Source organism: Kitasatospora sp. NPDC038210, from assembly GCF_055600605.1.
Genome location: NZ_JBVJYK010000028.1, coordinates 1 through 56537, shown reverse-complemented (window position 1 = coordinate 56537; position 56537 = coordinate 1). Strand labels below are relative to the sequence as shown.

The 56537-nt window shown below is 73.0% G+C and carries 48 protein-coding genes, 5 tRNA genes and 1 pseudogene; 13 read left to right on the top strand and 41 right to left on the bottom strand.

Translation table 11 applies throughout. From position 1 onward, the window contains the following. Nucleotides 1-276 precede the first annotated feature (276 nt). Nucleotides 277-1689, bottom strand: a complete 1413-nt coding sequence (gene proS, locus ACZ7KX_RS35880; protein WP_470330161.1) for a proline--tRNA ligase — start codon at nt 1687-1689, stop codon at nt 277-279. A 355-nt stretch (nt 1690-2044) separates the two neighbouring features. On the opposite strand from proS, the gene ACZ7KX_RS35875 reads away from it, so the two are divergent. Further along, on the top strand, nt 2045-2749 hold the full coding sequence (locus ACZ7KX_RS35875; RefSeq protein ID WP_402807633.1) for a class I SAM-dependent methyltransferase: 705 nt from the start codon (nt 2045-2047) through the stop codon (nt 2747-2749). Nucleotides 2750-2803: 54 nt separating this feature from the next. Here the strand turns inward: ACZ7KX_RS35875 and ftsH are convergent, their stop codons facing one another. The 7 genes from ftsH to nsdA form a co-directional block, all read right to left on the bottom strand. Beyond that, a complete protein-coding gene (gene ftsH / locus ACZ7KX_RS35870) occupies nt 2804-4861 on the bottom strand; it encodes an ATP-dependent zinc metalloprotease FtsH (RefSeq protein ID WP_470330160.1) in 2058 nt (685 codons plus the stop codon). Nucleotides 4862-5049: 188 nt separating this feature from the next. Then, nucleotides 5050-5574, bottom strand: a complete 525-nt coding sequence (locus ACZ7KX_RS35865) for a GNAT family N-acetyltransferase (protein WP_470330159.1) — start codon at nt 5572-5574, stop codon at nt 5050-5052. Nucleotides 5575-5692: 118 nt separating this feature from the next. Beyond that, entirely contained in the window at nt 5693-7255 is a 1563-nt protein-coding gene (gene ffh / locus ACZ7KX_RS35860) for a signal recognition particle protein (protein WP_350524631.1), read from the bottom strand. A gap of 124 nt (nt 7256-7379) precedes the next feature. Next, on the bottom strand, nt 7380-9824 hold the full coding sequence (locus ACZ7KX_RS35855; RefSeq protein WP_470330158.1) for a [protein-PII] uridylyltransferase: 2445 nt from the start codon (nt 9822-9824) through the stop codon (nt 7380-7382). A gap of 141 nt (nt 9825-9965) precedes the next feature. Further along, nucleotides 9966-10304, bottom strand: coding sequence for a P-II family nitrogen regulator (locus ACZ7KX_RS35850; protein ID WP_350524594.1), 339 nt, complete (start codon nt 10302-10304; stop codon nt 9966-9968). Beyond that, nucleotides 10304-11683 (bottom strand): ammonium transporter, encoded by a 1380-nt coding sequence (locus ACZ7KX_RS35845; RefSeq protein ID WP_470330157.1) that lies wholly within the window; start codon nt 11681-11683, stop codon nt 10304-10306. The genes ACZ7KX_RS35850 and ACZ7KX_RS35845 overlap by 1 nt, the downstream gene beginning before the upstream one ends. Before the next feature lie 298 nt (nt 11684-11981). Further along, nucleotides 11982-13436, bottom strand: coding sequence for a transcriptional repressor NsdA (gene nsdA / locus ACZ7KX_RS35840; protein ID WP_396551904.1), 1455 nt, complete (start codon nt 13434-13436; stop codon nt 11982-11984). Between the two features lie 634 nt (nt 13437-14070). Between nsdA and ACZ7KX_RS35835 the strand changes: the two genes are divergently transcribed. Then, on the top strand, nt 14071-14763 hold the full coding sequence (locus tag ACZ7KX_RS35835; protein WP_470330156.1) for a bifunctional DNA primase/polymerase: 693 nt from the start codon (nt 14071-14073) through the stop codon (nt 14761-14763). 94 nt (nt 14764-14857) lie between these two features. Here the strand turns inward: ACZ7KX_RS35835 and ftsY are convergent, their stop codons facing one another. The 5 genes from ftsY to ACZ7KX_RS35810 form a co-directional block, all read right to left on the bottom strand. Continuing rightward, entirely contained in the window at nt 14858-16102 is a 1245-nt protein-coding gene (gene ftsY, locus ACZ7KX_RS35830) for a signal recognition particle-docking protein FtsY (protein WP_470330155.1), read from the bottom strand. A gap of 48 nt (nt 16103-16150) precedes the next feature. Then, nucleotides 16151-19771, bottom strand: a complete 3621-nt coding sequence (gene smc / locus ACZ7KX_RS35825; RefSeq protein WP_470330154.1) for a chromosome segregation protein SMC — start codon at nt 19769-19771, stop codon at nt 16151-16153. A 159-nt stretch (nt 19772-19930) separates the two neighbouring features. Then, nucleotides 19931-20134 (bottom strand): hypothetical protein, encoded by a 204-nt coding sequence (locus tag ACZ7KX_RS35820; RefSeq protein ID WP_045702518.1) that lies wholly within the window; start codon nt 20132-20134, stop codon nt 19931-19933. Between the two features lie 414 nt (nt 20135-20548). Beyond that, complete coding sequence (locus ACZ7KX_RS35815) at nt 20549-20848, bottom strand: acylphosphatase (protein ID WP_470330153.1); 300 nt, start codon at nt 20846-20848, stop codon at nt 20549-20551. 115 nt (nt 20849-20963) lie between these two features. Then, nucleotides 20964-22298 (bottom strand): hypothetical protein, encoded by a 1335-nt coding sequence (locus tag ACZ7KX_RS35810; protein WP_470330152.1) that lies wholly within the window; start codon nt 22296-22298, stop codon nt 20964-20966. Between the two features lie 320 nt (nt 22299-22618). Here ACZ7KX_RS35810 and ACZ7KX_RS35805 point away from each other — a divergent pair, with 320 nt between their 5' ends. Then, the gene (locus tag ACZ7KX_RS35805; RefSeq protein WP_470330151.1) at nt 22619-23542 is read left to right on the top strand and encodes a DMT family protein; all 924 of its coding nucleotides are present in this window, start codon (nt 22619-22621) and stop codon (nt 23540-23542) included. A 6-nt stretch (nt 23543-23548) separates the two neighbouring features. On the opposite strand, the gene mutM is transcribed toward ACZ7KX_RS35805, so the two are convergent. The 10 genes from mutM to ACZ7KX_RS35755 all read right to left on the bottom strand — a co-directional run bounded on the left by mutM (nt 23549) and on the right by ACZ7KX_RS35755 (nt 33537). After that, nucleotides 23549-24427, bottom strand: coding sequence for a bifunctional DNA-formamidopyrimidine glycosylase/DNA-(apurinic or apyrimidinic site) lyase (gene mutM / locus ACZ7KX_RS35800; protein WP_470330150.1), 879 nt, complete (start codon nt 24425-24427; stop codon nt 23549-23551). Between the two features lie 55 nt (nt 24428-24482). Continuing rightward, nucleotides 24483-25271: a ribonuclease III gene (gene rnc / locus ACZ7KX_RS35795; protein WP_470330149.1), complete on the bottom strand. Its 789-nt coding sequence runs from the start codon at nt 25269-25271 to the stop codon at nt 24483-24485. A gap of 20 nt (nt 25272-25291) precedes the next feature. After that, on the bottom strand, nt 25292-25465 hold the full coding sequence (gene rpmF / locus ACZ7KX_RS35790) for a 50S ribosomal protein L32 (protein ID WP_030275709.1): 174 nt from the start codon (nt 25463-25465) through the stop codon (nt 25292-25294). A 2-nt stretch (nt 25466-25467) separates the two neighbouring features. After that, nucleotides 25468-26112, bottom strand: a complete 645-nt coding sequence (locus ACZ7KX_RS35785; protein WP_396551910.1) for a YceD family protein — start codon at nt 26110-26112, stop codon at nt 25468-25470. Nucleotides 26113-26275: 163 nt separating this feature from the next. Further along, entirely contained in the window at nt 26276-27454 is a 1179-nt protein-coding gene (locus ACZ7KX_RS35780) for an ATP synthase F0 subunit B (RefSeq protein WP_470330148.1), read from the bottom strand. A gap of 217 nt (nt 27455-27671) precedes the next feature. Beyond that, entirely contained in the window at nt 27672-28163 is a 492-nt protein-coding gene (gene coaD / locus ACZ7KX_RS35775; protein ID WP_350524607.1) for a pantetheine-phosphate adenylyltransferase, read from the bottom strand. A 50-nt stretch (nt 28164-28213) separates the two neighbouring features. Then, nucleotides 28214-28795, bottom strand: a complete 582-nt coding sequence (gene rsmD / locus ACZ7KX_RS35770; RefSeq protein WP_470330147.1) for a 16S rRNA (guanine(966)-N(2))-methyltransferase RsmD — start codon at nt 28793-28795, stop codon at nt 28214-28216. 122 nt (nt 28796-28917) lie between these two features. Further along, nucleotides 28918-29451 (bottom strand): hypothetical protein, encoded by a 534-nt coding sequence (locus tag ACZ7KX_RS35765; RefSeq protein ID WP_350524609.1) that lies wholly within the window; start codon nt 29449-29451, stop codon nt 28918-28920. A gap of 105 nt (nt 29452-29556) precedes the next feature. Continuing rightward, nucleotides 29557-31782 carry an ATP-dependent DNA helicase RecG gene (recG, locus tag ACZ7KX_RS35760; RefSeq protein ID WP_470330146.1) on the bottom strand — a complete coding sequence of 742 codons (2226 nt, stop codon included), beginning with the start codon at nt 31780-31782 and terminating at the stop codon, nt 29557-29559. Nucleotides 31783-31854: 72 nt separating this feature from the next. After that, nucleotides 31855-33537 carry a DAK2 domain-containing protein gene (locus ACZ7KX_RS35755; protein WP_470330145.1) on the bottom strand — a complete coding sequence of 561 codons (1683 nt, stop codon included), beginning with the start codon at nt 33535-33537 and terminating at the stop codon, nt 31855-31857. A gap of 303 nt (nt 33538-33840) precedes the next feature. Here ACZ7KX_RS35755 and rpmB point away from each other — a divergent pair, with 303 nt between their 5' ends. Further along, on the top strand, nt 33841-34026 hold the full coding sequence (gene rpmB / locus ACZ7KX_RS35750; RefSeq protein WP_014138233.1) for a 50S ribosomal protein L28: 186 nt from the start codon (nt 33841-33843) through the stop codon (nt 34024-34026). Between the two features lie 187 nt (nt 34027-34213). On the opposite strand, the gene thiD is transcribed toward rpmB, so the two are convergent. The 3 genes from thiD to ACZ7KX_RS35735 form a co-directional block, all read right to left on the bottom strand. Beyond that, nucleotides 34214-35035 carry a bifunctional hydroxymethylpyrimidine kinase/phosphomethylpyrimidine kinase gene (gene thiD / locus ACZ7KX_RS35745; protein WP_470330144.1) on the bottom strand — a complete coding sequence of 274 codons (822 nt, stop codon included), beginning with the start codon at nt 35033-35035 and terminating at the stop codon, nt 34214-34216. Nucleotides 35036-35058: 23 nt separating this feature from the next. Continuing rightward, nucleotides 35059-36084: an ATP-dependent 6-phosphofructokinase gene (locus tag ACZ7KX_RS35740; RefSeq protein WP_470330143.1), complete on the bottom strand. Its 1026-nt coding sequence runs from the start codon at nt 36082-36084 to the stop codon at nt 35059-35061. Between the two features lie 269 nt (nt 36085-36353). After that, a complete protein-coding gene (locus ACZ7KX_RS35735; protein ID WP_097236123.1) occupies nt 36354-37319 on the bottom strand; it encodes a thiamine-phosphate kinase in 966 nt (321 codons plus the stop codon). Nucleotides 37320-37543: 224 nt separating this feature from the next. On the opposite strand from ACZ7KX_RS35735, the gene ACZ7KX_RS35730 reads away from it, so the two are divergent. Next, complete coding sequence (locus ACZ7KX_RS35730) at nt 37544-37777, top strand: Lrp/AsnC family transcriptional regulator (protein ID WP_350524614.1); 234 nt, start codon at nt 37544-37546, stop codon at nt 37775-37777. Nucleotides 37778-37813: 36 nt separating this feature from the next. Then, nucleotides 37814-38332, top strand: a complete 519-nt coding sequence (locus ACZ7KX_RS35725; protein WP_470330142.1) for a DUF3515 domain-containing protein — start codon at nt 37814-37816, stop codon at nt 38330-38332. Between the two features lie 68 nt (nt 38333-38400). Here the strand turns inward: ACZ7KX_RS35725 and ACZ7KX_RS35720 are convergent, their stop codons facing one another. The 3 genes from ACZ7KX_RS35720 to ACZ7KX_RS35710 all read right to left on the bottom strand — a co-directional run bounded on the left by ACZ7KX_RS35720 (nt 38401) and on the right by ACZ7KX_RS35710 (nt 41451). Next, nucleotides 38401-39546, bottom strand: coding sequence for a D-alanine--D-alanine ligase family protein (locus tag ACZ7KX_RS35720; RefSeq protein ID WP_396551916.1), 1146 nt, complete (start codon nt 39544-39546; stop codon nt 38401-38403). A 73-nt stretch (nt 39547-39619) separates the two neighbouring features. Continuing rightward, on the bottom strand, nt 39620-40624 hold the full coding sequence (locus tag ACZ7KX_RS35715) for an NAD(P)H-dependent glycerol-3-phosphate dehydrogenase (protein WP_396551917.1): 1005 nt from the start codon (nt 40622-40624) through the stop codon (nt 39620-39622). Continuing rightward, nucleotides 40621-41451 carry a lysophospholipid acyltransferase family protein gene (locus ACZ7KX_RS35710; RefSeq protein ID WP_350524618.1) on the bottom strand — a complete coding sequence of 277 codons (831 nt, stop codon included), beginning with the start codon at nt 41449-41451 and terminating at the stop codon, nt 40621-40623. The genes ACZ7KX_RS35715 and ACZ7KX_RS35710 overlap by 4 nt, the downstream gene beginning before the upstream one ends. A gap of 230 nt (nt 41452-41681) precedes the next feature. On the opposite strand from ACZ7KX_RS35710, the gene cofC reads away from it, so the two are divergent. Both cofC and ACZ7KX_RS35700 read left to right on the top strand, forming a co-directional pair. Then, nucleotides 41682-42365: a 2-phospho-L-lactate guanylyltransferase gene (gene cofC, locus ACZ7KX_RS35705; protein WP_470330141.1), complete on the top strand. Its 684-nt coding sequence runs from the start codon at nt 41682-41684 to the stop codon at nt 42363-42365. 135 nt (nt 42366-42500) lie between these two features. Beyond that, nucleotides 42501-42722 carry a hypothetical protein gene (locus tag ACZ7KX_RS35700; protein ID WP_350524620.1) on the top strand — a complete coding sequence of 74 codons (222 nt, stop codon included), beginning with the start codon at nt 42501-42503 and terminating at the stop codon, nt 42720-42722. 205 nt (nt 42723-42927) lie between these two features. On the opposite strand, the gene ACZ7KX_RS35695 is transcribed toward ACZ7KX_RS35700, so the two are convergent. The 4 genes from ACZ7KX_RS35695 to leuC all read right to left on the bottom strand — a co-directional run bounded on the left by ACZ7KX_RS35695 (nt 42928) and on the right by leuC (nt 46359). Beyond that, nucleotides 42928-43656, bottom strand: a complete 729-nt coding sequence (locus ACZ7KX_RS35695) for an HU family DNA-binding protein (protein ID WP_470330140.1) — start codon at nt 43654-43656, stop codon at nt 42928-42930. Nucleotides 43657-43789: 133 nt separating this feature from the next. Beyond that, on the bottom strand, nt 43790-44137 hold the full coding sequence (locus ACZ7KX_RS35690; protein ID WP_380658828.1) for an SCO5555 family protein: 348 nt from the start codon (nt 44135-44137) through the stop codon (nt 43790-43792). Nucleotides 44138-44319: 182 nt separating this feature from the next. Further along, nucleotides 44320-44916, bottom strand: a complete 597-nt coding sequence (leuD, locus tag ACZ7KX_RS35685) for a 3-isopropylmalate dehydratase small subunit (RefSeq protein ID WP_470330139.1) — start codon at nt 44914-44916, stop codon at nt 44320-44322. Nucleotides 44917-44919: 3 nt separating this feature from the next. Further along, the gene (leuC, locus tag ACZ7KX_RS35680) at nt 44920-46359 is read right to left on the bottom strand and encodes a 3-isopropylmalate dehydratase large subunit (protein ID WP_470330138.1); all 1440 of its coding nucleotides are present in this window, start codon (nt 46357-46359) and stop codon (nt 44920-44922) included. 231 nt (nt 46360-46590) lie between these two features. Here leuC and ACZ7KX_RS35675 point away from each other — a divergent pair, with 231 nt between their 5' ends. Next, a complete protein-coding gene (locus tag ACZ7KX_RS35675) occupies nt 46591-47304 on the top strand; it encodes an IclR family transcriptional regulator (protein ID WP_030246527.1) in 714 nt (237 codons plus the stop codon). 162 nt (nt 47305-47466) lie between these two features. Here the strand turns inward: ACZ7KX_RS35675 and ACZ7KX_RS35670 are convergent. The 8 genes from ACZ7KX_RS35670 to ACZ7KX_RS35635 form a co-directional block, all read right to left on the bottom strand. After that, a tRNA-Gln gene (locus tag ACZ7KX_RS35670) sits at nt 47467-47541 on the bottom strand. Between the two features lie 49 nt (nt 47542-47590). Continuing rightward, nucleotides 47591-47663: transfer RNA gene (locus ACZ7KX_RS35665), tRNA-Glu, on the bottom strand. 26 nt (nt 47664-47689) lie between these two features. Further along, nucleotides 47690-47762, bottom strand: a tRNA-Glu gene (locus tag ACZ7KX_RS35660). 27 nt (nt 47763-47789) lie between these two features. Then, nucleotides 47790-47862: transfer RNA gene (locus ACZ7KX_RS35655), tRNA-Glu, on the bottom strand. Between the two features lie 46 nt (nt 47863-47908). Further along, a tRNA-Gln gene (locus ACZ7KX_RS35650) sits at nt 47909-47980 on the bottom strand. A 239-nt stretch (nt 47981-48219) separates the two neighbouring features. After that, on the bottom strand, nt 48220-49719 hold the full coding sequence (gene gltX, locus ACZ7KX_RS35645; protein ID WP_470330137.1) for a glutamate--tRNA ligase: 1500 nt from the start codon (nt 49717-49719) through the stop codon (nt 48220-48222). Then, nucleotides 49712-50512: a fumarylacetoacetate hydrolase family protein gene (locus ACZ7KX_RS35640; protein WP_396551923.1), complete on the bottom strand. Its 801-nt coding sequence runs from the start codon at nt 50510-50512 to the stop codon at nt 49712-49714. The genes gltX and ACZ7KX_RS35640 overlap by 8 nt, the downstream gene beginning before the upstream one ends. A gap of 305 nt (nt 50513-50817) precedes the next feature. Continuing rightward, nucleotides 50818-51036, bottom strand: a complete 219-nt coding sequence (locus ACZ7KX_RS35635; protein ID WP_350524626.1) for a hypothetical protein — start codon at nt 51034-51036, stop codon at nt 50818-50820. A 638-nt stretch (nt 51037-51674) separates the two neighbouring features. Between ACZ7KX_RS35635 and ACZ7KX_RS35630 the strand changes: the two genes are divergently transcribed. From ACZ7KX_RS35630 to ACZ7KX_RS35615, 4 genes and pseudogenes are all read left to right on the top strand, one after another. Further along, entirely contained in the window at nt 51675-55388 is a 3714-nt protein-coding gene (locus ACZ7KX_RS35630) for a nitrate- and nitrite sensing domain-containing protein (RefSeq protein ID WP_470330136.1), read from the top strand. Between the two features lie 10 nt (nt 55389-55398). Then, complete coding sequence (locus ACZ7KX_RS35625) at nt 55399-55812, top strand: roadblock/LC7 domain-containing protein (protein ID WP_030248297.1); 414 nt, start codon at nt 55399-55401, stop codon at nt 55810-55812. A 164-nt stretch (nt 55813-55976) separates the two neighbouring features. Beyond that, nucleotides 55977-56402, top strand: a complete 426-nt coding sequence (locus ACZ7KX_RS35620; RefSeq protein WP_470330135.1) for a DUF742 domain-containing protein — start codon at nt 55977-55979, stop codon at nt 56400-56402. Continuing rightward, a pseudogene (locus ACZ7KX_RS35615) lies at nt 56383-56537 on the top strand (ATP-binding protein); the annotation flags it as partial. The gene ACZ7KX_RS35620 and the pseudogene ACZ7KX_RS35615, both read left to right, overlap by 20 nt.

Here is a 56537-nt window from a genome sequence, read left to right as displayed (position 1 = left end):
ACAGGGCCACGGGCCGTACACCGTACCGCTATTCCGTTAATACCGGGAGTTGACCGGCCAGTAGGGATGTCCACTGTCGGGAGCCCCCCGGAAGAGTTACCGGATTCTTACCCATCCGCATTCCGGGCAAATGTCGTCGCCGAGGGTCATTACCTGCGGGTAACGAACAACCGGCGCACATCCGGCGGACATCCCCGGATCGCGGAAGAGCCGCGAAACGGCCCGGAACGACCTGGAACGGCCCGGAACGGCCCCGGAACGGAGGTGGAGCCGATCTCAGTACGCGCGGGCGACGATCGCGATGTTGCCGTCCTGGTCGTCCGCCTGCGGCACCGAACCGTCGGCCGCGACGATGCAGCGCACCGTGACGCCCTGCTCGGCCAGCTTGGCCTCGCCCTCCGCCCCGAGCTCGGCCCAGGAGATGCGGCCCCAGCCGGTCGCGGCGGCCTCGACGGCCTCGTCGATGTTCTTGACGTCGACCGTGCGGGACTCGCGGCGCTCGCGGGACTGGCGCAGCAGCAGCGCCTGGTCCTCCTCCAGCACGCCCGGGACCAGCTCGGCCAGGGCGTCGATGGAGACCGGCTCCTTGCCGCCCGGGATGCGGCGGGCCAGCATCGCGGTGCCGTTCTCCAGGTCGCGCGGGCCCACCTCGATGCGCAGCGGAACGCCCTTGAGCTCCCAGTCGACGGCGCGGCGGCCGAACGGGGTGTCGGTGCGGTCGTCGACCACGACCCGGACGCCGACGGCCTCCAGTCGGGCGCCGATCTCGCGGACCTTGGCGATGACCGCGTCGTCGCCCTTGATCGCGAGCACGACGGCCTGGACGGCGGCCAGACGCGGGGGCACCCGCAGGCCGTTGTCGTCGCCGTGGGACATGATCAGGCCGCCGACCATGCGGGTCGAGACGCCCCAGGAGGTCTGCCAGACGTGCTCACGCTCGGCACCCTGGAGCTGGTAGGTGGTGTTGAACGCCTTGGCGAAGTTCTGGCCCAGCTCGTGGCTGGTGCCCATCTGCAGCGCCTTGCCGTCACCCATCATGCCTTCGAGGGTGAGGGTGTTGATCGCGCCGGCGAAGCGCTCCTTGGCGGTCTTGCGGCCCAGCACGACGTCGATGCCCAGCACGTTGGTCATGAAGTCGCCGTAGACCTGGGTGTGGATCATCGAGGCGTACTCACGGGCGTCCTCGTACGTGGCGTGGGCGGTGTGGCCCTCCTGCCAGAGGAACTCGGTGGTGCGCAGGAAGACGCGCGGGCGCAGCTCCCAACGGACCACGTTGGCCCACTGGTTGATCAGCAGGGGCAGGTCGCGGTGGCTCTGCACCCACTTCGAGAAGTACTCGTTGATGATCGTCTCGGAGGTGGGCCGGACGACGACCGGCTCCTCCAGCTGCTTGCCGCCGCCGTGGGTGACCACCGCGAGTTCGGGCGCGAAGCCCTCGACGTGCTCCGCTTCCTTGGTCAGGTAGGACTGCGGGATGAACATCGGGAAGTAGGCGTTCTGCGCGCCGGCCTTCTTGATCCGGGCGTCCATCTCCTGCTGCATCCGCTCCCACAGGCCGTAGCCGTACGGTCGGATGACCATGGTGCCGCGCACCGGACCGTTGTCGGCCAGCTCGGCCTTGTTGATGAGGTCCTGGTACCAGCGCGGGAAGTCTTCCGCCTGAGGGGTGAGAACGGGTGCCTTAGCCATGGGGCGAATGGTACGGGGAGCGACCCCCTGACTTCGAATCGGATTCACACCCGCGTCGGTGTCACGCCCGCGGTCGGCGCCGGACCGGCCCGCGGGGCGGGGGGCGCACCACCGCGACACGCGCGCACCACCCTGCACCCCTCTGGACGCCGGGCCCGACCCGCTGTTCGCTGGAGTGGGGCGGGACTTTGGGGGAGCCGTAGCAGCACACCGAAGGACCGGATGGGAGGCCGCGATGGCTTCAGCTCGGACGACCGGCACGACCGTACGACCAACAGGCGCACGCGCGCACCACCCGCAGCCCGGGGCAGCCGGGCCCGCGCGGGCGCGCGACTGGGCGGAGATCCAGGAACGCATGCTGGTGCCGCTCTACGAGGCGGTCTACGACCGGCTGGAGGTCGGCCCGGCGAGCAGCGTGCTGGGCCTGGGCTGCCGGTCCGGACTGGCCCTGTTGCTGGCCGCCGGGCGGGGCGCGCAGGTCGCCGGGCAGGAGCCGCGGGACGAGCTGCGCGAGCTGGCCCGCGACCGCCGGCTGCGGGTGTGCGCCGGGCCCCGGCCGACCGCCGCCGTCGCCCGCTCGGCCCATTCGCTGGTGACGGTTTTCGAGCAGCTGCCCGGCGCCGTCGATCCCCTCCCGGTGGTGGCCGAGGCCGCCCGGCTCACCCTTCCGGGCGGCCACGTGGTGCTCGCCGCCTGGGGCCCGCCGGAGCGCTGCGAGAGCGCCCCGGTGCTGGACGTGGCCCGGCGGATGGCGGGCCGCACCACCTCGCGCGACCCGTTCGAGCTCAGCGCGCCCGGAGCCCTGGAGGACCTGCTCGGCCCGGCCGGCCTGCGCCCGGCCGGCAGCGGCCGGGTGAGCTGCCCGTTCGCCTACGCGGACCTCGACAGCGCGGTCCGCGGCCTGCTCTCCACCGGCCTGTTCGAGGCGGCCGAGGAGTTCTCCGGCGCCTCGCTGGTGGCCAAGGAGCTGGAGGAGGCACTGCAGCCGTACCTGCGCGCCGACGGCTCGGTCCGGATGGAGAACGTGTTCCGCTACCTGGTCGCCGAGCGGCCTCGCTAGGAGACGTGAACCGGGGGCGCCCGCCGCAGTGGCGAGCGCCCCCGGCAGCCGGCGTCACGCCCGGCCGAGCGACTTCCCGTCGGGCCCCTCAGGCCCCTCGGGCCCCTCACGCTTCTCGGACCCAGCAGAGGCCCCCGCAGAGGCCCCCGAAGAGGCCCCGGCGGACCCTCCGGACCCCGCAGAGGCCCCCTCGACCCCCTCGGAGGCCCCGTCCCGCGGCACCCCCGCCGCCCGGTACGCCGCCTCCTCGTCCAACGTCTCCGCCTCCAGCAGCGCCGCCGCCAGTGCGTCCAGCCGGTGCCGCTGCTCGGTCAGCAGCCGGACCGCGTCGTCGTAGCACTCGGAGACGATCCGCCGGGCCTCCTCGTCCACCGCGTCCAGGGTGGTCGGCGCGGCGGAGAGCCCGTACGCGCCCTGCGGGTCCGAGGGCACCGCGGTGAGCCGGCCGACCCGCTCGCTCATCCCCCAGCGCCCGGCCATCCCGCGGGCGATGTTGGTGACCTGTTCCAGGTCGCTCTCCGCACCGGTGGTGATCACCCCGTAGACCACCTGCTCGGCCGCCATGCCGCCGAGCGCACCGATGATCCGGCCTCGCAGGTAGGGCTCGGTGTACGAGTAGCGGTCGTTCTCCGGGGTGGAGAGCGTGACGCCGAGCGCCCGGCCGCGCGGCACGATGGTGATCTTGCGGACCGGGTCCGCGCCGGGCTGGAGCATGCCCAGCAGCGCGTGCCCGCTCTCGTGGTACGCCGTCCGCTCGCGCTCCTCCTGAGGCATCACCAGCGGTCGCACGGCGCCCAGTTGGACCTTCTCCAGGGCCTCCGAGAGGTCCCGCTCGTTGACCGCGTCCTGCTGGCGCTTGACGGCCAGCAGGGCGGCCTCGTTGACCAGGTTGGCGAGCTCCGCGCCGGTCATCCCCGGGGTGGCCTTCGCCAGCTGCCGGAGGTCGGTGCCGCCGGCCAGCGGGACGGTGCGGGTGTGGATGCGCAGGATGGCGGCGCGGCCCTCCCGGTCGGGCGGGCTGACGGTGATCCGCCGGTCGAAGCGTCCGGGGCGCAGCAGCGCCGGGTCGAGCACGTCGGACCGGTTGGTCGCAGCGATCACGATGACGCCCTCGGAGCCGCTGAAGCCGTCCATCTCGGTGAGGATCTGGTTGAGCGTCTGCTCGCGCTCGTCGTGCCCGCCCATGCCGCCGCCCGCGCCGCGCTGGCGTCCGATGGTGTCGATCTCGTCGATGAAGATGATCGCCGGGGCGACCTTGCGGGCCTCGGCGAACAGTTCGCGGACCCGGCTGGCGCCGACGCCGACGATCATCTCGATGAACTCGGAGGCGGAGGCGGAGAAGAACGGCACGTCCGCCTCGCCGGCCACGGCCCGGGCCAGCAGGGTCTTGCCGGTCCCGGGCGGCCCGCTCAGCAGCACGCCGCGCGGCATCTTGGCGCCTAGCTTGCGGTACCGGTCGGGGTTCTTCAAGTAGTCGACGACCTCGGTGAGTTCGGCCTCGACCTCGTCGATGCCGGCCACGTCGGCGAAGGTGGTGCGCTTGCCCTGCTCGGCGGTGACCGGCTTGGGCGGCGTCTTGCGCCCGAGCGGTCCGGCGCCGAGGCCGCCGGCCATCCGGCGGGCGAGCAGCACCCAGATGAAGATCAGCAGCAGCATCGGGGCGAGCGAGAGCAGCAGGTTGGTGAGGAAGCTGCGCTGCTGGACCGGCGAGGTGGCGGTGACCTCGACGCCCTGCTGCTGCAGCGTGGCCCACAGGTTGTCGTTCGCGAAGGAGGGCCGCTGGGTGTCGAACTCGGTGTAGTCGCCCTTGCCGCCGTCCGGCTTGGGCTGAGCGGCCTTGAGGGTGCCCTCGATCGCGTCGCCCTTGGCGTAGATCTTGGTGATGTTGCCCTTGTTCAGCTGGTTGTTGAACTCGGTGTACGAGATCGTGGTGGCGCCCTCGTTGCCGAAGACGGACAGCAGCACGTCGGAGATCAGGAACACCACGAGGGCGGTGAGGACGAGACCGGTCCAGCCGCCGGGCATCCGCCGTCGGGGCGGGGGCGGGGGCGGGGCGCCCTCGGAGCGCCAGGGCTGGTCGGGGGTCTGACGCGGCGGCACGGGTTCGGTCACCCACCGGACGATACGGACAGGTGCTCGGGCGGGCCAACCGCAACGCCGCGCCCGAGCGCCCGCCCGGGGGTGCCCGGAGCCGGCCGCGCAGCCGCCCCGAACCCCTCCCACCAGCCGCTGTGCCGGGCGCCTCCACCAACGGCTCCGCCTGCCCGCCGGCGGCCGCGCCGGGGCGCCCCCACCGGCGCCTAGGCCGCCGCGCCGGGCCACTCCTCGGCGGTCAGCGCGAACCGCTCGTGGTCGCGCCAGTCGCCCTGCAGGAACAGCATCCGCGGCGAGAAGCCCTCGTGCCGGAAGCCCAGCCGCTTGGCCATCGCGACCGAGCGCTCGTTGTCGGGCTGCACGTTGATCTCCAGCCGGTGCAACCCCAGCCCGCCGGCCGACTGCGGCGCGAAGCAGCGGTCCAGGACCAGCCGCATGCCCTCGGTCATCCGCCCGGTGCCGGCGAACGGCAGGTACGCGTCGTAGCCCAGCGCGGCGTTGCAGAACCGGCTCATCACGATGTTGGCGACGTTCACCTTGCCGACCAGCCCGCCGGTCTCCCCGTCGAGGATCAGGAAGGTGCGCAGCCCCGCGCCCTGGCGCTCCAGCAGCTCGGGCAGCCCGTCCGGCTCGACCGGGTTCCACCGGCCGATGTGGTCGGCGGACCGCCGGACCGCGTCGGCGTACACAACCGCGTCTTCTGCCCTCGGGGCCCTGATCGTCACTCGCATGCCCCCATCATCGGACACACGATCGGCCCGCCGCCCGGAAACACCGGACGACGGGCCGACCAGGACCGACCGGGGCCGATCGGGACCGGTCCCGGACGGATCCAGGACCGATCGGGACCTACAGCAGGTCCTTGAACTCCTTGGGCAGCTCGAAGTCGGCCGGGCCCTTGCCCGCGCCGAGGCCGAACGCGCCGCCGTCCGCCGGCTGGCCGGCGCCCGGGCCGAGCGCGCGGCGCTCGGCGGCCGCGGCCTCCTCCTGCGCCCGCTTCAGCGGGTTGCCGCTCTTGCGCTTGCCCTTGGCCTGCGGGGCCTTCTTGCCGGACTTCTTCGAGCCGCCGCCCATGCCCGGGATCCCCGGCATGCCGGGCATGCCCTTGCCGGAGGCCATCGCGGACATCATCTTGCGGGCCTCGAAGAACCGCTCGACCAGGTTCTTCACCTCGCCGACCTGGACGCCCGAGCCCTTGGCGATGCGGGCCCGGCGGGAGCCGTTGATCAGCTCCGGCTCGGCGCGCTCGGTCGGGGTCATCGACTTGATGATGGCGCCGACCCGGTTGACGTCCTTGTCGTCGATGTTGTTGATCTGGTCCCGGATCTGGCCCATGCCGGGCAGCATGCCGAGCAGCTTGGAGATCGAGCCCATCTTCTGGACCTGCTCCAGCTGCGACAGGAAGTCGTCCAGGGTGAACTGCTTCGGGCCGCCGCGCAGCTTGGCGGCGATCTTCTCGGCCTCGGCCTGCGAGAAGGTCTGCTCGGCCTTCTCGATCAGCGAGAGGACGTCGCCCATGCCGAGGATGCGCGAGGCCATCCGGTCCGGGTGGAAGGCGTCGAAGTCGTCGACCTTCTCGCCGTTGGAGGCGAACATGATCTGCCGGCCGGTGACGTGCGCGACCGACAGCGCGGCACCGCCGCGGGCGTCGCCGTCGAGCTTGGAGAGCACGACGCCGGTGAAGTCGACGCCGTCGAGGAAGGCCTGCGCGGTGGTGACCGCGTCCTGGCCGATCATCGCGTCGACGACGAACAGGACCTCGTCCGGGTTCACCGCGGCGCGGATGTCGGCGGCCTGCTGCATCAGCTCGGCGTCGATGCCCAGGCGGCCGGCGGTGTCGACGACGACGACGTCGTACTGCTTCTGCTTGGCGTACTCGATCGAGTCCTTGGCCACCTGCACCGGGTCGCCGACGCCGTTGCCCGGCTGCGGGCCGTAGAAGGCCACACCGGCGCGCTCGGCGACGACCTGGAGCTGGTTGACCGCGTTGGGGCGCTGGAGGTCGCAGGCGACCAGCAGCGGGGTGTGCTTCTGCTGCTTCAGCCAGTGGCCGAGCTTGCCCGCGAGGGTGGTCTTACCAGCACCCTGCAGACCGGCGAGCATGATGACCGTCGGGCCGCTCTTGGCGAACCGCACCCGGCGGGTCTCGCCGCCGAGGATCGCGATGAGCTCCTCGTTGACGATCTTGATGATCTGCTGCGCCGGGTTCAGCGCGCCGGAGACCTCGGCACCGAGGGCGCGGTCCTTGACCTGCTTGATGAAGGCCCGGACGACCGGCAGCGCGACGTCCGCCTCCAGCAGCGCGATGCGGATCTCGCGGGCGGTGGCGTCGATGTCCGCCTCGCTGAGGCGGCCCTTGCCCCGGAGGTTCTTGAACGTCGCTGCGAGGCGATCGGAAAGGGTGTCGAACACGTCGTCGCGGGTCCTCTGCGGCATCGGTATCGGTACGGTCGTCGTCCCCCAGGGTATCCGGCCGCCCCGGGTGAGGTCTCCACCCCCGTTCGCGGACATCGTCGACCCCGGCTCCCGGCGCCCGTCAGCCGAGCGCCGCCCGGACCGCCGCCGCCACCTCCCCGGCCCGCCGGGCGGCCAGCGGACGGCCCTGCGCGTCGGTCAGGTAGAAGGAGTCGACGGCCTCCGCGCCCAGCGTGGAGACGTGCGCTGTGCGCACCCGTACGCCCGCCCCGTCCAGCGCCCGGCCGATCCGGTGCAGCAGCCCGGGGGCGTCGTGCGCGCGGACCTCCAGCACGGTCGCGGTCGCCGAGGCCACCGCGGGCGCCACCGCGACCAGCGGCGGCGGGGTCGGGATGCCCCGGCGGCGCGGGGCGGCGGCGTCCCGCTCGGCGAGGCGCCGCTCGACGTCCAGCGAGCCGTCCAGCGCCCGGCGCAGGTCGGCCCGCAGCCGGGCCGCCTCGGGCAGCTCGCCGAACTCGGCCGCCACCCGCCAGGACAGCAGCAGCACGGGCCCGGCACCGATCGGGTCGAGCTCGCGCAGTCCGGCCGAGCGGACGGTCAGCCGGTGCAGCGCGAGCACCCCGGCGGCGGTGCCGAGCAGCCCGGGGCGGTCGGGGACGGCCAGGGTCAGCTCGACGCCCATCGGCTCGGTGCCCGGGTCCGCCCCCTCGGCCTGGGCGTGCAGCGACAGTGCCGGCTCACCGGTGCGGGCCGCCTCGACCGCGAGCCGCTCCTGCTCGGCGGTGGGCGCCGCCTCCACCGGCGCGGTGCCGGCCCCGGCCAGCCGGTCGGCCGCCCGGGCCACCAGGCCGCCGACCAGCGAGGCCCGCCAGCTGCTCCACGCGGCCGGACCGGTGGCCAGTGCGTCCGCCTCGGTGAGCGCGTGCAGCAGCTCCAGCTCCGGCAGGGTGGTGACCGCCTTGGTGATCGCCTCGACGGTGGCCGGGTCGTCCGGGTCGCGCCGGGTGGCGGTGTCCACCAGGGTCAGGTGGTGGCGGACCAGCACCGCCAGGGTCTCGGTGTCCTCCGGGCCGAAGCCCATCCGGGGGGCGAGGTCGCGGACGATCACCTCGCCGGCCTCGCTGTGGTCCCCGGGCCAGCCCTTGCCGATGTCGTGCAGCAGCGCGGCGACCAGCAGCAGGTCGGGCCGGGCCACCCGGCGGGTCATCGCGGCGGCCTTCACCGCCGTCTCCACCAGGTGCCGGTCCACCGTCCAGCGGTGCACGGCGTTGCGCTGCGGACGGCAGCGCACCCGCTCCCAGTCCGGCAGCAGCCGGGTGACCAGCCCCTCCGCCTCCAGCGCCTCCCACACCGGGACGGCCGCCTCCCCCGCGCCCAGCAGGGTGACCAGCTGCTCGCGCGCCTCGTCCGGCCAGGGCACCGGCAGCGGACGGCACTCCGCGGCGAGCCGGCGCACCGTCGCGTACGAGACGGTCAGCCCGTTCTGCGCGGCGGCGGCCGCGGCGCGCAGCGGCAGCACCGGGTCGGCGGCCGGGCGGGCGCCCTGGGCCAGCACCGCCTCGCCGTCCTGTTCGACCACGCCCTCGGCGAGCGGGCGGCGCTCGACCGCGCCCCGGGCCACCGCGCCCGCGCCGCGGCCGACTCCGGTGAACGGCGCGGCGAACGGGAAGGCGCGCCGCACGGCCCGTCGGCCCCGGCCGCTGCGGGCGGCGAGCACCCGCTCGACCGCCCGCCAGGTGACGTCGCTCGCGTAGGCGATGGTCCGGGCGGCCTCGTAGACCTGGCGCAACAGGGTGTCGGCGTCCAGCACTCCGAGCCGTTCGGCGACCTGGTCCTGGTCCTGCAGGCTCAGCCGCTCGGTGGCCCGGCCGGTGACCAGGTGCAGCGCGTCTCGGACGTCGGCGAGGCGCAGCGCGGCGGCGTCCAGGCCGTCCCGGGGCGCGTCGGCGAGCCAGCTGGCGGCGACGGCGTCGAGCGCGACCACGTCGCGCAGGCCGCCGCGGGCCTCCTTGAGGTCCGGCTCCAGCAGGAAGGACAGCTCGCCGTGCCGTTCGGCCCGCTCGCGGGCCAGCTCGCGCAGCTCGGGCAGGCGGGCGGGGGCGCTCGCGCGCCAGTCGGTGAACACCGCGGCGCGCAGCTCGGCGGTGAGCGCCGGGTCCCCGGCGAGGTGGCGGGCGTCCAGCAGGCCCAGCTGGGCCTTGAGGTCGGCGGCGGCCACCGATCGGGCCTCGGCGACGGTCCGCACCGAGTGGTCCAGTTTGGCGCCCGCGTCCCAGACCGGGTACCAGATCCGCTCGGGCAGCTCGTGGGGGATCGGGCCGTCGTGCAGCAGCAGGACGTCCAGGTCGCTGCGCGGGGAGAGCTCGCCGCGCCCGTACCCGCCGACGGCGACCAGGGCGACGCCGGGCGGGGCTCCGGCGGCGGCGAGCAGCCCGGCCAGCCAGTCGTCGGTGAGCCGGGCGAGCGCCTCGCGGCGGGGGCGGCCGACCGGGCCGGGGTCGGCGAGCAGCGCGGCCCGGGCGGCGGAGTGGTCGGCGGGCTCGGAGGGCCTGGTCTCGGTGGTCATGCGCTGGGTCCCGTCCGTCGTGCGGGTGAGCCGTCCCGCGGTGCGCCGGGCATCCGGTGCGGTGCGGTTCGGCCGAGCGGGGTACGCCGTCGGCGGGCCCGCGGCCCCCGGAGGGATCACGGGCCCGCCGACGGGCGGGGGCTAGAGGGCGTCCGGGCCGCGCTCGCCGGTGCGGACGCGTACGGCGGTGTCGACCGGGATGCTCCAGACCTTGCCGTCGCCGATCTTCCCGGTCCGGGCGGCCTTCACCAGGACGTCGATCAGGTCGTCGGCGTCCTCGTCCTCGACCAGGACCTCGATCCGGACCTTCGGTACCAGGTCCACCGTGTACTCGGCGCCCCGGTACACCTCGGTGTGGCCGCGCTGGCGGCCGTAGCCGCTGGCCTCGGTGACGGTCAGGCCGTGGACCCCGAAGGCCTGCAGGGCGGCCTTCACCTCGTCCAGGCGGTACGGCTTGATCACGGCGGTGATGAGCTTCATCAGGCGTCGACCTCGGTCTTCTCGGCGGCCTTTCCGGCGGCCTTCTCGGTGGGCTTCTCGGCGGACTTCGGTGCTGCCGTCGGCGCGGCGGTCGCGACCGAACCCGACAGGGCGCGGGCCAGGCCCGCCCCGACAGCGCTGAAATCGTAGGCGGACTCGGCGTGTTCGGCCTGGTCGATGCCGGCCACCTCGACCTCCTCGGCGACCCGGAAGCCGACCAGCTTGTCGACCGCCTTGGCCAGCAGCCAGGAGAGGACGAAGGAGTACGCCGCGACCACGGCCACGCCCATCGCCTGCTTGCCGAGCTGGCCCAGCCCGCCGCCGTAGAGCAGGCCCTTGGCGGTCTGGCCGACCCCTCCGGTGGCGAACAGCCCGACCAGCAGCGAGCCGATCGCCCCGCCCACCGCGTGCACGCCCACCACGTCGAGCGAGTCGTCGAAGCCCCAGCGGTACTTCAGCGAGACGGCGGCGGCGCAGACCGCGCCCGCGACCAGACCGATCGCCACCGCGCCGAGCGGGCTGACCGAGCCGCAGGCCGGGGTGATCGCGACCAGTCCGGCCACCGCGCCGGAGGCGGCGCCGAGCGTGGTGAAGGCGCCGTGCTTGAGCTTCTCGAAGACCAGCCAGCCGACCAGCGCCGCGCCGGTGGCGACCTGCGTGTTGACCATCGCCATCGCGGCGACCCCGTTGGCGGCCAGCGCCGAGCCCGCGTTGAAGCCGAACCAGCCGAACCACAGCAGGCCGGAGCCGAGCATCACCAGCGGCAGGCTGTGCGGGCGCATCGGGTCCTTCTTGAAGCCGACCCGCTTGCCCAGCACCAGGCAGAGCGCCAGACCCGCCACACCGGCGTTGATGTGCACGGCCGTGCCGCCGGCGAAGTCGATCACGCCGTTCCGGTCGCCCAGCCAGCCGCCGTGGCCGCCGTCGAAGAAGAACACCCAGTGCGCGACCGGGAAGTAGACGACGGTCACCCAGAGCGCGATGAACAGGCCCCAGGCGGCGAACTTGGCGCGGTCCGCGACGGCGCCGCTGATCAGCGCCGGGGTGATGATCGCGAACATCAGCTGGAAGATCGCGAAGGCGGTGACCGGGATGGTCCCGGTCAGCTCGTTCAGGCCGATGCCGCGCATCCCCAGGAAGTCCAGGTTGCCGATCAGCCCGCCGAAGGAGTCCGGCCCGAAGCTGAGCGAGTACCCGTAGAGGACCCACAGCACTGTGACGATGCCGAGCGAGAGGAAACTCATCGCCAGCATGTTCAGGGTGCTCTTGGCCCTGACCATGCCCCCGTAGAAGAAGGCCAGGCCCGGGGTCATGAGCATGACCAGGGCCGCACTGATGAGCACGAAGGCGGTGTCGCCCGCGCTGAAGCCGTCCGGCATCGGCGTCTCCTCTGCGTCCAAGCCGATCCGCACCCGGGTACCTGTCCCGTGCCACCCGGGGTGTCGGCGATGAAGAGGAGCGTGCCGAAGGCTGGTTTCGGCCAGTGCGGCCGGTTGTTTCGCGACCGTGACGCGTGCGACGCGCGGGTTACGGCTGCGTGAACCGCAGCCCCGGAACCGCCCGGACGGGCTACCGTGCCGCCGCGCGCCCGGCCCCGCACACGCGGGAACCACCGACCGCGACGGCGGCGGCCGCCACGGTCGGTGGAGTCCGGGAAGTGCCAGGGAGGCGCGCCGGTCAGACCACCGAGACGTACTCCGGGATGTCCTGAACGACCCGCTCCTTGAGCCGGCTCACCGCGTCCACGCCCTTGAACCGGGCGGCCGCGGCCTCCGTGGTCTTGCGCACCCGGGAGTTCAGCCGCTCCGAGCGCACCTTGGTCGCGATGTCCACCGCCTGCTCGGCCATCACCGCCGCCTGCTCGGCCTCCTTCTGCAGCAGGTGCACGCTGGCCATGCCGATCAGGTTGAAGGCGTACGAGCGCACGTGGTCGCCGTCCTGGCGGAACAGGTCGACCGCGCGCTCCATCACCGGCGCCGACAGCGAGGCGTACAGCTGGGCGTTGTCGGAGTGGTACGCGAGGTCGCGGAAGGAGTGCGCGTTCTCGGCGTTCAGCTCGGCCGGCGAGAAGAACTTCAGCCAGTCCGGCTCGTCGTCGCCGTCGCGGATGTCGGTGAAGGTGTCCTCGGCCAGCCGGACCGCCCGGGCGCAGCGGTTCACCTCCCCGATGGTGGCGTAGGCGCGCGCCTCCATCGCGTACAGCAGGGACTGCTGGCGCGGGCCGGCGGTGTCACGGCTGCCGTACTGCGCCAGGTGGATCAGCTCCAGGGCGTCCTCGCCCCGGTTGAGGTGGATCATCTGGCGGCTCATGTCGGTGAGGATCAGCGCGCCGAACGGGCGGTCGCCGGCCTCCTTGGCCGCGTGCAGGGCCAGCACGTAGTACTTCTGCGCGCTCGGGTGCATCCCGACGTCGTACGACATCCACCCGGCCAGGTGGGCGAGCTCGGCGGTGAGCCGGAACAGCCGCCGGGTGGTGTCCTCGTTGTACGTCTCCTGGAGCAGGTCGGTGACCTCGTGCAGCTGGCCGACGACGGCCTTGCGGCGCAGTCCGCCGCCGTTCTGGGCGTCCCACTGGCGGAACATGACCGTGGTCTGCTCCAGCAGTTCCAGCTCGGGCTCGGAGAGCCGGCCGGTGAACGCCTCGCCGCCGTTGGCCGCGGTGAGGATCGGGGTGGGGATGCCGGTCGGGCCGGGGGTCAGCCAGCGCTGCATCGGCTCGATCAGCGCGGCGCCGGCGGTCAGCGCCAGCGAGGTGCCGAGGAAGCCCCGGCGGTTGAGCATCAGGTCGCTGCGGGAGTAGTCACTGATCAGCTGGACGGTCTGCGGGCCGCTCCACGGCAGGTCGACGCCGCCGCCCACGGTGGAGACCGGGATCGCGGCGCGCAGGCCGAGGTCCTCGATCGAGACCACCGAGCCGAAGCGCTCGGAGAAGAGCTCGGACATGATCTTGGGGATCGGCTCGCGCGGCTGCTCGCCGTCGAGCCAGCGGCGCACCCGGGAGGTGTCGGTGGACACGTGGTGGGCGCCGATCTGCCGGGCCCGTCGGTTGACCTGACGCGCCAACTCGCCCTTGGACCAACCGCTGCGGGCGAACCACGTGGTCAGCTTCTCATTGGGTTGCTTCTCTGCCATGGGAACGTCCCATCCCGCCCGGCCCCTCGCGGGGCCCCCGATCGTGACCGCCCGACGGTTGCGGGCTCTTGCCAGACGTGCCTGCCGTGCGTGCTGCCTGCCGCGCCCGTGGTGGTGCCGTACCGCGCCCTCGCACTGGCGTGCCATCGTCGCGGACGATCCGTCAGATTCCCAACTCCCGCTCTCCGGCGGCCCGGAGCGGGATCCCGACGGCATCCGCGTGCTGAACGTAATGCCCCGCGAGGTGCCCGCGGGAGCGCCCCTGGCGAAACGCCACCTTTCGCCACCCCCAGGAGTGAACCGAAGTCAGGGGGCACACGCTTCACTAGGTAGTCCCGACGGTCCGGCATATGCGGGCCGCCAAGTCGCCCGGACCATCCCGGGAGACCCGGCAGGACCAGCAATCCACCGCAGCCGCAGGCGAGTTCAGCGCCCACTCCGGGCGGCAACAGTCCCGCGCACACGACGATCCGGCATCCGCGCCGCCCCGACAAGGCGGCGCCCGAGGCGCACCACCGGAACAGGCGCACGCCACGCGCTGCGCGCCGCCACCGCACTACGCACCACACACCTGACAATCGACACACAGTCACCGTCCCGTAACCATCGGCAACGAGAACCTGTTGGGGGAGGCATGGACAACCTGTTCGGCGAACTTCGACTGGGGAGCCTGCGGCTGGCACCGCTGGGCGCGCGCCGCCGCACCAAGGTCACCGCGTCCCAGGCCGCCGCGGAGTACACCGGCCGCTGGGGCTGGGCGGTCGCCACCGGCGACCCGGCCACCGGCATCCCGGGCTCCGGCGCCACCGCCCCGACCCGCTGTCCCTGCGGAGCCGCCCGCTGCGCCGCGCCCGGCCTGCACCCCGTGCCGGGCGGCGAGGGCCGGGCCCGCACCGGACGGGCCGAGGCCTCGGTCCTGTTCCCCACCGGCCGGGCCTTCGACGTGCTGGACGTCCCCGAGCAGGCCGGCCTGCAGGCGCTGGTCCGGCTGGAGCGGATGGGCACCCAGGTCGGCCCGGTGCTGTCCGCCCCCACCGGACGGCTGCAGTTCCTGGTCGCCGCCGGCACCGCCCGCCGCCTGCCCGACCTGCTCTACCGGATGGGCTGGGACGACGCGGCGCTCGACCTCACCTGCCACGGCGAGGGCAGCTACGTCGCCGCCCCGCCGACCGTCCTCGGCGGCCTCGGCCCGGTCCGCTGGCTGCGCCGCCCCACCCGCGACAACGCCGGCTGCCCGCCCGAGGCCCGGCTGCTGCTCGGCACCCTCGCCTACGCGTGCCACCGCGGCCGCGAGCGCACCGCCGAGCCGGCCTGGATCGCCTCCTAGCAGACCCCCGCCCGGACCCGGGCAGCCGGAAGGGCCCGCCCCGAGCGGAGCGGACCCTTCGGAAGAGCGGCCTGCGGGAGGCCGGCGGGGAGCCTCAGTCCCCGATCAGCGCGTCCACGAACGCGCCCGGCTCGAACGGCGCCAGGTCGTCCGCGCCCTCGCCCAGACCGATCAGCTTGACCGGCACGCCCAGCTCGCGCTGGACCGCGACCACGATGCCGCCCTTGGCGGTGCCGTCCAGCTTGGTCAGCACGATGCCGGTGATGTCGACCACCTCGGCGAACACCCGGGCCTGGATCAGGCCGTTCTGGCCGGTGGTGGCGTCCAGCACCAGCAGCACCTCGTCCACCGGGCCGTGCTTCTCGACGACCCGCTTGACCTTGCCCAGCTCGTCCATCAGGCCGGTCTTGGTGTGCAGTCGGCCGGCGGTGTCGATCAGCACGGTGTCCACGCCCTCGGCGATGCCCTCCTTGACCGCGTCGAAGGCGATCGAGGCCGGGTCCCCGCCCTCCGGGCCGCGCACGGTGCGCGCACCGACCCGCTCGCCCCAGGTCTGCAGCTGGTCGGCGGCGGCGGCACGGAAGGTGTCGGCGGCGCCGAGCACCACCGTGCGGCCGTCGGCGACCAGCACACGGGCCAGCTTGCCGGTGGTGGTGGTCTTGCCGACGCCGTTGACGCCGACGACCAGGACCACGGCCGGGCCCTCCTCGTGCTTGGTGGAGCGGACGCCGCGGTCGGCGTCCTTGCCGATCAGCTCGACCAGCTCCTCGCGCAGCAGCCCGCGGAGTTCCTCGGGCGTGCGGGTGCCGAGCACCTTCACCCGGGTGCGCAGCCGCTCGACCAGCTCCTGGGTGGGGGCGACGCCGACGTCGGCGGTGAGCAGGGTGTCCTCGATCTCCTCCCAGGTGTCCTCGTCCAGGTGCTCGCGGGAGAGCAGCGAGAGCAGGCCCTTGCCGAGCGAGTTCTGCGAGCGGGAGAGCCGCGAGCGCAGCCGGACCAGTCGGCCGGCGGTGGGCTCGGGAACCTCGACGGCGGGGGCCGCCTCGGCCTCGGAAGGCTCGACCTCGACGACCTCGACGGCCTCGGGAGCTTCGGGAGCCTCGGCGGCCGGAGGCTCCGCCGGGAGTTCCACCTCCTCGACGGTGCGCCTGGGCTCCTCGGTCGGCGGCGCGGACTCCTCGCCGACCTGGGGCTCCTGCGGGGTGGGCTTCGGCGCCGTGATGACCGGCGCCTGCGACTTCGGGGGCAGCTGCTGGCGTCGTCTGCCGGAAACGACGAGGCCCGCGATCGCACCGATGGCGATCACGGCGATGACTACGGCAAGGATCACGTATTCCATAACGCCAACCAGTATCCGCGACCGGAGCCCGGATGGACCGCAGCCGGACTACGCCGATACGGTCCGAACCGTCCGCGGCCGCCGTTCCCGGTGCTCCTCCCGCAGCCGCTGGCTGATCACCTGCGAGATGCCGTCGCCCTTCATCGTCACGCCGTAGAGCGCGTCGGCGGACTCCATGGTCAGCTTCTGGTGGGTGATCACGATCAGCTGGGAGCTCTCCCGCAGCTCCTCCATGATCCCGATCAGCCGGCGCAGGTTGGTCTCGTCCAGCGCCGCCTCCACCTCGTCCATCACGTAGAACGGGCTGGGCCTGGCCTTGAAGATCGCCACCAGCAGCGCCACCGCGGTCAGCGAGCGCTCGCCGCCGGACAGCAGCGACAGCCGCTTGACCTTCTTGCCCGGCGGGCGGGCCTCCACCTCGACCCCGGTGGCGAGCATGTCGTCCGGGTCGGTCAGCACCAGCCGGCCCTCCCCGCCCGGGAAGAGCCGGGCGAAGACGCCCTCGAACTGGGCGGCCGTGTCGTGGTACGCCGAGGTGAACAACTGCTCGACCCGCTGGTCCACGTCCCGGACGATGTCCAGCAGGTCGCGCCGGCTGCGCCTGAGGTCGTCCAGCTGCTCCCCCAGGAACCGGTGCCGCTCCTCCAGCGCGGCGAACTCCTCCAGCGCCAGCGGGTTGACCTTGCCGAGCTGCTGGTACGCCTTCTCCGCGGCCTTCAGCCGCTTCTCCTGCTCAGCCCGGACGTACGGGTACGGCTCCCCCGGTTCCTGGCCCTCCTCGGGCGTCGCGGGCGGGACGGGCCGGGCCGGTCCGTACGCGGCGAGCAGTTCGCCGCCGTCGATGCCGAACTCCTCCAGCGCCCGGGCCTCCAGCTGCTCGATCCGCAGCCGCTTCTCCGCCCGCAGCACCTCGTCCCGGTGCCCGGCGTCGACCAGCTTGTCGAGCTCCTCCTTGAGGCCGCGGCCGTGCTCGCGGTGCTCCCGCAGCTCCTCCTCGCGCTCGGCGCGCGCCCGTTCGGCGGCCTCCCGCCCGGCGTCCGCGCGGGCCAGCGACACCTCCAGGCAGGCCAGCAGCTGCCGGGCGCCGGTGGCGACGGCGTTCGCCACCCCGGCGTCGTGCTCGGCTCGGCGCCGGCGCTCCGCGGCCCGGTCGCGGGCCTCGCGCTCGGCCCGGGCGGCCCGGTCCAGCTGGTCCGCCCGCCCGGCCAGCGCGCGGACCCGCTCCTCGTGGGTGCGCACGGCCAGCCTGGCCTCCAGCTCGGCCTGCCGGGCGGTGCTCGCCGCCTCCGCCAGCCGCTGCTGCTCGGCGGTGTCCGGCTCGTCCTCCCCCGCGTCCGCCGACTCCTCGGCCGTGGCCAGGCGTTCCGCCAACTCCTCGGCATTGCCCAGCAGATCGGCCAGGCCCTGCTCGGCGCGCGCGGCGGCGGCCGACAGCCGGTCGGCCTCCCCGGCGGCGGCGCGGGCCTGCCCGCCGAGGCGGCCGAGCGCGCCCGCGACCCGGGCCCGCTCCTTCTCCGCCTGCCGCCGCAGCTCGCCGAGCCGTTCCAGCTCGGCGGCCGACTCCCCGCGCCGGTCCGTGAGTTCGGCCAGCAGCTCGGTCGACTCGGCGCAGCGGACGGTGAGTTCCCCGATCGCGCGGGCCGCCTCGTCCACCGCGGCCTGGGTCTCCAGTAGGCTCGGCGCGCCGGCGGAGCCCCCGTGCGCGAAGCCGGCGCCCAGCCGGTCCCCGTCGGCGGTGACGGCGGTGACGACGGGCAGCCCACGGCGCCCGGCAGGCTCTGCGGGCTGCCCGTCGACCAGGCGCAGCGCCGCGTCCAGGTCCGCGACCACCGCCACCCCGGCCAGCAGCTGCCGCACGGCGGCGAGCAACTCCGGCGGACCGTCGACGAGTTCGGCGGCCCAGCGGGCGCCGTCCGGCAACTCTCCTGCCTCGTAGGCCACTTCGTCAGCACCGGCGATCAGCAGCGCGGCCCGCCCGGCGTCGTCGGCGCGCAGCAGCCGCAGCGCCTCGGCGGCGGCGGTCGGCGAGTCCACGGCCACCGCGTCGGCCGCCGCGCCGAGCGCCGCCGCGACCGGCACCTCGTACCCGGCCTCGATCCGCAGCAGCGCCGCGGCCGGGCCGAGCAGCCCGCCCAGCCGCTCCCCCGCCGCCAGCAGCGTGCCGGTGCCGTCCTTGCGGCGCAGCCCCAGCGAGAGCGCCTCGTGCCGTGCGGTGAGCCCGGCCCGCTCGCGCTCGGCGGCGCCGGCCGCCTCCCGGGCGGCGGCGAGTTCCCGTTCGACGGCGGCCAGGCGCTCCCGCGCCTCCCGGTACCCGGCCTCGGTCTGCTCGTCGTCGCCGGCCGCACCGTCCACCTGCTGCTGGAGCTCGTCCAGCTCGCCCTGCGCGGCCTCGGCGCGGAGCAGCGCCTCATCCCTGGCCTCGGCGAGCCGTCCGATCTCGGCCTGGGCCGCGGCGGCCTCGGAGCGGGCGGCGGCGGCCTGCCCCTGCAGCCGGGCCAGGCCCTCCCGCCGGTCGGCGATGGCCCGGGCGGCGTCCCGCAGCCGGCACTCCTCGGCGGCCAGCTCGCGCTCCAGCCCGTCCTTGCACTCGACCGCCTCGGCCAGCGCGTACCGGGCCTCCTCCAGCGCCTCGGCCAGCGCCGCCTCCTCCTCGCGGATCCCGGCGGCCTCCCGCTCCAGCTCCTGCGGGTCGCGTCCGCGCCGCTCCTCGGTCCGTCCCCCGGCGGCGGCGTGCCGGGCCCGCGCCTCGGCCAGCCCGACGGTGCCGCGGGTGCGCTCGGCGAGCGCGGAGAGCCGGTACCAGGTCTGCCGGGCGGCCTCCAGGCTCGGCCCGAGCTGTCGGACCTGGGCGTCCAGGACGTGCTCGCGCTGCACCGCGCGGGCCAGCTCCTGCTCGACGGTGGTCCGGCGCAGCCGCAGCGCCAGCTCGTCCGCGACCTCGGCCTCGACGGCCCGGCGGAGCGTGGACAGGTCGTCGGCGAGCAGTCGCAGCCGGGCGTCGCGCAGCTCGGCCTGGATCCCGGCGGCGCGGCGGGCGATCCGGGCCTGCCGGCCGAGCGGCCCGAGCTGGCGGCGCAGCTCGGCCACCAGGTCCTGGACCCGATCGAGGTTGACCTGCATCGCGTCCAGCTTCCGCAGCGCCTTCTCCTTGCGCTTGCGGTGCTTGAGGACGCCGGCCGCCTCCTCGATGAAGGCGCGCCTGCCCATCGGGTCGGCGTGCAGGACGGAGTCCAGCTGGCCCTGCCCGACGATGACGTGCATCTCGCGGCCGATGCCGGAGTCGGAGAGCAGTTCCTGGATGTCCAGCAGGCGGCAGGTCTCGCCGTTGAGCGCGTACTCGCTGCCGCCGTTGCGGAACATCGTGCGGGTGATGGTCACCTCGGCGTAGTCGATCGGCAGGGCGCCGTCGCCGTTGTCGATGGTGAGGCTGACCTCGGCGCGGCCGAGCGGGGCGCGCCCGCTGGTCCCGGCGAAGATGACGTCCTCCATCTTGCCGCCGCGCAGCGACTTGGCCCCCTGCTCGCCCATCACCCAGGACAGCGCGTCGACCACGTTCGACTTGCCGGAGCCGTTCGGGCCGACCACGCAGGTGATGCCCGGCTCGAAGCGCAGGGTGGTGCTGGAGGCGAAGGACTTGAACCCGCGCAGCGTCAGACTCTTCAGGTGCACGCGGCCGGTCTCCTCATCGCTCGCCGGGGCCCAGCGAGCGACTGTATCCGGAGTCGGACACGACGAAGGGACGCCACATCCGGGCGTCCCTTGCAAGCTGCGTCCCTTTCGGGGCGGCTCAGTGCACAGCGGCGTCGATCTGCGAGGACCGGGCGGGACTCAGGTGAGAGCCGGCTCCCGCTGATCCAGATCGATGCTGTTGAGCAGCGAGTGCTCGTCAGCGACAGCGGTGAGAGCGTCGTTCTCAGCCTGCATCCGAAGGAGCTCGGCTTCAAGGTCCTGGACGCGCTGCTGGAGCCGTCGCATCTCGGAGAGCATTCGCGGGTCGGGGCCGCCGACGTACCCGAGAAGCGCCTTTGCCATGATGAATGGTCCTCCACGCTGAGTGACCGAACCGGAATGGTTCAGGTCTAGGGGGAAGGGGGACGCACGCGCGGCGCGCCGCCGGAAGTGCTGGCTGGGCACTACGGCACAACCACCGTGAGCTGGGCTCACGGGGGCATGCGCCTGCCGGATTGACGCGGTCGTGTGCGCGGGCTTCCAGCGTCTCACCAAAGACGGAAAGGGTCAACACGATCACCGCACGCTACCGCGCCCCTGTCACCTGCCCGGCGGTGTGGTCACGCCTGGGGGGTCTTCGGGAGGGGTCCACCACGTGCTCGTGGATCATCGTTCGATGCGGAGTCAACCACGAGTCTGCCCGGATGGCAACCTCGTGACACCGCCGGTTCCGGATCTTTTCCCGACGGGCCCGGCGGCGGGCCCGCGGGCAGCGGCTCAGCGGATCTCGAAACCCTCGTAACCAGGGCCGACGGCCGTCCAGATCTCGGTCACGCCGCTGACGTTCCCCGGGGTCCCGGGGCCGCGCAGCCGGGCCAGCAACTGCTCGCAGTCGCCCGCGAGACCCTCCGCGACGACCTGCACCCGGCCGTCGCCGAGGTTGCTCGCGTAGCCGGTCAAGCCGATCTCCAGCGCCCGTGCCCTGGTCCACCAGCGGAACCCGACCTGCTGGACCTTCCCCCGGACCCAGGCGGTGACCCGGACCGGTTCCTCACTGTGGGCGTCGCGACCGTGCATGCCCCGACCCTAGCCGCCCGCGTGCCCGGTCACCGCCCGGGCCCGGCCCCCGGAACGCCGACGGCCCCACCGGAGGAACCGACGGGGCCGCGCGGGCCGGGCGCTCGGGCCGGGGCTACCAGTCCCCGCCGCCGCCGAAGTCACCGCCACTGGTGAAGTCGCCGCCGCTGAAGTCGCCCGCGTTGAAGTCGGCCCCGGTGTAGTCGCCGCCCTCGTACTGGTCCTGGTAGCCGTGGCCGCCGTCCGCCATCGGCGACGCGTAGGCCGGGCTGCTCATCATCGAGCCGAGCATGGTGCCGACCAGCAGGCCGGGCAGCAGGCCGCCGCCGAAGCTGCTGTAGTAGCCGCCCGCGTACGGGGCGTACGCCGGGCCGGCGTTCCAGTACGGCTGCGGGCCGTACTCGGTGTCCACGGTGCGGACCGCCGGGTCGAGGCCGGCCGCCACCCGGTCCGCGTCCGCCTGGCAGACCGGGACGGAGCGGGCGGAGCCGCCGGCCGGGGCCCAGTCGACGTCCTTGACGGACGGGCCGTGACGCGGGTCCATGAAGCACGGGGGCCGGCGCTCGGGCAGCGGGCGCCCGCCCCGCCGGGCGCTCAGGGTGGCCAGCGCGAACCGGCCGTCCTCGATCGCCTCGGTGACCTGCTTGACGTCGTCCGGCCGCTTGGCCTCCTCCATCAGGCGCTTGGACTTCTCGTACGCGTCCAGGGCGTGGGTGTAATCGGTGCGCTGGGCGTCGTCGGCGTCCGCCGCGGCCGGGTCGAAGTCGAGCCGGTCCAGCTCCTCGCCGAAGGCGGTGATGTCCTCGTCGACCACCCGGCGCACCTGCTCCAGCTCGGCCCGGGCCTGCTCCTCCTTGCGCTTCTTGGCGCGCCGGAAGAGGAAGAAGACTCCGGCTCCCGCCAGGGCCACCAGCACGACCGGGATGACCACCCAGGCGATCGAGGTGCTGTGGTTGACGCCCTGGCCCTTGGTCTGCGGAGCGGCCTGGTCCACGAAGTCGTTCAGGGTGGCGTCGATGTCGCCGCCGTGGGCGCGGGCGACGGCGCCGGAGATCCGCGGGGCGACGCCGGCGGCCATCGCGCCCTTGTCCGCCTTGGCCAGGAAGCCGTCGCCGCGCCAGACCGCGTACACGCCGTCGATGCCGACCAGAGTGCGGAGGTCGGTGACGACCGTCTCCTTGCCGTAGGCGGGCGAGTCGGGCACGACCGCGACGAAGATCGGCTTGTCGGCCTTGTCGATCTTCTTGGTCAGGGCATCCGCCTGGGCCTGGCTGAAGCGGTCGGTCATCGCCGGGTCGACGTAGACCTTGCCCTTCTTGAGGGCGGCGGAGGCGTCGCTCAGCCCGCCCGCGGCCGAGGCGGCCGGCGCCAGCAGGAGCAGCAGCCCGAGCAGCGCCGCCACCAGGGCAAGCGGCCCGGTGCCCCGGGAACGTCGTGCAAGGGTTCTCATGTCCCCGACGCTACCGTGAGCCGCGTCGGAGCACGCCATACCCTTCGCATACTGGTAGGGACGGGACACCCCGCCGTCCGCCGGGTCAGGTCCCCTTCCCGGGGATGATGTTCCCCCCGGCCGACCCTGACGCGGGCGGGGCGGGGGAACCGCCGCAGGCCCCCGGACGTAGGTCCGGGCGGGCCCGGCCCGGCTCCGGGGCGCCACAGGGGGCGTGCCGACCGTACCGGGCGAACGGGCATAGTGGTCCCGGACCACCGGTCCCATTGCCTTTCCTTTACCCGGCCCGTTCTCGACCCACCTCCCGATCGGAGCACTTGGTGATCATCGGCCTCGTCACCGCCGTGGCGGCATCCGCCTGCTACGGCACCGGCTCGGTCCTGCAGGCCGTCGGATCCCGCCGTTCCGCCCGGGAGGAGGCCGCCAAGGGCGCCACCACCTCGACCACCGAGCACGGCGGACCGAGCCTGTCCTCGACCGCGAAGGCCGCCGTCACCTGGGAGTTCATCCTCGGCACGGTGCTCGACCTGATCGGCTTCGGGCTCGGCGCACTGGCCGCCCGGCTGCTGCCGCTGTTCCTCTCCCAGACCATCATCAGCGCCAACCTGGTGATCACCGCGCTGCTCAGCATCAAGCTGCTGGGCCTGCGGCTCAAGCAGCTGGAGTGGGCCTCGATCGGCGTGCTCTGCTCGGCGCTGGTGCTGCTGGCCGTCTCGGCGGGCCCGGAGGGCGGCCACCACGCGGCGATGTCCTTCCACTGGTGGCTGCTGATCATCACCACCGTGGTGCTGGGCGGCGGCAGCCTGCTGGTGCGCCGGATGGGCGCGAACGGCGCGATCGTCGCCGGTCTGCTCTCCGGTCTCGGCTTCGGCGCCCTGGGCGTCGGCGTGCGCATCCTGAACGGCGTCGACCCGTTCGAGCTCGGCACCCTGCTGTCCGACCCGGCGCTGTACGCGATCCTGGTCGGCGGCCTCGGCGGCATGTACATCCACACCGTGGCCCTGCAGATCGGCTCGGTGAACGGCGCGACGGCCGCACTGGTGGTCGGCGAGACGGTCCTGCCCGGCGCGGTCGGCGTGATCTGGCTCGGCGACTCCTCCAAGGCCGGCCTGGGCTGGCTCGGCGTGGTCGGCTTCCTGCTCGCGGTGGTGTCCGCGGTCGGGGTCGCCTACTTCGGCCAGGACACCCACGGCGCCCCCGACGGGGCGGACGCCGGGCATCCCGAGCTCGCCGGCCGCAAGTAGGCCGGGTCAGCCCCCGCTGCGGGCCCGCGGCACGCGCTGGCAGCGGGGGCAGAAGTAGCTGGAGCGGTTCATCCAGGCCGCCCGCCGGATCGGGGTGCCGCAGCGGCGGCAGGGCTCGTGCTCGCGACCGTAGGCGTCGAGGTCCCGGGAGAAGTAGCCGCTCTCGCCGTTCACGTTGACGTAGAGGCTGTCGAAGCTGGTGCCGCCGACGGCGAGCGCCGCGGTCATCACGTCCCGGGCGCTGGCCAGCAGGACGGCGGCCTGCGGGCGGGTCAGCGTCGGCGTCGGGCGGTCGTAGTGCAGCCTGGAGCGCCACAGGGCCTCGTCGGCGTAGATGTTGCCGACACCGCTGATCAGGGTCTGGTCGAGCAGCGCGCGCTTGACGGTGGTGCGCTTGGCGCGCAGCGCGGCCACGAAGGCCCCGTCGTCGAAGCGCGGGTCGAGCGGGTCGCGGGCGATGTGCGCGATGGAGACGGGCGTGCCCTCCGGGTCGCCCTCCTCGGCCTCCTCGACCGCCAGGCCGCCGAAGGTCCGCTGGTCGACGAAGCGCAGTTCGCGCCCGCCGTCGGCGAAGCGCAGCCGGACGCGCAGGTGCGTCTCGTCCGGCACCGACGGGTCCTGGACGAGCAGCTGGCCGCTCATCCCGAGGTGGCCGATCAGCGAGAAGCCCGTGCCGGTACCCGCCAGGGGCACCCACAGGTACTTGCCGCGCCGCTGCGCGGTGCCGAGGGTGGTGCCGGTCAGCCGGGCCGTGAAGTCGACCGCACCGGCCGGCTGGCGGCGCACCGCGCGCGGGTGCAGCACCTGGACGTCGGCGACGGTCCGCCCGGCGACCCAGGCGGCCAGACCGCGGCGGACGACCTCGACCTCGGGGAGTTCGGGCACGGGAAGGAGCCTCCTGCTTCGATACGGATCCGCAGGAGGAAAGGCTACTTCGCGATCACGCCCCGGCGGGAAGCCGGTCGGCGTACTTCTCCTTGATCGCGCGCCAGGCGCTCTCGGCGGCCTTCTGCTCGGCTTCCTTCTTCGAGCGGCCGACGCCGCTGCCGAAGTCCTCGCCGGCCACCCGGGCCGCGGCGGTGAAGGTCTTCTCGTGGTCCGGACCGGACTCCATGACCACGTACTCGGGAACCCCGATGCCCACCGAGGCGGTGAGCTCCTGCAGGCTGGTCTTCCAGTCCAGGCCGGCGCCCAGCTGAGAGGACTCCTCGATCAGCGGGTCGAACAGGCGGTGGACGAACTCGGTGGCGGCGTCCAGACCCTGGTCCAGGTAGACGGCCCCGATCACGGCCTCGACGGTGTCGGCGAGGATCGACGACTTGTCGCGGCCGCCGGTGCCCTCCTCGCCCTTGCCGAGGCGGATGAACGTGCCGAGGTCCAGACCCCGGCCGACGTCCGCGAGCGCGCGGGAGTTGACCACCGCGGCGCGCAGCTTGGCGAGCGTGCCCTCCGGGACGTCCGGGTGGACGCGGTAGAGGGTGTCGGTCACCACGAGGCCCAGCACCGAGTCGCCGAGGAACTCCAGGCGCTCGTTGGTGGGCAGACCCCCGTTCTCGTACGCGTACGAGCGGTGGGTCAGTGCACGTACCAGAAGGGCGCGCTCAAGCGTGTACCCGAGGCGCCCTTCCAGGACGTCGTATTCGGTCGAAGCCGGCCCGCCGGCCTTGCCGCCGCCCGAAGAACCCTTCGGGGCGGAGGACGCCTTGCGGGTGGAGTTACCGTCCGACATCGATCCGTACACCCCGCCGATCAGACCGAGAGGACCTGGCGACGGTTGTACGTGCCGCAGCTCGGGCACGCGATGTGCGCGAGCTTCGGCTCGTGGCAGCGGTCGCACGCCACGAGGGCCGGGGCAACGGCCTTCCAGTTGGACCGGCGGTGGCGCGTGTTGCTGCGCGACATCTTCCGCTTCGGAACAGCCACGGCTACTTCTCCTGGTTCTCGGCGAGACCCTCACGGGTGTCGCTGGTCTTGATCCCGTCACCCTCGTCGCCGGGGGCGGCGGAGAGTCCCTGCAGAGCCGCCCACCGGGGGTCGACGGCGTCGTGGTGGTGCGTCGGGTCGTCGCTCAGGCGCGCTCCGCATTCGGAGCACAGGCCCAGGCAGTCTTCCTGGCACACCGGCTGCAGCGGCAGTGCGAGCACCACCGCGTCACGCAGCACCGGCTGGAGGTCGAAGAAGTCGCCCTCCAGGCGGTAAGTCTCTTCTTCCGGGTCCTCGTCGAGGTCCTCGGTCCCGGTGGTCCGGGCGCGATGGCGCTCGTCGGACTCCGGGTAGTAGTACAGCTCCTGGAAGTCCACGTCGACGTCGAACTCGACGGGCTCCAGGCACCGGACGCACTCGCCCTCGACGTGGGCGTCGGCGGTGCCGGTGACCAGCACGCCCTCGACCACGGACTCCAGGCGGAGCTCCAGCTCGATCGGGCTCTTCTCCGGAACACCGATCACATCGATGATCCCGAAGCCCTCGGGGGCCTCCAGGGTCCGGGACACCTTGCGCATCGAACCCGGGCGACGACCGAGCTCGTGCGTGTCGAACACGAGGGGGTCGCGGTGGTCGAGGCGGTTCACGGTGTCCTGACTTCCATTGGAAACGATCGAGAGATTCCCCATACAGGTCGACCTTGCGCGGGCAAGCCGACGGCCGGACATGGGGATGCCGGAGTGGTCAGACTACCGGAGTCTCCCGCCAGGCCCAACTTCGGTCCCGTCAGGAGACTCCGCGACGGTCCGCTCAGCGGCCGCCGAGCTCCCGCAACCTGGTCATGTCGATCATGCTGGTGTCGAAGAAGCTGGTCTCGTCCAGGCCCTGCTGCTGCTGCGGCACGGCCGGCGGGGCGGCGGGCGGCTGCGGGTAGTTGTACCCGTCGTACTGCTGCGCGCCGTAGCCCTGCTGCTGGTGCTGGTGCTGGTGCTGCTGGTAGGCGTAGCCGTCCTGCTGCTGGGCCGGGTAGCCCTGCTGCTGGTAGCCGTCCTGCTGCCCGCCCCACTGGGTGTTGTACGGGTCCCCCTGGGCGGCCGGGTCGTAGCCGCCGCCGTACACCTCCGCGTACTGGCCGCCCTGCTGCTGGGCGGCGGCCGCGTACTGGTCGGCGCCGGGGTCCTGCCAGCCCGCCGCGGCCGGGGTCTGCTCGGGCCAGGTCTGCTGCTGCGGGACGTCCTCGCGGTACCAGGCGATGTCCTCGCCGTCGGCGTCCGTGGCGAAGCCGGCCGCCACCGCCTCGGCCCGCTCCTTGGCCTGCTGCGCCTCGTCGGCGGCGGCCAGGTAGGCGCCCAGCTCGTCGATGGGCCGCTTGCCGAGCAGCTTGTCGCGACCCTTGCCGACGGCCTCCAGGGTGGCGCTGAGCACGTTCTCCAGCGTGGCCAGCTTCACATCGACGTACTCGTCGACCTCGGGGCTCGGGCTGATCCGCTGCGGCCGGAACTCCTCACCGTCCGTCTCGCCGTCGTGCTCGGTCTCGAAGACGCCGGAGTCCCCGCGCAGCTTGGTGCGGCCGCGGCCGACCGCGCCGAGCGTCTTGGTCAGCACCACCTCGAAGTTGGCGAGCTTGCTGTCCACGTAGTCGTCGGCCTCGGCCCGCTTGGTGTCGACCTCGGACCGCGCCTCGGCGAGGATCCGGTCGGCCTGGGACTGGGCCTGGCGGACCACCTCGGTGTCCGAGATCAGCGAGCCGCGCTCGGCGTGCGCGCCCTGGATGATCCGCTCGGCCTCGGCCTGGGCGCCGGCCACCACCTGCTCGTGGTCGGCCATCACCGACTGGGCCTGGGCCAGTTCGGCGGGCAGGGCCGCCTTGAGGTCGTTGAGCAGGCCGATCAGCTCGGCCCGGTTCACCACGCAGGAGGCCGACATCGGCATCGAGCGGGCGTTCTCGACCGCCGCCACGATCTCGTCGACCTTGTTCTGCACGTCCACGGGGCTTCGTCTTTCCGTGTGCCGCCGACGGTCCGGCGGAGGCAGGCCCGGCGCGGTGGACCTCACCGCAGGGCAGGACTACAGACTGTACGGCCACCTCGGGGCACGGTCACAACACCCGAGCCGAACCGGCCTCCCGGCCATCGGACAAGACGTGACGAACCGGCAGAAAGGGACGTCCTGTCCCGGGAGGCCGACCGGCCGCCCACCGCTCCGCCTACTGCTCGGCCTTGCGCTCCGCGATCCGCTCGACCAGCCGGCGGTGCACCGTCTCGGGCAGCAGGTGCGAGACGTCGCCGCCGTACGAGGCGACCTCCTTGACCAGCGTCGAGGAGAGGAAGCTGTAGGTCGGCGAGGTCGGCAGGAACAGCGTCTCGACGCCGGTCAGCCCGTGGTTCATCTGGGCCATCTGCAGCTCGTAGTCGAAGTCGCTGACGGCGCGCAGGCCCTTGACGATCGCCGGGATGCCGCGCTCCCGGCAGAAGTCCACCAGCAGGCCGAGGTGCGACTCGACCACGATGTTGCCGTACTTGGCGGTGGTCTCCTCGATGAGCTCGATCCGCTCCTCGATGGTGAACATGCCCTGCTTGTTCCGGTTGATCGCGACCGCGACATGCACCACGTCGTAGAGCTTCGAGGCCCGCTCGATGATGTCCAGGTGACCGTTGGTGATCGGGTCGAACGACCCGGGGCAGACGGCTCGGCGCATGGCGTGTGTGCTCCCTCGTGGGGTGACGGCTCTTGCGGGCCCGCGGCCCGCTACTCCTGCTGGTCGGCCGCGGCGGCGCGACCGTACCAGAGCGTGCCCTCGCCGTAGCGGCGGGAGCGCAGTCCCTCGAAACCCCCGGGCCAGTCGAACTCGCCGCCGCGGGTGCTGCGCTCCACGGTGACGAGTGTGTCCTCCGCCAGCCAGCCCCCGGCCAGGAGTGTGATCAGCATCTCGCGGAGTTCCGCGTCCGTCACGGCGTACGGCGGGTCGAGGAACACCAGGTCGTACGGGCGCTGCGGGGGCGGCCCGGCGATCACCTTCTCCGCCTTCGCGGCGCGCACCTCGGCACCCGGGAGGCCGAGCGTGCGGACGTTCTCCCGGATCACCCGGGCCGCCTGGCTGTCCGCCTCGACCAGCAGGACGTGCTCGGCGCCGCGGGACAGCGCCTCCAGCCCGACCGCGCCCGATCCGCCGAACAGGTCGAGCATCCGGGCCCCGTGCACGGTGCCGCGCAGCGCCTCCAGGGTGGAGAACATCGCCTCGCGGGCCTTGTCGGAGGTCGGTCGGGTGCCCCGGCCGGGCGGTACGGCCAGCCGGCGGCCGCCGGCCGCCCCGGCGATCACGCGGGTCATGGTGGTGGGAGGTCCTTTCGTCGCTGCCCGACCACGCTATCCCGCCCGCCGCACCGGCCCCACACCGAGCGGGTGCGGCCCGGTGGACGGCTCCACCGGGCCGCACCCGCGCACTCGGGTGGTCAGCTCGCCTCGGAACCCACCGACTGGCCCGGGACCGACCCGCCGAGCAGGGCCGGCGAGGCGTAGCGGGACCAGGACAGGCAGCCGTCGGGCGGGCAGAACTCGGGGCGGCGCGGGTCGTGCCCGAGCTCGCGCAGCTTGGTCCGGACGGAGTCGGGCGTCCGGCCGAAGCGGGCGGCGATCCGGGCGACGGTCTCGCCGTCGTGGAAGCGCCGGACCAGCTCCTCCTCGTGCTGCGGCACCCAGGGGGCGCCGTGGCCGGGGTACAGCTCGCGCAGCACGTCGCGGTCGGGGATGGGCTCGGAGACGTCGGCGACGATCGCCAGCGCGCGCAGCGCGCGGTTCAGCGCGATCCGCAGCGAGGCGACGTCCTCGACCGGCAGGCGGAGCTTGCCCGAGGCGAGCGGCGCGGCCGCCGCACCCTCGCGCCAGCCGGTGAGGGTGAGGGTGACCTCGCGGTCGTCGTCGCTGGCGAGTTCGATCCGGAAGACCTTGTCGCCCAGCGGGAGCTCGTTGAGATGACGGAATGCCATGGCAGGACCCCCAAGTGTCGTGCCAGGTACGCACCTTGGAGGTGCGCCCTGAACACCTTCATTCTCTCCCGGGGGTCTGACAATCCGGCTCGTCCGAGGGGCCGCTCAGCCCTTCTCCATGTAGGCCGCGCGGTCCTCGTCGAGCAGGCTCTCCAGGGCGGTGCGCAGCTCCGGGTGGGCGGCCAGCTCCGGGTCCTCGGCGACCAGCCGGGTGGCCTCGGTCCGGGCGGTGAGGATGACCTCCTCGTCCTCCAGCACCGAGAGCACCTTGAGCGAGGACTTCACCCCGGACTGCGCCTGGCCCAGCACGTCGCCCTCGCGGCGCTGTTCGAGGTCGATCCGGGAGAGCTCGAAGCCGTCCAGGGTGCCGGCCACCGCGTCCAGCCGCGCGCGGGCGGGACTGCCGCCGGGCATCTCGCTGACCAGCAGGCACAGGCCCGGTGCGCTGCCGCGGCCGACCCGGCCGCGCAGCTGGTGGAGCTGGGAGACGCCGAAGCGGTCGGCGTCCATGATGACCATCGCGGTGGAGTTGGGGACGTTGACGCCGACCTCGATGACCGTGGTGGCGACCAGCACGTCCACCTCCCCCGCGGCGAACCGGCGCATCACGTCGTCCTTGGCGTCGGGCGCCAGCCGGCCGTGCAGGATCTCCACCCGCAGACCGGCGAGCGGCCCCTTGACCAGCTTCTCCGCGGTCTCCACCACGGAGAGCGGGGGCCGCCGTTCGTCGCTCGCGGCGCCGGCGTCGGCGACCTCCTCGAAGTCCTCCTCGGCCGCCTTCCGCTTCTTCTTCGCGGCCTTCGGATCGGCTGCGGGCTCCTCGTCCCCGATCCGGGGGCAGACCACGTACGCCTGGTGGCCCTTGTCGACCTCCTCGCGGACGCGCTCCCAGGCCCGGGTGAGGAAGTTGGGCTTCTCCAGCGCGGGGACGACGTGGGTGGAGATCGGCGAGCGGCCGGCCGGCAGCTGGTCCAGGACGGAGGTCTCCAGGTCCCCGAAGACCGTCATCGCGACGGTGCGCGGGATCGGGGTGGCCGTCATCACCAGCAGGTGCGGCGGCTGCTGCCCCTTGGCGCGCAGCGCGTCCCGCTGTTCGACGCCGAAGCGGTGCTGCTCGTCGACCACCACCAGGCCGAGGTCCTGGAACTCGACCTTGTCCTCGATCAGCGCGTGGGTGCCGATGGCGAGCCCGGCGTCCCCGCAGACCATGTCCAGCATCGCCTGGCGGCGCGCGGCGGTGCCCATCGAGCCGGTCAGCAGCACCACCCGGGTGGCGTGCTCGGAGCCGCCGAGCATGCCGCCCTCGGCGAGGTCCCCCATCATCTCGACGATCGAGCGGTGGTGCTGCTGGGCGAGCACCTCGGTAGGCGCGAGCAGCACGGCCTGGCCGCCCGCGTCCACCACGGCGAGCATCGCCCGCAGCGCGACCAGCGTCTTCCCGGAGCCGACCTCGCCCTGGAGCAGCCGGTGCATCGGGTGCTCGGTGGCCAGGTCGGCGGCGATCTCGGCGGAGACCTTCTGCTGGCCCTCGGTGAGGGTGAACGGCAGCCGGGCGTCGAAGGCGTCCAGCAGGCCGCCCGCCCGGGCCTTGCGCGGCTTGGCGGGCAGTGCGGAGTCCGCGGCCCTGCGCTGGGCCAGGGCGACCTGGAGGACGAAGGCCTCGTCCCAGCGCAGCCGGCTCTGGGCGCGCTCGCGGTCGGCCTGGCTGCGCGGGCGGTGGATCAGCTCCAGCGCCTCGGGCAACGGGATCAGGTCGTGCCGCTCGCGCAGTTCGGCGGGCAGCGGTTCGCCGACGTCGCCGAGGTGCTTGGTGAGCGCGGTCTCGATGCAGATCGACAGCTTCCAGCTGGGCATCTGCGCGCTGGCGCCGTACACCGGGATCAGCCGGCCGGCGAACTGCTTCGCGGCGTCGGAGCCGGCCTCCTCGTCGAGCAGCTGGTAGTCGGGCGAGACCAGCTGGCGGGTGCGGTTGAAGACGCCGACCTTGCCCGCGAACAGGCCCTGGGCGCCGGCCTTGAGCTCCTTCTGCCGCCAGCCCTGGTTGAAGAAGACCAGCGAGAGCCGGCTGCGGCCGTCGGTGACGACGACCTCCAGGCGGTCGCCCTTGCGGCCGCGGAACGGGATCAGGGTGACCTTCTCGATCCGGGCCAGCACGGTGACGTGCTCGTCGATCTCCAGGTCGTCCAGGCTGGTGAGCTGGCCGCGCTCGACGTAGCGGCGCGGATAGTGGTGCAGCAGGTCCCCGACCGTGCGCAGCTTGAGGCTGTCGGCGAGCACCTTCGCGGTGCGGTCGCCGACGAGTTTGGTCAGTGGTTCATCGAGAGCGCCCATCAGGGCCCTGTTTACACCACGGGACCGACGAACCGGGCCTCGCGCCGCCCGCCGCCGCGCCCGGACCGGCCGCTACTCCACGCCGATGAGCAGCGGCGCCGACTCCTGCCCGCCGTGGAACACCACCGCGTCCACCTCGGGCCGCCCGTGCCGCACGTGCGCGACCAGCCGTTCGGCCAGCGCCTCGTCGGTGCCGTCGCCGAGGACCAGGGTGACGAGTTCGCCGCCCGCGCCGAGCATCCGGTCCAGCACGCTCGCGCCGACCTCCTCCAGGCCGGTGCCGATCACCGCGACGTCGCCGTCGATCAGCCCGAGCACGTCCCCGGCCTGGCAGACCCCGGCCATCGTCCAGGACTCCCCCTCCGCGACGGCGAGTTCGGCGTACCGGGTGGCCCCGGCGGCGGAGGTCATGGCGACCACGTCCTCGTCGAAGCGGCGGCCGCCCTCGTGCACCGCGAGCGCCGCCAGGCCCTGCACCGGCGAGCGGGTGGGCAGCACGGCGATCCGGACGCCCTCCTCGCGCAACTGGTCGGCCGCGGCGCCGGCGGCGGCGCGCAGTTCCGGGTCGTTGAGCAGCAGGACGACCTCGCGGGCGGCCGAGCGGCGGACGGCGGCGGCGAGTTCGGCGCTGGCCGGCGGCCGGTCCGGGTCGGCGTGCAGGACGACGGCGCCGGCCTGCACGCACAGCTCGGCCAGGCCCTCGCCGGAGACCACCGAGAGCACCGCGCGCGCCCGCTCCTCGCGCTCGCCGCGCTCGGTGGAGGTGCCCGCCCTGGCGGCGGCCTCGGCGAAGTGCGTGATCCGGATCCGGTGCGGGCGCCCGGCCTCGACCCCGGCCTCCACGGCGGCGCCCGCGTCGTCCACGTGGACGTGCACGCTCCACAGGCCGTCGCCGCCGCCGACCACCAGGGAGTCGCCGAGCGCGCCGAGCCGCTCGCGCAGCACGGGGAGCGCCTCGTCGGGGGCGTCCAGCAGGTAGATGACCTCGAACGCCGGGTGGCCGGGGCCCACGGCGGGGGCATCGCGCAGCGATCCGGGCGAAGGGTGGTGGCGGGTGGCGGGTGGGCGCACGTGCGCCTCGCAGCCCTGCACGGCCCGGACGTCCCCGCGCAGCGCGACCGGCCCCATCGGCTGCTGCCCGGCGACGGCGTCGGCGAGTGCGCCGAGGACGGCGACCAGGCCCCGCCCGCCGGCGTCCACGACGCCGTTCTCGGCGAGCACGGCGAGCTGCTCCGGGGTGTGCCGCAGGGCGTCCCGGGCGGCCCGGTAGGCGGTGTCGGCGACCTGCGCGAGCCCGTCCCCGGCCCGGACGGCCTCCCGGGCGGCGACCCGGGCGACGGTCAGCAGGGTGCCCTCGACGGGCTCCGCGACGGCCTGGTAGGCGGAGTCGGCGGCCCGCTGCAGGGCGGCCCGCAGCTGTTCGGCGCCGCCGCCCTCGGCCAGCGTCTCGGCGGTGCCGCGCAGCCACTGGGCGAGGATCACGCCGGAGTTGCCGCGGGCGCCGACCAGCGCGCCGCGGGCCATCGCCCGGACCGCGTCGGCCAGTCCGGGGGCCGGGTCGGCGGCGGGGTCGGCGAAGCGGCTCTCCACCTCGGCGGCGGCGGACTCGACGGTCAGGTAGAGGTTGGTGCCGGTGTCGCCGTCCGGGACGGGATAGACGTTGAGCGCGTCGATCTCCTCGCGGGCCTGGCCGAGCGCGCGCAGGGCGAGCTGGCACCAGCTGCGCACGGCCGGCGCGTCGAGCGTGTGCAGCACCAGGTCTCCTCCGGATGGGACGCCGCGACGGCCCGTGGGGGCGGCAGCACCTTCGGGGCGGCGGCGAGGGGTGATACCGGCAGGCTATCGGGGCGGGGCGGAGTGGGCCGTCCGGACCGGCGGCCCGAGCGATCACTCGGCCGGTCATGGTAGTTTCGTGGGACGGAAGCAAGCGTTGTATGCTCTTCCGGTTGCCTGGAACCGTCCAGGCTCACCCCCTTGTCCGGTCTGGTTCACGTGAGTGCTCCGGTGGGTGGGCGGGGTTTTCGAAAGTATCTGATCTGAAGTCTTGGAGTGACTCCTGTGGCTGCCAACTGCGACGTCTGCGGCAAGGGGCCGGGCTTCGGCAACAGCATCTCCCACTCTCACCGCCGTACCCCCCGTCGTTGGAACCCCAACATCCAGACGGTGCGCGCTGTGATTGGGCGGACGCCGAAGCGGCTCAACGTCTGCACCTCGTGCATCAAGGCCGGTAAGGTCTCGCGCTGACGCGCAGACCGGCATGCCGGTCCTCCAGTGAGCCGGTTCATCCTCGGATGGGCCGGCTTCGCTGTTTCCACGGCCGGCAACGCCGTATTCCGGACTCACCGGTGGTGGGCGGACCCTCTCCAGGGGCCCGCCCACGACTGTTTTCCGGGCTCTTCAGCTTTCCGGACTCCTCGGCTTCCCGGAGCCCTCAGCGCCAGCGCCAGGCGTGGTCGACCGGCCCGATCCCGGCGCCCAGCGCGAAGCCGCCGGCGATCGCACCGGTGATGTACTCCTTGGCCGAGCCCACCGCCTCCGGCAGCGGCTCGCCCTTGGCCAGGCCGGCCGCGATCGAGCTGGCCAGCGTGCAGCCGGTGCCGTGGGTGTGCCGGTTGTCGTAGCGCGGCGCCCGGTACCAGTGGACCTCCTGGGGCCCGCCGTACAGCAGGTCGGCGGCCTCGCCCTCCAGGTGACCCCCCTTGACGAGCACCCAGCGCGGACCGAGGTCGAGCAGCGCCTTGGCGGCGTCCAGCATCTGCCCCTCGTCCTCGACGGTCCGGCCGGTGAGCTGCGTCACCTCGTGCAGGTTGGGGGTGGCCAGGGTGGCGACCGGCAGCAGCTTCTCGCGGACGGTGCCGACGGCCTCCGCGGCCAGCAGCGCGTCGCCGTGCTTGGAGACGCCGACCGGGTCGACCACGACCGGGGCGTCCACCCCGGCCAGCAGCTCCGAGACGGTCTCGACCAGCTCGATCGAGGCGAGCATGCCGGTCTTCACGGCCTGCACCCCGATGTCGTCCACCACGCTGCGGAACTGCGCGCGGACGGCCTCGGCGGGCAGTTCCCAGTAACCCTGGACGCCGAGCGAGTTCTGCGCGGTGACGGCGGTGATCACGCTCATGCCGTGTACGCCGAGGGCGAGCATCGCCTTGAGGTCGGCCTGGATGCCGGCGCCGCCGCCGGAGTCGGAGCCGGCGATGGTGAGCACGCACGGGGGTGCGGCGGAGGGGCCGGGGGTGCGAGGGGGGAGGACCATGGCCCCAACCTACCTGCGCGGATTCAGAGCACGGCTTCGGATTCCACCCAGCGGCCCTCCGGCACCGTCTTCAGCCGGGTCACCGCGTCGCCGATCGGCAGCAGCTCGATCCCGGTCCGGCGCAGCGCGGTGAAGTGCCCGAACGCGCCCTGGTGGACGGCCTCCACCGCGTGCCAGCCGAAGCGGGTGGCGAGCACCCGGTCGTAGGCGGTCGGGGTGCCGCCGCGCTGGGTGTGGCCGAGGATGACCGGACGGGCCTCCTTGCCGAGCAGGTTCTCCAGCTCGTGGGCGAGCCGGTTGCCGATCCCGCCGAAGGTCCGGTGGCCGTACTGGTCGACCTCGCCGTGGTCGAAGCGCATGGTGCCGGGCATCGGGGTGGCGCCCTCGGCGACGGCGATGATGGCGAACTTCTTGCCGCGGGCGAAGCGGTCCTCGACCATCCGCGCCACCGCCTCGATGTCGAAGGGCTTCTCCGGGATGAGGATGCCGTGCGCACCGCCGGCCATGCCCGCGGTGAGGGTGATCCACCCGGTGTGCCGGCCCATCAACTCGACCACCATGACCCGCTGGTGGGACTCGGCGGTGGTCTTCAGCCGGTCGATCGCCTCGGTCGCGACGTGCACCGCGGTGTCGAAGCCGAAGGTGACGTCGGTGGCGTCGATGTCGTTGTCGATGGTCTTCGGCACCCCGACCACCGGCAGTCCGGCGTCGCTGAACAGCTTCGCGGCGGTCAGCGTCCCCTCGCCGCCGATCGCGATCAGCGCGTCGATGCCGATGTCCCGGGCCAGCACCTTCGCGTTCTCCACCGCCCAGGCGATCCGGTCGCGCCGCACGCGGGCCGAGCCCAGGATGGTGCCGCCGAGGGTGAGCAGCCCGGTGACGTCGTCGTGCGAGACCGTCCGGGTCCGGCTCTCGATCAGGCCGAGGAACCCGTCCAGGATGCCGACGATCTCGTCGCCGTGGACGTCCGTGCCCCGGTGCACCACCGAGCGGATCACCGCGTTGAGGCCGGGGCAGTCGCCGCCGCTGGTCAGTACACCGATGCGCATGTCAGGTGTGCTCCCGCTCGCAGTGGTTCGGGCCACCCGCGCCGGACGGTGTGGTGGCGGGCGGGCTCGGATGTCGCAAGCCTACGCAAAACGCACCCTCGAATCCCGTCCGCCGCACGCCCTGAGCATCATCTGCCGCGACGGCGTCCAGTGCCCATCAGCCGTACGCCGTACGCCGGTCGGCGACACCGCCCCGGGCCGGTGGGCGCGCCGGCGCCGGGCGGCCGGCGCCGGATCCCGAACGCCCGGGGCGGGCGGGCCGGCCGCACTCACTCGGCGAAGTGGTCCCAGCCGCCGACCCGGTCCCAGGGCGCGCCGTCCACGGTGACCCGGCCGCTCCGGCTGCCCGTCGGCCGGCCGGTCACCTCGCCCACCACCCGCCAGCGGGCCGGGAGTTGGACCCCGCGCGGGAAGGTCGCCACGATCGCGTGGTCCTCGCCGCCGGAGAGCACCCAGACCAGCGGGTCCACCCCGACGGCCTGGCCGATGTCCGCCATCTGCGCCGGGACGTCGAAGTCCGCGGCCTTCAGGTCGATGTCCACCTCGCTGGCCCGGGCCACGTGGCCGAGGTCGGCGACCAGCCCGTCGCTCACGTCGATCATCGAGGTCGCGCCCAACTCGGCCCCCGCCGGGCCCGCGTGGTACGGCGGTTCGGGCCGCCGGTGCGCCTCGACGAAGGCGCGCGGGGAGCGGAAGCCGCGCTGCAGCACGGTCAGCCCGGCGGCCGACCAGCCCAGCCAGCCGGTCACCGCGACCACGTCGCCGACCTGCGCCCCGGAGCGCGTCACCGCCGCACGCCCCTGCAGGTCGCCGAGCGCCGTGATGGCCAGCGTGACGGTGTCCCCGCGCACCACGTCACCGCCGACCACCGTCGCCCCGGCGACCTGGCACTCGTCGCGCAGCCCGTCCATCAGCTCGGTCGCCCACGTGGTCGGCAGGTCGGCGGGGGCGACCAGGCCGAGCAGTATGGCGGTCGGCACCGCCCCCATCGCGGCCACGTCGGCGAGGTTCTGGGCGGCCGCCTTGCGGCCCACGTCGTAGGCGGTCGACCAGTCCCGGCGGAAGTGCCGGTTCTCGATCAGGACGTCCGTGGTCGCCACCACCCGGCCGTCCGGAGCCCGCACCACCGCGGCGTCGTCACCCGGGCCGAGGTCGACCGCATCGGTGAGCGGTACCCGGGCGGTCAGCTCCCTGATGAGGCCGAACTCGCCGAGCTCGCCCACGGTCCCCTGCATCTGCCGTCCTCTCGCCTTTCATTCCGGATGGCGCTGTCATCCGTTCCGGTCCCCGTCGCGCTCCCCCGCGCGCAGCGTACGCCCTTCGGGGGTGCCGAAGTCTCCCCTCCCCGGCCCGCTGCGCGGTAGCGTGGTGATCAGACTGCCGTTGAGCCCGTTCCACCCCGACGCCTGACCGGGCGACCACGGCGGCGATCCCCGTAACCGGCCGCCGGGAGGTCCTCGTGGTACAGGCATACATCCTGATCCAGACCGAAGTTGGAAAGGCCACCGCGGTGGCCGAGTTGATCTCCGAGATCCCCGGCGTGCTCACCGCCGAGGACGTCACCGGCCCCTACGACGTCATCGTCAAGGCCGAGGCCGAGACCGTCGACGAGCTCGGCCGCATGGTCGTGGCCCAGGTCCAGAAGGTCGAGGGCATCACCCGCACCCTGACCTGTCCGGTGGTCCACCTCTAGCCCCGGCTCCGCGTAAGCCCCGGCTACCATCGGCGGGTGGCCAGAGAACTCCGCGTCCCGAAGGCGCTGACCGCCCTGCCGGCACCGATCCGCTGGCTGGCCCTGCCCGTCGCGCTGACCTGCACGGTCGTCGTGCTGGTCGGCAGCTGGGGCCCGGCCGACGGGAAGATCGAGGTGCCGGAGCCGAGCGGCAAGGCCGCCGACTACTGCCGGGCCCTGGCCGCCGCGCTGCCGCAGGAGCTGCTCGGGCACGCCCGCAAGGACCCGTCGCCCGCCTCGCCCTACGTGGCCGTCTGGGACAGCTCGCCCCGGACGGTCATGCGCTGCGGCATCGACCGGCCGGAGCAGCTGAACGGGGAGCACGCCAAGGACTGGTCCCCGACCGTCGACGACCTCACCTGGTGGTCGCAGAAGCTCGACGACGGCGGCTACCGCTTCGTGGCGACCATGCGCGCCGCCTACGTCGAGGTGACCGTCCCGTCCGGGGCCGCACGGAACCCCTTCGACCCGGCCGCCGCGCTGACCCCGCTGGTCAAGGCCAACATCCCCGGCTGAGCCGGGCCGTACCGACGTACGGAGGGCGGGCCGGGATCTCCCGGCCCGCCCTCCGCCGTACGGGACCGCTAGCGCAGGCCGGTCGAGCGGCGCATCGCCGTCTGCAGCAGCCGGTCGATCAGCTCCGGGTACGAGACCCCGCTGGCCTCCCACATCTTCGGGTAGGCCGAGATCGGGGTGAAGCCGGGCATGGTGTTGATCTCGTTGATCATCCAGGTGCCGTCCTCCAGCAGGAAGAAGTCCACCCGGGCCAGGCCCTCGCAGCCGAGCGCCTCGAAGGCCTCGACCGCCTGGCGCTGGATCTCGGCGAGCTCGTCGGCGGTGAGCTTCGCCGGGATCTGCACGTCGGAGGAGTCGATGTACTTGGCCTCGAAGTCGTAGAAGTCGAAGCCTTCGCCGACCAGGACCTCGCCGGCCACGCTGGCCCGCGGGCCGTCCTCGAACTCCAGCACGCCGCACTCGATCTCGCGGCCGGTCACGCCGGCCTCGATGATCAGCTTGGGGTCGTGGCGACGGGCCTCCTCGATCGCGGCGTCGAGGTCGGCCAGGTCCTTGACCTTGGTGATGCCGATGCTGGAGCCGGCCCGGCAGGGCTTCACGAACACCGGCAGGCCCAGCTCGGCCACCCGCTCGCGCACCGCCGCGCGGCCCGCCTCGGTCTCCCACTCGCGCGGACGCACGATGGTGTAGTGGCCGACCCCCAGACCGTGCGAGGCCAGGATCCGCTTGGCGAACTCCTTGTCCATGCCGGCCGCGCTGGCCAGCACGCCGTTGCCGACGTAGGGGACGCCGGAGAGCTCCAGGAGGCCCTGCAGGGTGCCGTCCTCGCCCCAGGGGCCGTGCAGCAGCGGGAACACCACGTCGACCTCGCCGAGGGCCTTGGGTGCGCTGCCCGGCTCGCTGAGCAGCACCTCCCGGTTGCCCGGCGCGACCGGCAGCGCGACCTGCGCGTCGACGGACTCGGCGACGTGTGCCACGTCCGGCAGCTTGCCGTCGGTGATGGCCATCCGGGCCGGCTCGTCGCTGGTCAGCGCCCAGCGGCCCTCGTGCGTGATGCCGATCGGCAGCACGTCGTACTTGTCGCGGTCGATCGCCCTGAGCACACTGCCCGCGGTGGAGACCGAGATGGCGTGCTCGGAGCTGCGCCCGCCGAAGACCAGTGCGACGCGCGGCTTCGGGGCGGACGGGTTCGGGGAGGACTGTTCGATGCTCATATCGGGTTTGAGACTACCGTGCGACGTGTTTCCGGGACGTCAACCGCCCCGGTGGCCCCCGCCGCCCGGGCCGTCAGCGCCGCCGCTCCGCCTTCGCCGAGCGCGACATCAGCGTCTGCAGCGCCTCCTGGGTCGGCCGCCCGTTGTGCACGACGTCCACCACGGCCTCGACGATCGGCATGTCGACGCCGTTGCGCCGGGCCAGGTCCAGCACCGACTCGCAGGACTTGACGCCCTCGGCGGTCTGCCGGGTGGCCGCGATGGTCTCCGCGAGCGACATGCCCCGGCCCAGGTTCATGCCGAAGGTGTTGTTGCGGGACAGCGGCGAGGAGCAGGTGGCGACCAGGTCGCCCATCCCGGCGAGCCCCGCGAAGGTGTGCGGGTCGGCACCCAGCACCTCGCCGAGCCGGGTGGTCTCGGCCAGCCCGCGGGTGATCAGCGTCGCCTTGGTGTTGTCGCCGAGCCCCATGCCGGCCGCCATGCCGACCGCCAGGCCGATCACGTTCTTGACCGCGCCGCCGAGTTCGCAGCCCACCACGTCGGTGTTGGTGTACGGCCGGAAGTACGGCGTGTGGCAGGCCGCCTGGAGGCGCTTGGCGACCGCCTCGTCGGTGCAGGCGACGACACTGGCCGCGGGCTGCCGGTTGGCGATCTCCTTGGCCAGGTTGGGCCCGCTGACCACCGCGACGCGCTCCGGACCGACCTTGGTGACCTCGTCGATCACCTCGCTCATCCGCTTGGCGGTGCCGAGTTCGATGCCCTTCATCAGGCTGACCAGCACGGTCTGCGGCTCGATCAGCGGCGTCCAGGCGGCCAGGTTGTCGCGCAGCGTCTGCGAGGGCACCACCAGGACCGCGAAGTCGGCGCCGGCCAGCGCCTCGGCGGCGTCGGTGGTGGCCCGCACCGAGTCGGGCAGCCGGACGCCCGGCAGGTAGTCCGGGTTCTCGTGCGTGGAGTTGACGGCGTCCACCAGCTCCTGGCGGCGGGCCCAGAGCACGACCTCGCAGCCGGCGTCGGCGAGCACCATCGCGAACGCGGTGCCCCAGGAGCCGGTCCCCATCACGGCGCAGCGGGTCACTTGCCGGCCTCCTCGGTGCCCTTGCCGCGCTCGCCCTTGGCGCGCCGGCGCTCGGCCAGCGCCGTGGCGGCGCGCTCGCGGGCGGCCTTGCGCATGTCGTAGCGCTCGGCCGGCGGCTGCTCGCCGCGGACCTCGGCCAGCACGGCGGTGATCGCCGTCATGATGTCCTCGGTCGCGTCCGCGAGCACCTGGGAGGTGAGCTCCTGCCCCTGGTACTTGCTCAGGTCCACCGCCGGACCGGCCGCGACGGTCACCCGGTGGCGAGGGAAGAGGTTGAACTTGCCCTTCCCGTACCCGGGCCGGCCGTACGGCGGGATGATCTCGTGCGCGCCCCAGTGGGCGACCGGGATGACCGGCGCGCCGGTCATCAGCGCGACCCGGGCGACACCGCTCTTGCCGGTCATCGGCCACAGGTCCGGGTCCCGGGTGAGCGTTCCCTCCGGGTAGAACTGCACGCACTGGCCGCCGTCGACGGCGTCGATCGCGGCCCGGAAGGCCTGCGCCGCGTCGGTCGACTCGCGGAACACCGGAATCTGACCGGTCTTGCGCAGCATGAATCCGATGAAGGGAATGGAGAACAACGAGGACTTGCCGAGAATTCGCGGCGGGCGACCGCTGTTGTACTGCCAGTGCGCGTAGATCACCGGGTCGATGATCGAATTGTGGTTCACCGCGGCGATGAAGCCGCCTTCCTTGGGAATGTGCTCCCAGCCGCGCCAGTCGGGCTTCACCAGGGCGGTCGTCACCGGCTTCACCAGCACGGCCGCGAAGCGGTACCAGATGCCGTAGTCGGCGTTGCCGAACTTGGCGTACGAGCGGCGGGCCACCCCAGCTCCTTCTCATCCGATGCGGCACGTGGAGTGCCGCGGTCATGGCCTCCCGGGGCCGCGCACCGGTGCCAGCGGTGCCCGGGCCACGGGCGCCGAACAGTGTCGCCCGCCCGCTCACCGGCTGTCGAGCGGCCGCGCCAACCCGCCGGGCCGGCGTGATCAAACGCACGTCCGCACAGTTCGGACGGCCTGGCGAGGGCTCCGGGACCGGCGACACAATGACGCCGATGACCCAGGACACCGTACGCCCCAGCGGGCCCGTCGCGCCCGCCGCACCCACCGCCGGCTGGTCGCTGGTGCTGCCGCTCAAGCCGCTCGCGCAGGCGAAGAGCAGACTCGCCCCCTACGCCGGAGCGCACCGGGCCGACCTGGCGATGTCCTTCGCGCTCGACACCGTCGGCGCCGCGCTGGCCACCCCGGGCGTCGACCGCGTCCTGGTGGTGACCCGCGACGCGGTGGCCGGTGCCCGGCTGGCCGCGCTGGGCGCGCTGGTGGTCGCCGACGAGCCCGGTGGCGGCCTCAACCGGGCACTGGCGCACGGCGCGTCGACCGCCCTGGCCCTCGCCCCGGCGGCCCCGCTGGCCGTCCTCTCGGCGGACCTGCCGGCCCTGCGTCCGGCCGAACTGGCCCGGGTGCTGGGCGCGGTGCCGCCGGACGGCCGGGCCTTCCTGCCGGACTCCCCCGGCCTCGGCACCACCCTGCTCGCCTGCACCCCGGGGCGTCCGCTCTCCCCCGCCTTCGGGACCGGCTCGCGCGCCCGGCACGCGGCCGGCGGGGCCCTCGAACTGCGCCTCGCGGACGTGGAGTCGGTGCGCCGGGACGTCGACACCGGTGCGGACCTCGGCGAGGCCGCGGTGCTCGGCCTCGGCCCGCACACCAGCACAGTGTTCGCCCGTCTGAGCCCGCCCTGAGCCCGCCCCTTCCGCCGTCCCGCTGCCGTCCGGCTGCCGTCCCTCTGCCGTCCCGGCCCGCGGACCGGCCCCGCTCCGGCGCCGTCCCCGGTCCTGCTCCCGGGGGCGCACCGACCCGCTCGCTATGCTGCTGACATGCAGGCCACCGCGTTCACCTTCGACCCCGCCACCCGGGCCGGCTCCGTGCTGCTCGACGACGGGACCCCGGTGCCGTTCGACGCGGCCGCCTTCGACGCCGGCGGCCTGCGGCTGCTGCGCCCCGGCCAGCGGGTGCGGATCCGCACCGAGGGCACCGGCGAGGCCCGCCGGGTGGTCTTCGTGACGCTGCAGACCTTCCCCGACCCCGCCGGGCTCTGACGCCCGCGGGGCGCCCGCCCGCCGGGTTGCTTCGAGCACCGACCGTCCGGTCCCGCGGCCACGACCGCCCGGTCCCGCCGCACGCCGTCGAATCCTGACCGAGCGCCCGGAAACCCGAAGAGCCGCGGCGCCCGGTCTCCGTGCGTTCACGGGAGGGGTGTCGCGGCTCTTCGCCGAAGGCCGTCCGAGGACGGTCGCGCGGGACCTACTTGGCAGTGGTCTTGCGCGCAGTGGTCTTGCGGGTGGCGGTCTTCTTCGCCGGAGCCGTCTTCTTGGCCGTGGCGGTCGCCTTCTTGGCGGTGGCCGTGGTCTTCTTGGCGGCAGCCGTGGTGGTCGCCTTCTTGGCGGCGGCCGTCTTCTTGGTCGCGGCCGCCGTGGTCTTCTTGGCGGCGGTGGTCTTCGCGACGGCGGTCTTCGCCGCGGCCTTCTTGGCGGTGGCCGCCTTCTTCGCGGTGGTGGCCGTGGTCTTCTTGGCGGCGGCCGTGGTGGCCGTCTTCTTGGCGGCGGCCTTCTTGGTGGCCGGAGCGGCGGCGGCAGCGGTGGCGGCACGCTTGGTGGCGGCGCGCTTGGCGGCCGGGGTGGCGGCGACGCCGCTCTTGCCCGGGGTGAGGGAGCCCTTGGGGGCCTTCTTCACCGAGGGGCCCTCCTTCGGCAGCTTCTTGCTGCCGCTGACCAGGTCCTTGAAGCCCTGGCCCGGGCGGAAGCGCGGCACCGAGGTCTTCTTGACCTTGACCCGCTCGCCGGTCTGCGGGTTGCGGGCGAAGCGCGCGGAGCGCTCCACCTTCTCGAAGGTGCCGAAACCGGTGACCGAAACCCGGTCGCCGGCCACGACGGCACGGACCATGGTGTCGAGCACTGCGTCGACGGCCTCTGCGGCAGCCTTGCGACCGCCCAGCTGCTCGGCCACCGCTTCGACAAGCTGAGCCTTGTTCACGTCTTCCCCTTCGGAAACGAGCGCCGGATGATTCCATCCGTTCTTTTCGCACGTTAGGTATGTATCTGCGGACTTTCAATTACCAAACGCGCGAATCACCCTAGTGTCGCAATGGATTTGCGCGTCGGCGACCTCAGCCGAGCGGCGGGCGCCCCTCGTCGAGGTCATGTACAAAGCGACTCAACCGCCTTGCCGCCTCCGGAAGATCGCGCTTGGCGGTCTCGGTGACGATGAGGAGTTGACGGGTGAGAGCGGTCTTTGCATCGGCAGACACGTTCAGCGCATGCACGCGGGCGTGAGCTTGCTTCAACCGCTCGGCCACGAGCGCGTAGAGCGCTGCGACTTCCTGGTCGTCCGGCCCCTCAGCTGGCGCGGAGGTGACGTCCGGCCGATCGTCAATTCGGCGTTCGGATGGCCGGCCCATGGAGTCCTCAGCCGCGGGTTCGCCGCCCGCGTACGGAGGTTCATGGTGCCGGTGCATGTACTGATTGTGCCATCTACCCGCAGTTGTACTTGCGCGGGGCCCTCTTCCGCAAAGCCAAATGGGCAATCCGGGGCGGGCCCCGGCGCTAACTCGTGCTCCGGAACGACGGATGGCCCGGCCCCCCCGAGGGGGGCGCGGGCCACGCGGCGGATCGTCAGAATGCTTGTTCTGAGGGGAACTCAGGCGACCGGCAGAGTACGGGGCTTGAAGGCCGGACGGGTCGCCTCGAAGGCCGCGATGTCGGCCTCGTTCTGCAGCGTGATGCTGATGTCGTCCAGGCCGTTGAGCAGCCGCCACCGGACGTTGTCGTCCAGTTCGAAGGCCGCGGTGACGCCTTCGGCCCGCACTTCGCGCGCCTCCAGGTCGACGGTGATCTCGGCCGAAGGGTCACTCTCGGTGAGCACCCAGAGCCGTTCCACGGTCTCCTGCGGCAGCACGACCGTCAGCAGGCCGTTCTTCAGGGAGTTGCCCCGGAAGATGTCGGCGAAGCGCGACGAGATGACCGCGTGGAAGCCGTAGTTCTGCAGCGCCCAGACGGCGTGCTCGCGGGAGGAGCCGGTGCCGAACTCGGGGCCGGCCACCAGCACCGTGGCGCCCTGCCGCTCGGGCCGGTTGAGGACGAACGACTCGTCCTTGCGCCAGGCCTCGAACAGCCCGTCCTCGAAACCGGACCGGGTGACCTTCTTGAGCCAGTGGGCCGGGATGATCTGGTCGGTGTCCACGTTGCTGCGGCGCAGCGGGACGGCCCGGCCGGTGTGGGTGGTGAACTTCTCCATGGCTCAGGCCTCCACGGCAACGTCGGTGTCCGCCGGGTCGGCGGCGTTCAGGTCGGCGGGCGAGGCCAGGCGGCCCAGGACGGCGGTCGCGGCGGCGACCTGCGGGGAGACCAGGTGGGTGCGGCCGCCCTTGCCCTGCCGTCCCTCGAAGTTGCGGTTCGAGGTGGAGGCGCAGCGCTCGCCCGGGGCCAGCTGGTCGGGGTTCATGCCCAGGCACATCGAGCAGCCCGCGTGGCGCCACTCGGCACCGGCCGCGGTGAACACCTTATCCAGGCCCTCCTCGACGGCCTGCAGGGCGACCCGGACGGAGCCGGGGACCACCAGCATCCGTACGCCGTCGGCGATCCGGCGGCCCTCCACCAGGGCGGCGGCGGCCCGCAGGTCCTCGATCCGGCCGTTGGTGCAGGAGCCGACGAAGACGGCGTCGACCTTGACCTCGCGCAGCGGGGTACCGGCCTCCAGCCCCATGTACGCCAGGGCGTTCTCGGCGGCCTGGCGCTCCTGCGGGTCGGCGAAGGAGGCCGGGTCCGGCACGTCGGAGGCCAGCGGGGCGCCCTGGCCGGGGTTGGTGCCCCAGGTGACGAAGGGGCTCAGCTCGCTCGCGTCGATGAAGATCTCGTGGTCGAAGACCGCGTCCTCGTCGGTCACCAGGGTCCGCCAGTACGCGACGGCGGCGTCCCAGTCCTCGCCCTGCGGGGCGTGCGGGCGGCCCTTGAGGTACTCGAAGGTGGTCTCGTCCGGGGCGATCATGCCGGCCCGGGCGCCGGCCTCGATCGACATGTTGCAGATGGTCATCCGGGCCTCCATGGACAGGCTCCGGATCGCCGAACCGCGGTACTCCAGGACGTAGCCCTGGCCGCCGCCGGTGCCGATCTTCGCGATGACGGCCAGGATCAGGTCCTTGGCGGTGACGCCCTCGGGCAGGTCGCCCTCGACGGTGATCGCCATGGTCCGGAACGGGGCCAGCGGCAGGGTCTGGGTGGCCAGCACGTGCTCGACCTGGCTGGTGCCGATGCCGAACGCCAGTGCGCCGAAGGCGCCGTGGGTGGAGGTGTGGGAGTCGCCGCAGACCACGGTCATGCCGGGCTGGGTCAGGCCGAGCTGCGGGCCGACGACGTGCACGACGCCCTGCTCGACGTCGCCCAGCGAGTGGATCCGGACGCCGAACTCGGCGGCGTTCCGGCGCAGGGTCTCCAGCTGCACCTTGGACACCGGGTCGGCGATCGGCTTGTCGATGTCCAGGGTGGGGGTGTTGTGGTCCTCGGTGGCGATCGTCAGATCGGTGCGTCGGACCGGACGGCCGGCCAGTCGCAGTCCGTCGAAGGCCTGCGGGCTGGTGACCTCGTGGAGCAGGTGCAGGTCGATGAACAGGAGGTCGGGCTCGCCCTCCGCGCGCCGCACGACGTGGTCGTCCCAGACCTTCTCTGCGAGTGTCCGTCCCATCGGATTCCCTCCAGCCGGCCGCGTTGCCGGCCTTCTCGTGTCGTCGAGGTCAAAGCTGCGCCGCCCTGCGCGGGGGCGCTTCGCGCGACCTGCACGCCGGATCGCTGTCCACGATGCGGACACTCGGAGGAGGCCACATCCTGGATGTCTCCCGGGCTGCTGCATCCAGAGTGGCGCTTTTCCGGAAAGATTGAACTTGCGTCTCGCGGAATGAGACTGCAGTCTTAGGGCATGGACAACACTAGCGGCGTCGGCGTTCTCGACAAGGCCGCTCTGGTGCTGAGCGCACTGGAGTCGGGCCCCGCCACGTTGGCGGGGCTGGTCGCCGCCACCGGTCTGGCGCGCCCCACGGCCCACAGACTCGCCGTCGCACTCGAACACCACCGTCTGGTCACCAGAGACATGCAGGGACGTTTCATCCTCGGTCCCCGCCTGTCCGAACTCTCCGCCGCGGCGGGCGAGGACCGGCTGCTCGCCACCGCGGGCCCGGTCCTGACCCACCTGCGCGACGTCACCGGCGAGAGCGCACAGCTCTACCGCCGCCAGGGCGAGATGCGGATCTGCGTAGCCGCCGCCGAGCGGCTCTCCGGCCTGCGGGACACCGTCCCGGTCGGCAGCACCCTGCCGATGAAGGCCGGCTCGGCCGCCCAGGTCCTGCTCGCGTGGGAGGAGCCCGAGCGGCTCCACCGCGGACTGCAGGGCGCCCGCTTCACCGCCACCGCGCTGAGCGGCGTGCGGCGGCGCGGCTGGGCCCAGTCGATCGGCGAGCGCGAGCCGGGCGTCGCGTCCGTCTCCGCACCCGTCCGCGGCCCCTCCAACCGGGTGGTGGCCGCGGTGTCGGTGTCCGGCCCGATCGAGCGCCTGACCCGCCACCCGGGCCGGCTGCACGCCCAGGCCATCATCGAGGCCGCGAACCGGCTCACCGAGGCGCTGCGCCGGAGCTGACCCGGCCCTTCCCCCCACCCGCCCCTTTCCCCCACCCCTCCCCCACCCGGCCGTCCCCCACCGAAAGACGAAAGGGCCCCGCTCGGAGTCGAGCGGGGCCCTTCGAAGCATTTCCCGGTGCACAAACAAAAAGACCCCGGAGAACCGGGGTCTTCCATTTTCTGGCTGGGGTACCAGGACTCGAACCTAGACTAAATGAACCAGAATCACTCGTGCTGCCAATTACACCATACCCCAACACAAAGCAAGGGCCGATGGGCGAGCCCACCGGCTTCCTGCTCTGAAGTACCCCCGACCGGATTCGAACCGGCGCTACTGCCGTGAGAGGGCAGCGTGCTAGGCCGCTACACAACGGGGGCTTCCTGGCGATCCCTTGCGGGATCAGTACCCCCGACCGGATTCGAACCGGCGCTACTGCCGTGAGAGGGCAGCGTGCTAGGCCGCTACACAACGGGGGCTTTCCAGGTGATCCCTTGCGGGATCAGTACCCCCGACCGGATTCGAACCGGCGCTACTGCCGTGAGAGGGCAGCGTGCTAGGCCGCTACACAACGGGGGCTTGATCTTCACTTGTACTGCGGTACTGCTGTTACTGCGGTACTGCGCTGGGGTACCAGGACTCGAACCTAGACTAAATGAACCAGAATCACTCGTGCTGCCAATTACACCATACCCCACCAGAGTTGAACCCTCGTCGGGATCTTCTCAGGCGTTGCGCCTCTCGTTCGGTCCCGGCCGGGGGGCTTTCGCTCCCTCGTCCGTTCCCTCCCGGGCGGCGCAGAAAGAACATTACCCGACGTCGGCCCTGGCTCCAAAATCGATAACCCCAGGCAGCGGCCGGGAGGCCGGCGGATGACCTCCGGGTACGCCGCGGGCCCGGCACGAAGCCGGGCCCGCGGCCTGCTCAGCGGCCCGCTCAGGCGGCCGGCAGGGCGTCCACGGACGAGCGCAGGCGGCGCAGCGTCTCGGGGCGGCCCAGCAGCTCCATGGACTCGAACAGCGGCGGCGACACCCGACGGCCCGTGACGGCCACCCGCAGCGGCGTGAAGGCGAACTTGGGCTTGATGCCCAGCCCGTCCACCAGCGCCTCGCGCAGGGCCGCCTGGATCGGCTCCGGGGTGAAGTCCGCCAGCTCCTCCAGCGCCTTGATGCTGGCCTCCAGCACCGGGCGGGCGTCGGCGGTCAGCACCTTGGCGGCGTCGTCCGGGTCGACGGCGAACTTCTCCGGCGCCACGAACAGGAAGCCGGCCATGTTCACGATCTCGCTCAGCACGACCATCCGCTCCTGGGTGAGCGGCGCGACCTTGGCGAGCACGTCCAGCTGCTCGGCGGTCGGCTCGGCCGGCAGCAGGTCGGCGGCCTGCAGGAACGGCACCAGGCGGGCCGCGAAGTCCGCCGGGGCCAGCTTGCGGACGTGCTCGGCGTTGATCGCCTCGCACTTCTTCAGGTCGAAGCGGGCCGGGTTGGCGTTCACCTTGGCGATGTCGAAGGCGGCGACCATCTCGTCGATGCCGAAGATGTCCCGGTCCTCGGCCAGCGACCAGCCCAGCAGGGACAGGTAGTTGAGGAGGCCCTCCGGGATGAAGCCGCGCTCGCGGTACAGGTTGAGCGAGGCCTGCGGGTCGCGCTTGGAGAGCTTCTTGTTGCCCTCGCCCATCACGTACGGCAGGTGGCCGAAGCGCGGGGTGGTGCCGTTGCCGACGCCGATCTCGGCGAGCGCGGCGTAGAGCGCGACCTGCCGCGGGGTGGAGGACAGCAGGTCCTCGCCGCGCAGCACGTGCGTGATGCCCATCAGGGCGTCGTCCACCGGGTTGACCAGGGTGTACAGCGGGGCGCCGTTGGCCCGGACGATGCCGTAGTCCGGCACGTTCTCCGGCTCGAAGGTCAGCGTGCCGCGCACCAGGTCGTCGAAGGAGATGGTCTTGTCGGGCATCCGGAAGCGCAGGATCGGCTCGCGCTTCTCCAGCTTGTAGACGGCGACCTGGTCGTCGGTCAGCTCCCGGCAGTGGCCGTCGTAGCCGGAGGGCTTGCCGGCCGCGCGGGCGGCCTCGCGGCGGGCGTCCAGCTCCTCGGTGCTGCAGTAGCAGTGGTAGGCGTGGCCGGCCTCGTGCAGGCGGCGGGCGACGTCGGCGTAGATGTCCATCCGCTGCGACTGGCGGTACGGCTCGTGCGGGCCGCCGACCTCCGGGCCCTCGTCCCAGTCGAAGCCCAGCCAGCGCATCGCGTCGAGCAGCTGGTTGTACGACTCCTCGGAGTCGCGGGCGGAGTCGGTGTCCTCGATCCGGAAGACCATCGTGCCGCCGTTGTGGCGGGCGTAGGCCCAGTTGAAGAGGGCGGTCCGGACCAGGCCCACGTGGGGGTTGCCGGTCGGGGACGGACAGAAGCGAACCCGGACGGCCGGGTCAGTGTTAGCCACGCTTGATCACCTTGTTGGTGAGAGTGCCGATGCCTTCGATGGAGACGGCGACCTCGTCGCCGACGTTGAGGGGGCCCACCCCTGCGGGCGTGCCGGTGAGGATGACGTCGCCGGGCAGCAGCGTCATGGCCTCGGAGATGTGGACGATCAGCTCGGCGACCGAGCGGACCATCAGGGAGGTGCGACCGGTCTGGCGGAGCTCGCCGTTGACCGTGCAGGTGACGGCGAGGTCGCTCGGGTCCAGGTCGGTCTCGATCCACGGCCCGAGCGGGCAGGAGGTGTCGAAGCCCTTGGCCCGGGCCCACTGGCCCTCGCGCTGCTGGACGTCCCGGGCGGTCACGTCGTTGGCGCAGGTGTAGCCGAGGATCACCTCGGGCACCCGGTCCAGCGGCACCTCGCGGCACATCCGGCCGATCACCACGGCCAGTTCGGCCTCGTGCTGGACGTCCGAGGAGAACGGCGGGTACGCGATGTTCTCGGTCGGGCCGATCACCGAGGTGGACGGCTTGAAGAAGGTCAGGGGGACGTCCGGGACGTCGTGGCCCAGCTCCTGGGCGTGCGCCGCGTAGTTGCGGCCGACCGCCACGATCTTGTTCGGGAGCATCGGGCTGAGCAGCCGGACGTCCTGGAAGCGGTAGCTCTCGCCGGTGGGCTGGGGTTGGCCGAACGGGTGGCCGGCCAGCGCGTGGACGACCAGCGAGTCGGGCTGGGAGGGGTCGCCCTCCACCACGCCGAAGGAGACGCTGCCGGCGGCAGGGCTCCCTTCCCGGACGGAAAACCTGGCAATGCGCACGGCTGGGCTACCCCTCGCTTCGTCGGCCGCCCGGGGCGCGTCGCGCCCGGGCGCTGGTGGGCGCCCCGCCCGCGTGGGCGCGGCCCCGTCAATCGGCCTCCAGGCTATCGCGTGGGGGCCCGGCTGACCGCTTTGCCCCTGTTCAGCCCGGTCGGGGCGGAAGTGCCAGGACACCCCGCCCGGGCACCCCGCCCCGCCCGAGCCGGAGCCGGACGGCAGAGGGCGCCGCCGCCACGAGAGTTCGTGGCGACGGCGCCCTCCGGGGAACGCGCCGGGTCCGGCGTGCCGGGGTCCGACGCGCCGGGTCAGTCCGCCAGCACGACGACCGGGGCGACCATCAGCTGGGTGCGGCGCGGGTTGGCGGTGCTGGCCGGCAGCTCGGTGCCGTAGGTCAGGACGTCCTGGGGCTTGCGGGCACCCGGGATCTTGCTGAAGTCCTCGACCGAGGCCAGCGTCGTCCGGCGCGGGTTCGCCGTCGGGCGGCAGGACAGCGTGGACTTGTTGGCCTTCTTCGCCTGGGACATCGAGAGCACCTCGTGGTCGCGGCCGGGCGGATCCGCAGCGGATCGGCACCGGCCTGAGTGATTCCGATTGATTCGGAGGGGTTCTGGGCAGGCTGATCGGGGCCGTGCTCCGGAGCTGCCAGGTTACGAGATCTCTTTCCACAGAGACCGTGACCAAAGCTACACATTAGTCTGTGATTTTGATCACAAAATGCAGAACAAAAGGCAGATAACCGACATATCGCCGCATCGGAATTTTCCGACATTCGACAGGTATCGGGCATTCCGGAAGGTCTGTGACTCTTTTCGATCTAGGGTCCGGTTGGCATGTATCCGGCGAGTGTCCGAAAAATGCGGTATTCCGGTCCGGTTACCGCACAGTCAGTGAGATCGCACAAGCGGTCGGTAGCGCCGGGCGTCCGGTTCCTGCGGCCCTTGTTGGGATTCCCCGGCTGTGCTGGAATGCGACGGACCGTGGGTAGGGAGTGGTCCACCCCGGTGACCCGCTCTCCCGGACCGGCCGGGGAGCGGATGGAAACTCGACACCGTCCAGGCCGTGGCGACGCGGCGGGACGCCCGGTCCAGAGGTTGCGACGCCAGTGCAGGGACGTTTCAAAAGGGGTAGCGGCGCCGCGGGTAACCCGGAGTCGCGCGAGCCCATGGCAGCCCCCCAGCAGGCGGCGGCGCCCGGTGGCCCGGCAGAGCCGATCACACCCGAGGCCCTCGGCCGCCCCGAGGGGGACGGCCAGGAGCGGACGTCCACCCGGGACAGACTCCGAACCTCGCTGACCCGACGCCGGGCGACCGGTCTGAACCGGCTCGCGATGCGCAACTGGCGCATCCGCACGAAGCTGATCGCGCTGCTCGCCCTCCCCGTCCTGGTCTCGCTGGTCCTCGGTGGCCTGCGCATCCAGACCTCGATGGAGAACTCGCAGCAACTCGCCCAGATGGCCAACCTGTCCGATCTGGCCAAGAAGGCGACCAACCTCGCGGACGCGCTGCAGACCGAGCGCGACATCAGCGCCGGCCCGATCACGCACGACCCGAACGCCCAGCTGGACGACGACATCGTCGCCGCCCGCAAGGCCACCGACGACCTGAGCCGCACCTTCACCGCGTCCTCCGACAAGTTCGAGAACCTCGAACTGTCCGGCGGAAAGGCGCTGCTGCTGCAGATCCGCCGCGACCTGAACTCGGTCGCGGACACCCGCGGCGCGCCGTACCAGGTCAACCAGAACATCCAGTCGACGATCACCGCCTACGACGTGATCATCCGTGACCTGCTGTCCATCACCCAGGACATCGCGCTCGCGTCGAACAACAAGGACCTGGTCGTCTCGACCCGCGCGCTGCAGCAGTTCTCGCTCGCCAAGAACGCGACCTCGCAGCAGCGGGCCCTGATCAGCGCCGCGCTCGCCAACCCCAAGGGTCCGGACCTCAGCCTCAGCGACGAGTCCTTCGGCATCCGCCTGCGCCTGTCGTACGAGAACGCGATCGCCAGCTTCAACAACATCTACACCGCGCACGACCTGGACAACCTCCGCAGCCAGCTGAGCTACAACGGCGTCGTCGCCGACGCCGACCGCTACGCCGGCACGGTCCTCACCCAGGGCGGCATCCACCAGACCGAGCCGGTCACCTACAAGGACTGGTACGAGAAGGCCAGCGCCAAGATCAACGCCGAGAAGCGGATCGAGGCCAAGCTGATCGAGAACCTCGACGGCAAGGCCCAGGACCTGCAGTCGCAGGCCGACACGGACGCCCTGATCATCGGTGTCGCGGTCGCCCTGGTGCTGCTCGTCGCCCTCGGTGGCGCCGGTCTGATCGCCCGCTCGATGGTGCGCTCGCTGACCCGTCTGCAGGCCGCGGCCGAGGACGTCGCCGAGCGCCGACTGCCCGAGCTGGTCAAGACGCTCTCCGAGAGCGACCCGCACGACGTCGACACCACGGTCGAACCGGTCGCCGTCGACTCAGCCGACGAGATCGGCCACGTGGCGCACGCCTTCGACATGGTGCACAGCGAGGCCGTCCGCCTCGCCGCCGAGCAGGCCCTCCTGCGAGGCAACATCAACGCGATGTTCACCAACCTCTCGCGCCGCAGCCAGGGCCTCATCCAGCGCCAGCTGTCGCTCATCTCCGAGCTGGAGAGCCGCGAGGCGGACCCGGACCAGCTGGCCAACCTCTTCAAGCTGGACCACCTCGCGACCCGCATGCGCCGCAACGGCGAAAACCTCCTCGTCCTCGCCGGTGAGGACCCGGGCCGCCGCTGGACCAGGCCCGTTCCGCTCGTCGACGTGCTCCGCGCCGCCGCCTCCGAGGTGGAGCAGTACGAGCGCATCGAACTCGCCGCGGTGCCGTCGGCCGAGGTCGCCGGCCGCGTCGTCAACGACCTCGTCCACCTGCTCGCCGAGCTGCTGGAGAACGCCACCTCGTTCTCCAGCCCGCAGACCCGCGTCCGGGTCACCGGCCACGCGCTGCCGGACGGCCGCGTGCTGGTCGAGATCCACGACACCGGCATCGGCCTGAGCCCCGACGACCTCTCCGAGATCAACGAGCGCCTCGCCAACCCGCCGACGGTGGACGTCTCGGTCTCCCGCCGCATGGGCCTCTTCGTGGTCGGTCGCCTCTCGCTGCGCCACGGCATCCGCATCCAGCTCCGCCCCAGCGACTCCGGCGGCACCACCGCGCTGGTCATGCTCCCGGTGGACGTCACCAACTCCGGCGAGCGCCGCGGCGCCGGCCGCCCCGGCCCCGCCCAGGGCAAGCAGCAGCGCGGGGTCGCCCCGACGCCGCGTCAGCAGCGCCAGATGCCGCCCGGCCGTCAGGGCGGTCCGGCCGCGCTCGGCCAGGGCCCGGCCGGCGGTGCCCCGCAGGGCGGCCGCCCGCAGCTCGGCCAGGGCGGTCCGGCCGCTCCGGCGGGCCCGGGCGCGCAGGCAGGTCCGGGGGCGCAGGCCGGTCCGGGTGCGCAGGCCGGTCCGGGTGCGCCCGGCGGCCGCTCCGGCGGTCTGCCGACCCGCCAGGTCGGCAAGGCGCTGCGTGAGAACCCGGTCATGCCGAACCAGAGCCAGGGCCAGGGTCAGGGTCAGGGTCAGGGCCGACGCGGCCAGCAGCCCGCGCAGCCCAAGCAGGCACAGCAGCAGCCGCAGCAGGCCCAGCCGCAGCAGCCTCAGCAGCAGCAGTCGCCCCAGGGCGGGCTGCCGCAGCGCACCCCGGGCCGCCAGGGTCCGCCGCAGGCCGGCCAGGACGGCCTGCCCCGCCGCGGCCGCCAGCAGCAGCCCGGCCAGCAGCCCGGCCAGCCGCAGCCCGGTCAGGAGCGGCCGCGCCCCGGTGGCGAGTTCAACGGCGCTCCCGGTCCCCGGACCGGCGAGCAGCCGCAGCACGGCCGCCCCGGCGGTCCCGGTGCTCCGCAGCAGGGCGCCCGTCCGGGCAACCGTCCGCAGGACGGCCTGCCGCAGCGCGCCCCCGGCCGTCAGGGTCCCGGTGCGCCGGGCGGCCCCGGTGCGCCGGGTGCCCAGGGTGCCCCCGGCCGGCCCGGTGCCCAGGGCCCGCGCCGTCCGCAGCGCCCCGGCCCGGACGCGCCGCAGCGCGACCGCCAGCCGCAGCTGCCGCAGCAGGCCCCGCAGCAGCCCCAGCCGCTGCCGTCGGCCGAGCCGGCGCCGGTGGAGAGCACCCAGCAGTTCGCCCGCCCGCGCTTCGAGGCCAGCCAGATCGACCCGCGCGACCCGCTGGGCCTCGGCCTGGTCGAGCCGGTGCTGCCGAACGTGCCGAACCCGGCGCGTCCGGAGCCGGTGCGCCAGGAGCAGGCCCCGCAGCTGCCGCACCAGGAGCCGATGGCGCTGCCGACCGGCTCGTCCGCGGCCGCCGGCCAGCAGCCCTGGCAGCCGCAGGCCGACATCCAGCAGGCCCGGCCGCAGTCCTACCAGCCGCGCCGTCCCGGCACCTCCTCGCCGGAGTTCCAGGAGCAGGCCCCGCAGCAGCAGCCCCAGCAGCAGGCCCAGCCGCAGCAGCCGGGTGCCGACGACGCGCCGTGGCGCCCGTCCGCGAACGACGAGCGCTGGCGCCGGGCCGAGCAGGTCCGCGAGCCCTCGACCAGCGGCGTCACCATGTCGGGCCTGCCCCGACGGACCCCGCAGGCCAACCTGGTCTCCGGCACCGCCGAGGCCTCGCCGCTGACCGGTCCCCAGGTCTCCCGGGCCCCCGAGGAGGTCCGCGGCCGACTGACCAACCTGCGCCGCGGCATCCAGCAGGGCCGCCGGGCCGGGGCCGAACAGGCCGCCAACCAGCCGGGCCAACAGCATGGTGCCCAGCAGCCCGGATTCGATAGTTTCGGTGGCCGGAGCGACGGCAACGGCGCAGATCACCAGGAGCGTTGAGTTGAACCAGATGAGCCAGGCCGCACAGAACCTGAACTGGCTGATCACCAATTTCGTGGACAACACCCCCGGGGTGTCCCACACCGTGGTGGTCTCCGCGGACGGCCTCCTGCTGTGCATGTCCGAGGGCTTCCCGCGCGACCGCGCCGACCAGCTCGCCGCCGTCGCCTCCGGCCTCACCTCCCTCACCTCCGGCGCCAGCCGGATCTTCGAGGGCGGCGAGGTCAACCAGACCGTGGTCGAGATGGAGCGGGGCTTCCTGTTCCTCATGGCCGTCAGCGACGGCTCCGCCCTCGCCGTCCTCGCCGCCCCCGACTCCGACATCGGCCTCGTCGGCTACGAGATGGCCCTGCTCGTCGACCGCGCCGGCGCCGTCCTCACCCCCGCACTTCGCGCGGAACTCCAGGGCAGTCTCCTGCACTGACCTGAATCCACGCGGACCCACCCACCCGTCCCACCTCCCCGCCGGGGCCGACCCGACCGGTCCCGGCGTCTCACCCTCAGCTACCCTCAGGCAGCTGATCCCGCCTCAGCTGGCATCGTCCCAGCTGGAACCGGCTGCTCAAGGCTGCAGCACAAGGAGGACCCATGACCCCGCCCTCGACACCCGCCGGCCCGTACGGCAGCGGGTACGGCAGCGGCTACGGCGGGCAGCAGTCCGACGGCTACGAGCAGCAGCCGCTGGTCCGTCCGTACGCGATGACCGGCGGCCGGACCCGTCCCCGCTACCAACTCGCCATCGAGGCCCTGATCTCCACCACCGGCTCCGCCGAGCGGTCCAGTGGCCTCCTGCCCGAGCACGCCCGGATCGTCAGCCTCTGCCGTGAGGTCAAGTCGATCGCGGAGATCTCGGCACTCGCCGGTGTGCCGCTCGGGGTCGCCCGCATCCTCGTCGCCGACCTCGCCGAAGCCGGTCTCGTCGCCATCCACCAGCCCGCCGCCGCGGGCGAGTCGGGCGGAACGCCCGATGTCACGCTGCTCGAAAGGGTCCTCAGTGGACTTCGCAAGCTCTAACGGACCCGCCCGTGCCACGACGTCGGCCAAGATCGTCGTGGCGGGCGGCTTCGGTGTCGGCAAGACCACGCTCGTCGGCGCCGTCTCCGAGATCAACCCCCTGCGCACCGAAGCCGTCATGACCTCGGCCTCCGC

Coding starts and splice junctions, on each gene's coding strand:
- ACZ7KX_RS35630 (WP_470330136.1), top strand. CDS start 51,675: ATGGCAGCCCCCCAGCAGGCGGCGGCGCCCGGTGGCCCGGCAGAGCCG.
- ACZ7KX_RS35850 (WP_350524594.1), bottom strand. CDS start 10,304: ATGAAGCTCATCACCGCCGTGATCAAGCCGTACCGCCTGGACGAGGTG.
- leuC (WP_470330138.1), bottom strand. CDS start 46,359: ATGGGACGGACACTCGCAGAGAAGGTCTGGGACGACCACGTCGTGCGG.
- nsdA (WP_396551904.1), bottom strand. CDS start 13,436: ATGGCAGAGAAGCAACCCAATGAGAAGCTGACCACGTGGTTCGCCCGC.
- leuD (WP_470330139.1), bottom strand. CDS start 44,916: ATGGAGAAGTTCACCACCCACACCGGCCGGGCCGTCCCGCTGCGCCGC.
- rsmD (WP_470330147.1), bottom strand. CDS start 28,795: ATGACCCGCGTGATCGCCGGGGCGGCCGGCGGCCGCCGGCTGGCCGTA.
- ACZ7KX_RS35865 (WP_470330159.1), bottom strand. CDS start 5,574: ATGCGAGTGACGATCAGGGCCCCGAGGGCAGAAGACGCGGTTGTGTAC.
- ACZ7KX_RS35810 (WP_470330152.1), bottom strand. CDS start 22,298: ATGAGAACCCTTGCACGACGTTCCCGGGGCACCGGGCCGCTTGCCCTG.
- proS (WP_470330161.1), bottom strand. CDS start 1,689: ATGGCTAAGGCACCCGTTCTCACCCCTCAGGCGGAAGACTTCCCGCGC.
- ACZ7KX_RS35625 (WP_030248297.1), top strand. CDS start 55,399: ATGAGCCAGGCCGCACAGAACCTGAACTGGCTGATCACCAATTTCGTG.
- coaD (WP_350524607.1), bottom strand. CDS start 28,163: ATGCGCCGAGCCGTCTGCCCCGGGTCGTTCGACCCGATCACCAACGGT.
- ACZ7KX_RS35845 (WP_470330157.1), bottom strand. CDS start 11,683: ATGCCGGACGGCTTCAGCGCGGGCGACACCGCCTTCGTGCTCATCAGT.
- ftsY (WP_470330155.1), bottom strand. CDS start 16,102: ATGGAATACGTGATCCTTGCCGTAGTCATCGCCGTGATCGCCATCGGT.
- ACZ7KX_RS35690 (WP_380658828.1), bottom strand. CDS start 44,137: ATGCACCGGCACCATGAACCTCCGTACGCGGGCGGCGAACCCGCGGCT.
- ACZ7KX_RS35720 (WP_396551916.1), bottom strand. CDS start 39,546: ATGAGCATCGAACAGTCCTCCCCGAACCCGTCCGCCCCGAAGCCGCGC.
- rnc (WP_470330149.1), bottom strand. CDS start 25,271: ATGTCGGACGGTAACTCCACCCGCAAGGCGTCCTCCGCCCCGAAGGGT.
- ACZ7KX_RS35835 (WP_470330156.1), top strand. CDS start 14,071: ATGGACAACCTGTTCGGCGAACTTCGACTGGGGAGCCTGCGGCTGGCA.
- ACZ7KX_RS35635 (WP_350524626.1), bottom strand. CDS start 51,036: ATGTCCCAGGCGAAGAAGGCCAACAAGTCCACGCTGTCCTGCCGCCCG.
- thiD (WP_470330144.1), bottom strand. CDS start 35,035: ATGGTCCTCCCCCCTCGCACCCCCGGCCCCTCCGCCGCACCCCCGTGC.
- ACZ7KX_RS35675 (WP_030246527.1), top strand. CDS start 46,591: ATGGACAACACTAGCGGCGTCGGCGTTCTCGACAAGGCCGCTCTGGTG.
- ACZ7KX_RS35700 (WP_350524620.1), top strand. CDS start 42,501: ATGCAGGCCACCGCGTTCACCTTCGACCCCGCCACCCGGGCCGGCTCC.
- ACZ7KX_RS35735 (WP_097236123.1), bottom strand. CDS start 37,319: ATGCAGGGGACCGTGGGCGAGCTCGGCGAGTTCGGCCTCATCAGGGAG.
- ACZ7KX_RS35855 (WP_470330158.1), bottom strand. CDS start 9,824: ATGACCACCGAGACCAGGCCCTCCGAGCCCGCCGACCACTCCGCCGCC.
- ACZ7KX_RS35875 (WP_402807633.1), top strand. CDS start 2,045: ATGCTGGTGCCGCTCTACGAGGCGGTCTACGACCGGCTGGAGGTCGGC.
- ACZ7KX_RS35765 (WP_350524609.1), bottom strand. CDS start 29,451: ATGGCATTCCGTCATCTCAACGAGCTCCCGCTGGGCGACAAGGTCTTC.
- ACZ7KX_RS35740 (WP_470330143.1), bottom strand. CDS start 36,084: ATGCGCATCGGTGTACTGACCAGCGGCGGCGACTGCCCCGGCCTCAAC.
- ACZ7KX_RS35815 (WP_470330153.1), bottom strand. CDS start 20,848: ATGCACGGTCGCGACGCCCACAGTGAGGAACCGGTCCGGGTCACCGCC.
- ACZ7KX_RS35820 (WP_045702518.1), bottom strand. CDS start 20,134: ATGGCAAAGGCGCTTCTCGGGTACGTCGGCGGCCCCGACCCGCGAATG.
- cofC (WP_470330141.1), top strand. CDS start 41,682: ATGACCCAGGACACCGTACGCCCCAGCGGGCCCGTCGCGCCCGCCGCA.
- recG (WP_470330146.1), bottom strand. CDS start 31,782: ATGGGCGCTCTCGATGAACCACTGACCAAACTCGTCGGCGACCGCACC.
- ACZ7KX_RS35620 (WP_470330135.1), top strand. CDS start 55,977: ATGACCCCGCCCTCGACACCCGCCGGCCCGTACGGCAGCGGGTACGGC.